Source organism: Pseudomonas sp. NPDC090233 (assembly GCF_044772285.1).
GTDB lineage: Bacteria > Pseudomonadota > Gammaproteobacteria > Pseudomonadales > Pseudomonadaceae > Aquipseudomonas.
Window position 1 is genome coordinate 337,258 of the sequence record NZ_JBIVYQ010000007.1, and the last position, 56,856, is coordinate 394,113.

A 56,856-nucleotide genomic window follows, 5' to 3' on the forward strand; every position below is an offset into this window, starting at 1 on the left:
AGTTTCAGGTCACCCGGAGCGAATACCCGTGGGCCGCGCTCACCGCGGCTGGGACGACGCTCGAAAGGGTCATGGGCGGAGTGGTCACGCATGTAGATGAGGCTCCGAGTGGTTAGATATATCGCAAGATATTACTCAAGATATATCTAAACACAAGCCATCAAATGCTGATGATTATCATCTAGATCTTCGATTGATCACTGGTATGCATCGCCACCTGTGGCGGTTTGCATTCGTTGGGGTTGCCCGGTTCCAGATAGGGCATGAGGATCGGCGCCATGCCCTTGAGCACCTGAACCGGCAGCGCCGAAGTGAACTTGAACGCCTCGGCCGAGCGCCCGGGGACGAAGGCGGTCAACGTGCCGAAGTGGTTGTCGCCGAGGAAGAATACGAAGGTGGCGGTCCGGTTAAGTGAACGTGAGCCTATGAGCCGGCCGCCGGTGCCGAAACTTTCGATGCGGTTGTCGCCGGTGCCGGTCTTGCCGCCCATCACCAGCGGGGTGCCGTCATGCAGCTTGAAGCTGCCGGAGATACGCCGCGCCGTGCCCGCGTCGACCACTTGCGACATCGCCCCCTTGAGCGCCCGGGCCACTTCCACCGGAAGAATCCGCACGCCACGGTCGGGGTCGCTGTTCAGCTTGGTTTCGTAAGGTGTATCGGCGGCGAAGTGCAGGGTGTCGATGCGCAGGGTAGGCAGGCGCACGCCGTCATTCTGGATGATGCCCACCAGTTCGGAGAGCGCCGCCGGACGGTCGCCGGAGCTGCCAATGGCGGTAGCCAGCGACGGCACCAGATGGTCGAACGGGTAACCCACGCGTTTCCAGCGCTGGTGAATGTCGAGGAAGGCTTCGATCTCGACCATCGTGCGGATGCGGCTGTCACGGGCGCCCTGATGGCGGCTCTTGAACAGCCAGCCATAGACTTCCTGGCGCTCGAAGCGGCTGGCATTGACCATCTCGGTCAGCGTTGCGCTGGGATTCTTCAGCAGGTAGCCGAGCAGCCAAAGGTCCAACGGGTGGACCTTGGCGATATAGCCTTGGTCGGGCAGGTCGTATTTGCCTGGGCCGTAAGCTTCGTACATTTCCACCAGGCGGCCGTCGGTGAGTTTGGCCAGCGCTTTCTTGTCTTCCTTGCTATGGGCGCGGACGAACGCATTGAAGGTTTCCTGGCCGGCTTCAGGGAACAGGTAGCGGTGGACTGCCGCCAGGCGCTGCGGGGTGACGCGCATGCTGTCGAGGAAGGTGTCCAGGCGTTGTTGCGAAGTCTTGCGCTGGTATTTTTTCCAGAAGCGCATCAGGTAATTGGTGCCTTCCTTGTCGGCGAAACGGGCGAGGTACTCCTGGCGACGCGGGTCGGCGTCGTCCTTGAGCAGCGGCACGCGGTTGAACGGCTGCTGGTAGGTGACGTAGCGCACCAGGTCGCGCATCAGGCGGATGAACGGCAGGTTGATCGACTCGCGCAGGGCGTCCTTGAGCGTCGGGTTGCGGCTGTTGTCTTCCTTGCGGAAGTTGTTGAACACATGCATGCCGCCGCCGGTGAAAAAGGCTTCGCCGGTGTTGGCCGAATACTTGCGATCGAGCGCGGCGTCGAGCATGGCGTCCAGGCTCTGGTTCTTGCTGTTCTGCGCCAGCCATTCGAGCGACCACTGGGTGATGCGGTCGAGCTCGGCGACTTCGACTTTCTTGAGCTCCGCGGCAGGCTTGCCGGCGTACTTGTCGTGCAACTCGGCGATGATCTCCAGGTAGGTGGTGAGCACCCGCAGCTTGGCCGTCGAGCCCAGTTCCAGCTTGCTGCCTTCGTTGATGTCGAACGGCTGATCGGTGCTGTCGGTCTGCACCCGCACCCGTGAGCCATCGGCGGTGCGCTCGAACAGGGTGAAGCTGTAGCGCACCTGGTCGGTGGTCTTGGTGGTCAGCAGGCGCTCGCCGATCAGGCCCATCTGCGCAGCGAACTCAGGGTCAGCGAGGTTCTTCAGGTATTGACTGGCCTGCAACTGCAGATCGGCCTGCAAGGTACTGGTGGCTGAGACGTCGAGGCGGTCGAGGTCGTACAGCGGGCGGTTGAGCATGGCCGCCAGGCGGTTGCGCGCCAGGCTGATGCCTTTGTTGGTGATGATCGGCACGATGGTCGGCTGTGCCACCCAGTCGCGGTACACCGCTTTGCTGGCCAGCGCCGCCTCGGCCAACGGGCGATCGACGATGCCGTTGGCGGCGAGTACGCGGATGTGCGAGTCGGTGAGCTCGGCAAGCTCCACTCGGCCTTTGGACAGGTAATGCGAAGGGCCGCGTTGGGCGATCATCAGCGACAGTACCTGGCGCAGGGCCAAGCCGCGAGCGGCCATGCTGTCGGCGTCAGTCGCAGTTGAAGTCAGGGCCTGGTTGACCTGGTCGAAGTCGGCGCCGTACCACACCCGCAGGCCTTCGGCCATGCCATGCACTTCGCCGTGGCCAGGCACCGCCGACAGCGGCACGCTGTTCAGGTAGTCACGCACGATACGCTGGCGGGCCTCGGTGGTGTCGGGGCCACCCTGGTAGGCGCGCACACTGGCGGAAATCATCTGGCGGATCTTCTCGGCGCCGGAGACCGTCAGGCCATCCGGTGAGTGGCGGTACTTCTCCAGTTGGGTGGCCAGGGTGCTGCCGCCGGCGGACTGGCCGGGCAGCGCCAGGTATTTGGCGATCTGGCTGTAGGCCGCCTTGGCGAAGCGCGGCCAGTCGACCGCCGGGTTGTTTTTCGGGTCTTTCGGGTCGAGCAGGTCGCGGTTCTCGATGAACAGCAGGCTGTTGACCATCACCGGTGGAATGGCGGCGAAGTCCGGGTACAGGTGTTGCGGGTAGTTGTATTGGTACAGCGTGTCACCGCGGCAATCGGTGATCGACAGGCCGGCCTGGATTTTCTCGATGTAGGGCGCGAACAGGCCATGATCGACGTAGTTCATCAACGCTGGGGAGAAGTGCACTTGTTCGCTGATCAGGTAGTCGCGCTTGAGCAGGCGTGGCAGGAATTCGCCCAGCGCGCTGTAGCCCAGGCGCTTGTCGAACGGCCCTTCGCCCGGGTAGACGATGGCGTCGCTCGGGCCGGGTTGCAGCGAATAGGTCAGGGTGGTGGCCAGCTTGCTGAATTCCCGCGACTGCAGGTCGGAGGTGCGGAATTCGTCATAGGCGGCAAAACCGATGGCGACGATCGCCACCAGCAGGATCAGCAGGATCAGCCGCCACCACAGCCGACGCTGACGGGGGGACTTGGGTTGTGGCGTCTCGGCCAGAGGTGCTTCGGGTGCTTCCGTTCCGGTTGGTTCCGATTGCCACAGTGCGCCCATAATCTTCAATCCGGCCAGGTACTTTTCGTCTTGCTTGTCTGAAGCTTAGACGCTGACGGCAGGAGGTGAAAAATTTGTAGGAACTGCAGAAATCCAAAGTCGGATATGCGCCTTTGGTGTGGGTTTCTTCCTACGTTGATATTGATAGGGTGGCTGGGCAGAACGGTGGACGGCACTTACGCCCCGGATTTCTCGCCAAATTTCTACGTATTTACAGTGAAAAGCCCTACAGCGGGCTTCCTATACTGCTCGACCCCTTCGCCATGCCAGACGCTCTAGTCCGGCATACGGGCCGGCCCACAAGGCCAGCCTGGCAAGCCAACGCCTCGCCTATCGGCGAGGTCGGTGCTGCACGAAGGTCAAATCCAATAACAAAATGAGGTTGTATTGCTATGCCAGTCGGCAACCCCCCTGCCCATGGCGAGACCGCACAAGGCGGCCCGCTAAAGCGTGAACTGGGCGAACGGCACATCCGCCTGATGGCGCTGGGCGCCTGCATCGGTGTCGGTCTTTTCCTCGGTTCGGCCAAAGCCATTGAAATGGCTGGCCCCGCGATCATGCTTTCCTACATTATCGGTGGCCTGGCGATCCTGGTGATCATGCGCGCCCTTGGCGAGATGGCCGTGCACAACCCGGTCGCCGGCTCGTTCAGCCGTTATGCCCAGGACTACCTCGGCCCGCTGGCGGGCTTCCTCACCGGCTGGAACTACTGGTTCCTGTGGCTGGTGACCTGCGTCGCGGAAATCACCGCGGTGGCCATCTACATGGGTATCTGGTTCCCCGACGTGCCGCGCTGGATCTGGGCCTTGGCGGCACTGGGCAGCATGGGTGCGATCAACCTGATCGCAGTCAAGGCGTTTGGCGAGTTCGAGTTCTGGTTCGCCCTGATCAAGATCGTCACCATCATCGCAATGGTCCTGGGCGGCATTGGCATCATCGCCTTCGGCTTCGGTAACGACGGCGTGGCGGTCGGTATCGGCAACCTGTGGAGCAATGGCGGCTTCATGCCCAATGGTGTGACTGGCGTGCTGATGTCGCTGCAGATGGTGATGTTCGCCTACCTGGGCGTCGAAATGATCGGCCTGACCGCTGGCGAAGCCCGCAACCCGCAGAAAACCATCCCGCAGGCCATCGGCTCGGTGTTCTGGCGCATCCTGTTGTTCTACGTCGGCGCCCTGTTCGTGATTCTGTCGATCTACCCGTGGAACGAAATCGGTAGCCAGGGTAGCCCCTTCGTCATGACCTTCGAGCGTCTCGGCATCAAGACGGCGGCCGGCATCATCAACTTCGTAGTCATCACTGCGGCATTGTCGTCCTGCAACGGCGGCATCTTCAGCACCGGGCGCATGCTCTACAGCCTGGCGCAGAACGGCCAGGCGCCCGCCACGTTCGCCCGCACCTCGAAAAACGGTGTGCCGCGCAACGCGCTGCTGCTGTCGATCGGTGCCTTGCTGCTGGGCGTGTTGGCCAACTACCTGGTACCGGAAAAGGTGTTCGTCTGGGTAACCTCGATCGCCACCTTCGGTGCGATCTGGACCTGGGTGATGATCCTGCTGGCGCAGATCAAGTTCCGCGCCGGGCTTTCGACGGCCGAAAGCAAGGCTTTGAAGTACCGCATGTGGCTGTGGCCGCTGAGCTCCTACCTGGCACTGGCCTTCCTGGTACTGGTGGTGGGCCTGATGGCGTACTTCGAAGATACCCGCGTGGCGCTGTATATCGGCCCGGCGTTTCTGGTATTGCTGACCGCCTTGTATTACACCTTCCGCCTGGCGCCGAAGGAGCAGCAAGCGGTCCCGAGTACCGCTTCCTGATTCGAAAAAAACCTTGGGGCCGCGAAAGCGGCCCCAATCTTTTCAGGCCGCCACCTCACTGTTGGGCTCGAAACTGTCGGCCCGCGCCAGCTGCCACATCCGCGAATAAAACTGTCCATTGACCTCGCCGGTGAGCAATTCGCCCGGTTTGAGGAACACATGCATCTGCGAGAACAGCTTGATCTCGGTGGCCGAAACACGTCTGACCAGGTGCTTGGCCTCTAGTTGTGCCGGATGCTCCAGGCCTGCCGCCGCGAGCATCTCAGCCAGTGCGCGCAGGGTGTTGTGGTGGAAGTTCAACACCCGCTGGGCTTTATCCGGCACCACTAGTGCACGCTGACGCAATGGGTCCTGGGTGGCGACACCGGTAGGGCATTTGTTGGTGTGGCAGCTCTGCGACTGGATACAGCCGATGGCGAACATGAAGCCACGCGCCGAGTTGGCCCAGTCGGCGCCGATGGCCAGCACGCTGGCAATGTCGAAAGCACTGACGATCTTGCCGCTGGCGCCCAGCTTGATCTTGTCGCGCAGGTTCAGGCCGACCAGGGTGTTGTGCACGAACAGCAAGCCTTCACGCAGCGGTACGCCGATGTGGTCGGTGAACTCCACCGGTGCCGCGCCGGTGCCGCCTTCCTTGCCGTCGACGACGATGAAGTCGGGCAGAATGCCGGTTTCCAGCATGGCCTTGGCAATGCCCATGAACTCCCACGGGTGGCCCAGGCAGAATTTGAAGCCCACTGGCTTGCCGCCGGACAGCTCACGCAGCTGGGCGATGAACTGCATCATCTCGATGGGCGTGGAGAAGGCGCTGTGGCGCGAAGGAGAGATGCAGTCCTCACCCATGAGAATGCCGCGGGTTTCGGCAATTTCCTGGGTGACCTTGTGCTTGGGCAGGATGCCGCCGTGGCCGGGCTTGGCGCCTTGGCTCATCTTGATTTCGATCATCCGCACCTGCGGGCTGCGCGCCTGGGCGGCGAAGCGCTCGGGGTCGAAGCGCCCGTCCGCCGTGCGGCAGCCGAAGTAGCCGCTGCCCAATTCCCATACCAGGTCGCCACCGTGTTCGCGGTGATAGGGGCTGATGCTGCCTTCACCGGTGTCATGGTGGAAATTGCCCAGCTTGGCACCCTGGTTGAGGGCGCGGATGGCATTGGCGCTGAGCGAGCCGAAGCTCATGGCGGAAATGTTGAAGATTGATGCCGAATAGGGCTGGCTGCACTGCGGCCCGCCGACGATGATGCGAAAGCTTGCCGGGTCGGCCAGCGGCGCCGGGCGCATGGAGTGGCCGATGAATTCGAAGCCGGACTCGTACACGTCGATCAGCGTGCCGAAAGGTTTATCCGAAGCTTCGTTCTTGGCTCGCGCATACACCAGTGAGCGCTGGGCGCGGGAGAAGGGCAGGGCGTCGCTGTCGGCCTCCAGCAGGTACTGGCGGATCTCCGGGCGGATGCCCTCGACCAGGTAGCGGATGTTGCCAAGGATCGGGTAGTTGCGGCGCACCGCGTGGCGCTGCTGCAGCAGGTCGAACAGGCCGATCAGGCTGAGCACTGCGGTGGTCAGGGTGAACGGCCACAGCCATTCGTGATGGAGGAACGGCAGGCTCGCCAGGGTGAACAGCACACAAGCGGCAAACACTGCGTAGCGACTGAGAAGTGACAGGCTCATACGGGGTCCTTACGATGGCGCGGTCAGGCTCAGGGCCTGGGGGCAAACCCCGACCATAGCCCGGTTGTGCGGCGCTGAAAATGAAATTCGGGGTATCGAAAATCATTCTCATAACCTTCGCGCGACTGCACCGCAAACCCTGTGGGAGCGGCTTTAGCCGCGAAGCGGGCGACGCGGTAGATGGCACCGGCTTCGCCGGTGTTCGCGGCTGAAGCCGCTCCTACAGGGAGTAGCGGCTTCAGAACGTATCGCGCAGAAGCTTCAGTCGCCAAGATTGTTGATCTTCGGGCGAAGCCTCGGCCAGGAATACGTAGCGCCCGGCAATCCGCACCGCCACCGGTACACCGTCGCAGTACAGCAAGCGGTTACCGCCCACTGCGGGCACTTTCGCCCCAGGCAACAATGACCCAATCAGGTTAAGCGGGTCGCTGGCACTGACCACCACCAGCGCGCCGTCCAATTCCCGACGTCGCACTTGGCGCAGCAACCCGACCGCTTCCGGCAAGGCAAACTGCTCCCCGGCCAACCCGGCAATGAAGCGCCCGCCGCGAATCTCGCCACGCGCCTCCAACCGGTGGTAGCAGCGCAGCAGGTCGCGCCAGGGTGGCAGCACATCGCTTTCCCGCTCCAGCAGCCGCCAGCAGATCACGCCATAACGGCGCAACAGGCTACGGGCGATATGTTCCAGGCGCTGGCCTTCGTCCACCGCGGCGGCGGCCCTGCGCAACAATGCCCAGCGTCCCGCATGGGCCATGCTGCTGGACATCGGTGAGTGGCCGCGCCTGCTGGTGCGCGATGAGCGTTTTGCTGCTGGCGTAATCAGGCTACGCAGGCCGGTGAAACTGTCGGCACCCACCAAACCGGCGCCCACCAGCGCTTGCAAGGCCGTTTCCAGTTCGCTGGGCAATAGACGGGCTTCGTGCGTAAGTTCGTCGAAGAACAGCGCCCCCTGCGTTTGCAATACCTCATGCACGCGTTGCGCACGGGGGGGCAATTCATCCAACGTCGGAGCAGGTGCCAGGCTGCGCCAAAGCGCCAGATGCTCACGCGGCAGCAGCACCAGCGGCGTGCTGGCCAAGGTGGTGCTGGCGACCGTGGTCGCCAGGCGGCTCCAGGCAAACTGCCCGCTGCGGCAGGCATCATCGAGCCAGTGCGGGCTGTAATCCTTGATTCGCGCTGGCAGCAGTTCCGCCTCCCAGGCACCGGCAGCCACGGGAAAGCCCTGCAACTGCTCGAGTACTTCAGCCACTGCCTGCGGCCCGCGCAAGCGTTCGTCGCTTGCCAGGTGCTGCCAATCGAACAGAAAACGCATGAAGTCCTGCAGGCTGACCGGCTCGATTTCCCGGCGCAGGCGTTTCACGGTATAGCGATGGATGCGCGCCAGCAGGTGGCGCTGGCACCACTGCTGCTGAGCTTCCCCAGGGCTGAAATGGCCCCGCAGCACATAGCCTTCCGCTTCCAGGCGAGCCAAGGCCTGTTCGACATGCGCTTCGGGTTTGCCGATGGGTGCGGAGATCTGCGCCAGGGTCAACGGGCCGTAGCCGCTCAGGCGGGCGCGCAACAGCTCAGTCAACGCACTGTCCGGGTCGATGGGCTGATCGAAGCCAGCAAGCACATCGAGCGCAGGCTCCAGGCGTGCATGCGGATACAGCGCTTGTAGCAGGTACTGGCGCTCGCGCGCCAACCACAGCTGTTCAACGGGCAGGCGCAACGCCCGACCGGCCTTGGCCAGCTGTCTGAGCAACAAGTCCCAGCTGGGATTGGCCTGCACTTCGCGATGGCTGATGGCGCCGAGGCTCATCAAGGCTTCATGCATCTCGTCTGTGCTGCTGGGTTGCGGCCAGGCCTCGGCCTCGACGGCGCTGATCGCGTCGGCATCCAGCGCGCCCAGGTCATCGCTGCTGTGTACCTCGTTCCAGCGCCGGTTGAGCACCGCCTGGGTACGGCGTTCTTCCAGCGGAGCATCATCGAGGAAGGCGTAGGGCCTGGCGTTGAGAATGGCCGATGCCAGCGGCGAGGGCGCGGGCAGGTCGCGGCAAAGGAGGCGTATCTCGCCGTTTTCCATGCGCCGCAACAGGGCCAGCCAGCCTTCGCTGTCCATCGCTTCGTGCAGGCAATCGTCGAGGGTCTGTTCGACCAGCGGGTGATCGGGGATCTGCCGTTCACCGGCGATGTTTTCCAGGCAGGCGATCTGGTCGGGGAACACGGCGGCGATCAGGTCCTCGCTTTTCATGCGCTGGATCTGCGGCGCGACCTTGCGCCCCCCCACAAAGCGCGGCAGCGCCATTGCAACGGCGGCGTTCCAACGCCAGCGCACGCCGAACAAGGGTGCGTCGAGCAGCGCCTGGATCAACACCTGCTCGGCGTTGCGGATGGACAGGTAGCGCCAGACTTCATCCAGCTCGAAACTGTGGCTGGTGGACAGCGACAGCACGATGGCATCTTCGCTGGCCGCAGCCTGCAATTCGAAATTGAACGTGCGGCAGAAGCGCTTGCGCAAGGCCAGGCCCCATGCGCGGTTGAGGCGGCTGCCGTAGGGTGAATGGATGATCAACTGGGTGCCGCCCGACTCATCGAAAAACCGCTCCATCACCAGCGTCTGCTGCGAGGGCAGGGCGCCCAGCACCTCGCGGGTGCGCCCCAGGTAATCGAGCAGTTGGCTGGCGCAGGCCTCTTCCAGCGCATAGGCACTGTGCAGCCATGCCATTACTGGAGCGAGCTCGCCGTTGCTGAACCCCAGTTGCTCATCGATGCGTGCCTGCAGGCGGGCCACGGCAGCCGACAGCTCGTCGCTGCGCCCCGGCGCCTCGCCTAGCCAGAACGGAATGGTCGGCGGCAGCCCATGGGCGTCCTCGACCCGCACTCGACCGGCCTCGACCCGCACGATGCGATAAGAGGCATTGCCCAGCTGGAAGATGTCGCCGGCAATGCTTTCCACGGCAAAGTCCTCGTTGACGCTGCCAATGTTCAGCGCTTGCGGCTCCAGAAGCACGGCGTAGTCGGCGGTTTCCGGAATGGTGCCACCACTGGTCAGGGCGGTCAGTTGGCTGCCCCTCCGGCCTCGTAAAGTACCGCTGACCGCATCGCGGTGCAGGTAGGCACTGCGCACACCCTGGCGGCCGTTGTAGCCTTCGGCGAGCATGCGCAGCAGCGCCTGGTAATGCTCGATGTCGAGTTCGGCGTAGGGCGTTGCCTGCCGCAGGCAGTCGAACAGCGCCTGCTCCTGCCAGGGCTGGTTGCTGGTTTCGGCGACGATCTGCTGGGCCAGCACGTCCAGCGGGGCCTTGGGGATCTGCAACTGGTCGAGCTCGCCCTGACGTACGCAGTCGAGCAGGGCGGCGCACTCGATCAGGTCATCGCGCGAGGTCGGGAACAGGCGCCCTTTGGGGATGCCTTCGACCTGGTGGCCAGAGCGGCCGACCCGCTGCAGGAAGGCGGCAATCGAACCGGGTGAGGCGATCTGGCAAACCAGGTCGACATCGCCGATATCGATGCCCAGCTCCAGCGACGCCGTGGCCACCAGTACCTGCAGCTGGCCATTCTTCAGGCGCTGCTCGGCATCCAGACGCAGCTCTTTGGCCAGGCTGCCGTGATGCGCGGCCACGGCCTCCTTGCCCAGGCGATCGCTGAGGTGGCGGGTGAGGCGTTCGGCCAGGCGCCGAGTGTTGACGAAGACCAGGGTCGTGCGGTGTTCGCGGGCCAGGTCTGCCAGGCGGTCGTAAACCAGGTTCCACACGTCCGTTGCCATCACCGCGCCCAAGGGCACTGGCGGGACTTCGAGGGCCAGGTCGCGCTGGCGTGCGTGGCCGATATCAACGATGGCGCAGGGGCGCTGGTGGCCGACCAGAAACTGCGCCACCCGCTCCACAGGCCGTTGGGTGGCGGACAGGCCGATGCGGCGCAGCGGCCGCCCGGCAAGCACTTGCAGGCGCTCCAGGGTCAGCGCCAGATGCGCGCCGCGCTTGTTGCCGGCCAGGGCATGGATTTCATCGACAATCACCGTGTGCACGCCGGTCAAGCCCGCGCGCCCCGATGCCGAGCCCATCAGCACATAGAGCGACTCCGGCGTGGTCACCAGAATGTGTGGCGCGCGTTTGCGCATGGCTGCGCGTTCTTTCTGAGGTGTATCCCCGGTGCGCACGGCCGTACTGATGCGCGGCGCCTTGAGGCCCTGTTCTTCGAGTGCCTGACTGATGCCTTCGAGCGGCGCCTGCAGGTTGAGGCGGATGTCGTTGGACAGGGCCTTGAGCGGAGAGACATAAACGACCTGTGTCTGCGCGGGCAATTCACCGCCCTGTTCGAGACCTTGTCGAAACAGCTCGTCGAGCACCGCGAGAAACGCACTCAGGGTTTTGCCCGAGCCGGTCGGTGCGGCCAACAGCATCGATTGGCCGGCATGGATCAAGGGCCAGGCACGCGCCTGGGCGTCGGTGACCGTGGCGAAATGGCGACGGAACCAGGTGCCGACGGCGGGGTGGAACAGCTCCAGCACAGGGTGCTGATGGGCGGGCAGGTTCATGTCTTGGTTATGGCGGCTGGCTGGCGGCTTGGCAAGTGGCCGTTCGTCTGTCAGCAGGTCGGTTGCCCTGATTCCGTCATCATGTGATCCTTGCCCGCCCCGAATCGCACGAGAATAACCGCATGCCTGACACCATCCGTATCGCCGCCGCCCTGTTGATCGACCCGCAAGGCCGCACCCTGCTTGTGCGCAAGCGCGGTACCCTGGCGTTCATGCAACCAGGCGGCAAGATCGATGCCGGTGAGTCGCCGGTAGAGGCGCTCGTACGTGAGCTGCACGAGGAGCTTGGCCTGCGTATCGACCCGGCCCAGGCCGTACACCTGGGGCGCTTCAGCGCACCAGCCGCCAATGAGCCCGGCTTCGAAGTACAGGCCGAGTTGTACCGTGTCGACAGCGCCGAGGCCGTGGTCCCGGCGGCTGAAATCGAGGAAGTGGTATGGCTGGCGGCTGACGAGGCGCCGGTCATGGAGCTGGCGCCACTGACCCGCGACCTGATCCTGCCGCTGTACCGCCAGGCCGTCAGCGTACCGCGCTGACCCCGTCGAGGGTGGCGAACGACGTGTCCTTGGCGGTCAGCAGGAAGTCACGCATGTACGGTGCATCGAGCATGTCGGTGCGCACCGCCGCGTAGAGCGTGGCGAACAGGCCTTTCTCGCCCAGGCGTTTGCCCTTCACGTAACCGCGCGAGCTGTACTCGTGCAGCGCCCAGTGCGGCATACCGCACACACCGCGGCCGCTGGCCACCAGCTGCATCATCATCACCGTCAGCTCCGACGTGCGCACTGCGGCCGGTTCGATGTCGGCCGGCTCCAGGAAGCGGGTGAAGATATCCAGCCGGTCGCGTTCCACCGGGTAGGTGATCAGGGTCTGGTCCAGCAGATCCTGGGGCACCATGTAGGGCTTGCTGGCCAGCGGATGCTGGTTGGCCACGGCGAGCATGGCTTCATAGGTGAACAGCGGCACATAGGTGATGCCGGCGAGGTCGAGGGGGTCGGAGGTGACCACCAGGTCCAGGTCGCCACGGGCCAGAGCGGGGAGCGGGGCAAAGGCGAAGCCCGAGGCCAGGTCCAGCTCTACTTCCGGCCAGGCATCGCGGAACTGATCGATGGTCGGCATCAGCCATTGGAAGCAGCTGTGGCATTCGATGGCCATGTGCAGGCGCCCGGCGGTACCGCCGGCCAGGCGCGCGATGTCACGCTCGGCGCCGCGCAGCAGCGGCAGGGTGGCATCGGCCAGTTGCAGCAGGCGCAGGCCGGCGCTGGTGAAGCGGATCGGTTTGCTCTTGCGCACGAACAGCGGCAGGCCCAGGCGTTCTTCCAGTTCCTTGAACTGGTGCGACAGCGCCGATTGGGTCAGGTGCAGCCGCTCTGCGGCCTCCACCAGGCTGTCAGCCTCGCGAAGGGCATGAAGGGTTTTCAGGTGGCGCATCTCCAGCACGGCTGACTCCGAGAGATAATTGTGTAGTAAGCAGGGATGAGTTGAGTTTCTCTCATGTTGCCCAAGCTGTCGACTGGACGTTGCGCCGCACCGCTCGGCAGGGTTCATCAAACTGTCACTGAACTGTGGCAGCGCGCCCGAATTAAATTCATCAGACTCGCGCTCTACTGGGGATCTGCATTCTGGTGTTTCTTTCATGCGGGCTTTTTTGCTGTTTTTCTTATTTCTTGTCAGCGTGCCGGCGACGTTCGCCGATCAGCGTTGTGATGCTCATGTACCGGTTCAACGGGCTGAGCTGGGTGACCTGAGCCTGGTTTACCAGAGCGTCGGTGCGCCTCGCGATCCGGCATTGCTGCTGGTGATGGGCCTGGGTGGGCAATTGATCCACTGGCCGGACGATGTGGTCGAGGCCTTGTGCCGCCAGGGTTTTCGGGTCATTCGTTATGACAATCGCGATGTCGGACTGTCACGGTGGAACCAGCTGCCACCTTCGGCAAACCTGACGGTCGAACTGCTGCGCTACAAGTTGGGTTTTCCAGTTGCAGCGCCCTACACCCTGACCGACATGGCGGGAGATGGGCTGGGCCTGATGGATTCATTGGGCATACGGCAATTTCATGTATTGGGTGTCAGCATGGGCGGCATGATCGCCCAGCACATGGCGGCGATGGCGCCGGAGCGGGTACGTAGCCTGACGCTGGTGATGTCCAGTTCTGGCGCAGCGGGTTTGCCGGCGCCGGACCCTGCCCTGGTGCAACTGTTGGCGCGTCGAAGCGCACCGAATCGGGAAGTGGCCATCGAGCAGCAGGCTGACCTGCTGGCGGCCCTAGGCAGCCCGGAGGTACGCGATGACCGGGCTGCACTGTTACAGCAGGCTGCGCTGGCGTATGACCGAGCGTTCAACCCCGATGGCGCCAAACGCCAGATCATGGCGATCCTCGCTGAACCAAGCCGGGTAGCGCTGCTGAACCAGTTGCGCGTGCCGACCCTGGTGGTGCATGGCACGGCCGATCCACTGCTGCCGGTGATGCATGGGGTGCACTTGGCGGCGCATATTCAAGGAAGCCAATTGCGGCTGATTCCGGGGCTGGCGCATCGTTTCCAGGAGCAGTTCAAGGCGCCGTTGCTGGGGGCGGTGCTGCCTTACCTGCAGTCGCATCGGCAGGATGTCACGCATATTGCTGGTCTTTGAACACCTCAGTGGGAGCGGCTTCAGCCGCGAAGCAAGCGACGCGGTGGATGGCACGGGCTTTGCCGGTGTTCGCGGCTGAAGCCGCTCCCACGGGGATCTCAGCCAAGCCCGTACTTCTTGACCTTGTCGAACAGCGTGGTCTTGGCCATGCCCAGCTCCTGGCTGGCCTGGCTGAGGTTGCCGCCGGTACGTTGCAGGGCGTCGCTGAGCAGGTTGCGCTCGAAGGCTTCAACCGCCTCGGCGAAGCCCAGGCCCTGGCTGGCGCCACCGCTCGGGCCTTTCTTGAAGGCTGGCAAACCCAGGGCATAGCGCTCGGCCACGTTGCGCAACTCACGCACGTTTCCGGGCCAGTCGTGGGCCATCAGGCGCGACAAGGTCTGGCTGTCCAGCGTCGGTGTCTCGCGGTCGAAGCGCAGCGCCGACTGCTGCAGAAAATGTTCGAACAGCTGCAGGATGTCTTCGCGGCGCTCGCGCAGCGGCGGCAATTCCAGAGTCACCACGTTCAGGCGGTAATACAGGTCGCTGCGGAAGTGTCCGGTCTGGCCGAGGGCATCGAGGTCGGCCTTGGTTGCGGCAATCACCCGGCAATCGACCGCAATGCTCTGGTTCGAGCCCAGACGCTCCAAGGTGCGCTCCTGCAGTACCCGCAGCAGTTTGATCTGCAGGTTGATCGGCATGCTCTCGACTTCGTCGAGGAACAGCGTGCCGCCATTGGCGTGTTCGATCTTGCCGATGCGGCGCTTGCCCGCGCCGGTGAAGGCGTTGGCTTCGTGGCCGAAGATCTCGCTTTCGAAGAGGTTTTCCGGCAGGCCGCCGCAGTTCAGCGCGACGAAGGGCTGGCCCTGGCGTCGGCTGAAGTCGTGCAGGCATCGGGCAACCAGTTCTTTGCCGGTACCGGTCTCGCCTTCGATCAGCACGTTGGCCGAAGTGTCGGCAACGTTGGCGATCAGTTCCCGCAAGTGTTCCATCGCGGGCGAGCGGCCAATGATGCGGCCCTCCAGGCTGCTCTGCTCGACCAATTGGCGGCGCAGGGCCACCACCTCACGCGACAGCCCGCGCTGTTCCAGGGCGCGGCGCACCACGTCGACCAGGCGTTCCGGCGAAAAAGGCTTCTCCATGAAGTCGTAGGCGCCGTTGCGCATGGCACCGACCGCCATGTCGATATCGCCATGGCCGGTGATCAGCACCACCGGCAGGCTGCGATCACGTGCCTTGAGGCGGTTGAGCAGTTCCAGGCCATCAATGCCTGGGAGGCGGATGTCGCTGACGACGATGCCGGCGAAATCATCGCCGATGCGTTCCAGGGCCTGCTCGGCGCTGCCCACACCTTCGCAGGCAATGTCTTCCAGGGCCAGCGCCTGTTGGCAGCCGAGCAGCACATGCGGGTCGTCTTCGACGATCAGGACAGTAAGTGGCGCTTGGTTCATGGGAGCTCTGCCGATTCGTTGGGAGGGGAGACCAGCGGCAGGGCGAGGACGAAGGCCGTCCCGCCGCTGACCGGGTGCTCGACGTTGAGGCTGCCCTTGGCAGCGGCGGCAAGGCTCGCCGACAGGGTAAGGCCCAGGCCCAGGCCGTGCTCGCCCGGTTTTGTGGTGAAGAAAGGTTCGAACAGATGCTTGCGCGCCTCGGCATCGATGCCGTGGCCATTGTCGCGCACTCGCAGGCGATACTTGTCGCCTTGCAACTCGCCCTCCAGCCACAGTTCAGGCAGTGGCACGGTGGACATGGCGTCGAGGGCGTTGCCGATCAGGTTAACCAGAATCTGCTCAAGGCGGGTCTGGTCGATGGCCAGCTGCTGGTCATCGAACTGGCTGTGCAGCTTCAGGTGGCAACCGCTGATGCGGTTGGCCAGCACCTGCAAGCTGGCCTCCACGGCCTTGGCCAGCGAAGCCTGACCACTGTCGTCGCCACGCCGGGCGAACGAGCGCAGGCTGGCGGTGATGCGGCCCATGCGGTCGATCAGGTCGTTCATGGTGCGCAGGTTGGTGCTGGCGGTTTCCAGGGCGCCGCGTTCGAGGAAGCGCACGGTGTTGCCGGACAAGGTGCGCAGCGCCGCCAGCGGCTGGTTGAGTTCGTGGGCAATGCTGGTGGACATCTGCCCGATGGCCGCCAGCTTGCCCGCCTGCACCAGTTCGTCCTGGGCATGACGCAAGGTCTGCTCGGCGTGGCGGCGCTCGCGGATCTGGCCTTTGAGGCGTTCGTTGCTGGCGCGCAGGTCGGCGGTGCGGTCGGCGATGCGCCGCTCCAGCTGGCTGTTGGCTTCTTCCAGCGCCTCGCGGGCGGCCAGGCGGGTGGCGATTACCTTGCGCCGCTCGTTCCAGGCGATGGCGAGAATCGCCAGCAGGGCGAACGCCACGCCGACCAGGATGCCTTGCACCATCGATTCGCGGCGCAGGTCTTGCAAAGGGGTGAGCAGGGTGAAATGCCAGGGGGTATCGACCAGGCGCCGGGTTTGCGCGAGGTACGCCACCTCGTGGGGTTTGCCGTGGGCGGTTTCGCTGTTGGCCGGGAAGGTCAGTTTCTCTACGCCATCGGCTAACGTCTCGCGGGCCAGCGGCTGCAGCTCGTTGAGCGGCCACCAGTAATATTGCAGGCTGCGCGCCAGGCGTTCCTTGATCTGCGGGGTCAACGGACGCACCGATTTCAGCCGCCGCGCCGGGTCGCTGGACAGGATGATGATGCCATTTTCATCGCTGACGAAGGCTTCCAGGCGGGCGCGTTGCCAGCGCTCCTCCAGGGTGTCGAGACGCACCTTGATCACCGCCACGCCAATGATCTTGCCGTGTTCTTCAAGGCCGTGGGCCAGGTAGTAGCCCGCTTCGCCCGTGGTGCTGCCGATGCCGTAGAACCGGCCCGGCTCACCGCGCACGGCGGTCTGGAAATAGGCACGGAACGACAGGTCCTCACCGAGGAACGAATCGGCATCGCGCCAGTTGCTGGTGGCCTGTACCCGGCCATTGGTATCGAGGACGAAAATCGCCCGGCTGCGGCTACGGCGGTTGAGGCCTTCGAGGTATTCGTTGACGGCCTGGCGGGGGCCGCCGTCAGGGTCGGTCAGCAGCTGCGAGACGCTGTCTTCCAGCTCCAGCAGGCTGGGCAAGTAGGTGTACTTGCTGATTTCGCTCTCGACCGTGCGCGCGTGCAGCTCAAGCGCGCGCTCGCCGTTTTCGCTGAGGGTGCGGATGCCGTTGCTTTCGCTGATCAGGTAGCCAGCCATCCCCAAGCCGACCATCAGCAGGATGATCAGGGGCGGCAACAGCAATTGGCGGATCAGGCGGGATTTCACGGCAGGCTTGGCAGGGAGAAGGAGCGAGGGGTCGCATTTCATCACAGTGGCCTTGTCACGACCAGCATCCGCTGCCCGGAGGATCCCGGGGCAGCGGAAACAGTGGCCGACTTAGTGTTGCAGGATCTTGCTGAGGAAGTGCTGGGTGCGTTGGTCGCGGGCACCTTGGTCACCGAAGAACTCTTCCTTGGTGCAGTCCTCGATGATGCTGCCCTTGTCCATGAAGATGACCCGGTTGGCGACCTTGCGCGCGAAGCCCATCTCGTGGGTCACGCACATCATGGTCATGCCTTCGTGGGCCAGTTGCACCATCACGTCCAGTACTTCGCTGACCATTTCCGGGTCCAGTGCCGAGGTCGGCTCGTCGAACAGCATGACGATCGGGTCCATGGCCAGCGCGCGGGCAATCGCCACACGTTGCTGCTGGCCACCGGAGAGCTGGCCGGGGTGTTTCTTGGCGTGGGAACTGAGGCCAACGCGATCGAGCAGGGCCAGGCCCTTCTTGGTGGCTTCCGCCTCGCTGCGACCGAGGACCTTGCGCTGGGCGATGGTCAGGTTCTCGGTGATGGTCAGGTGCGGGAACAGTTCGAAGTGCTGGAACACCATGCCCACGCGTGAACGCAGCTTCGGCAGGTTGGTCTTCGGGTCGGCGATGGAGGTGCCATCGACCACGATGTCGCCCTTCTGGAACGGCTCCAGCGCGTTGACGCACTTGATCAACGTGGATTTACCCGAGCCCGACGGGCCGCAGACCACCACCACTTCGCCTTTCTTGACCTCGGTGCTGCAGTCGGTCAGTACCTGGAAGTCGCCGTACCACTTGTTGACGTTCTTGATGGAAATCATACGGTGATCCTTTTTTGCAGGCGCTTGACCAGCCACGAAGCGGAGAAGCTGATGAGGAAGTAGACGACCCCGGCGAAGATCAGGAACTCATGGGAGCGCCCGATGATGTCGCCGTTGGAGCGTGCCGAGTTGAGGAAGTCGACCAGGCCCACGGTGTACACCAGCGAGGTGTCCTGGAACAGGATGATGCTCTGCTGCAGCAGCAGCGGGGTCATCTTGCGGAACGCCTGGGGCAGGATGATCAATCGCATGGTCTGCGCGTAGTTCATGCCCAGCGCTTGCGCGGCGCCCATCTGGCCTTTGGAGATCGACTGCACGCCGGCACGCACGATTTCACAGAAGTACGCGGCCTCGAACATCATGAAGGCGACCACGCAGGAGGTGAAGGCACCCACCGGGGTGTCCTCGCCGGTGATCCAGCGCAGCACGAATGGTACCGCCAGATAGAACCAGGTGATCACCAGCAGCAGCGGGATCGAGCGGAAGTAGTTGACGTACGCGCCAGCCACCCGCGACAGCAGCTTGCTCGACGACAGGCGCATCAGGGCCAGGATGGTGCCCAGCGCGATACCGCCAACCACGCCCATGACCATCAGCTTGAGGGTCATGACCATGCCTTCCCAGAGGGCGGGCAGGGCTGGGATGATTTCGCTGAAATCCATTTCCATTTACTTGCCCCCCACGGAAATCAGGCCAGGTACGGCGACCTTCTTCTCGACCATGCGCATGAGCAGCATCAGGCCCATGTTCAGGGTGAAGTAGATCAGGGTGGCCAGGGTAAATGCCTCGAACAGGTTGGCGGAAAACTCGGCGGTCTGTTTGGTCTGCGCGAGCAGTTCCATCAGGCCGATCAGCGAGGCCACCGAAGAGTTCTTGAAGACGTTGAGGAACTCGGAGGTGAGCGGCGGAATGATGATCCGGTACGCCTGCGGCAGCAGCACGTTGTTATAGATCTGCGGCAGGCTGAAACCCATAGCGCGGGCAGCGGCTTCCTGGCCCTTGGGCAGCGCCTGGATACCGGTACGCACCTGTTCGCAAACCCGTGCGGCGGTGAACAGGCCTAGGCAGATGACCACGCTGATCAAGGCCGACGTAGTCGGGTTGAGGTCTTGCTTGAACCATTCCTGCAGGCCTTCGGGCAGCAGGTCTGGTACCAGGAAATACCAGATGAACAGCTGCACCAGCAGCGGCACGTTGCGGAACAGCTCCACGTAAGCCGTGGCGATACCCGATACCAAGCGGTTGGGCACGGTACGCATGACGCCGAGGACAGACCCCAGCAACAGCGCGATGATCCAGGCGGTGATGGCGATGGCGATGGTCCAGCCCAGGCCGGTGATGTACCAGTCCAGATAGGTTTCGCTGCCCACGCCGGTGGACTTGAAGAACACGCCCCAGTCCCAGTTGTAATTCATCGGGATTTCCCCTCAGACGGTTGTTTCACGGGCACCTTCGAGCATCCGGGGGCGCTTGGCGCCCTCGGATGAAAGGTTAGACACTAATGAGTAGCCTGCAGAATTGATTCGTGTGCTTGCGCACCAGGCCACTATCTGAGGATCAGGACTTCTTCTCGTCCGCGGCCTTGTCGGTCGGCTCGGCGATCAGTTTTTTCAGCTCATCGCTCATCTGGAACTGCAGGTTCAGGCCTTTTGGCGGGATTGGCTGCATGAACCACTTGTCGTAGCTCTTGTTGACTTCGCCCGACTTGAAGTAGCCGACGATGGCCTCGTCGACCGCTTTCTTGAACGCGGCATCTTCCTTGCGCACCATGCAGCCGTAAATCTCGTACGACTGTGGGGTGCCGGTGATGACCCAGTCGGACGGCTTGCGCGCCTTGGCCATTTCACCGGCCAGCAGGGCGTCGTCCATCATGAAGGCCACGGCGCGGCCGCTTTCGAGCATGTTGAAGGCTTCACCGTGGTCCTTGGCGGAAATCACGTTCATCTTCATCTGCTTGTCGGCGTTCATCGCCTTGAGGATGCGCTCGGAAGTGGTACCGGCGGTGGTCACTACGTTCTTGCCGGCCAGGTCCGGAAAATCTTTGTAGGACGGCTGACCATCCTTGACCTTGGTCAGCAGGCGCGTGCCGACTTCGAAGATGCCAACAGAGAAGCCGACTTGCTGCTGGCGCTCGACGTTGTTGGTGGTGGAGCCGCACTCGAGGTCAACGGTGCCGTTTTGCACCAGCGGGATGCGGGTCTGGGAGGTGACCAGGTTGTACTTGACCTTGATGTCAGTACCCAGTTGCTTCTTCAGGGCTTCGACCACGGCCAGCTGGATGTCGTGGGAGTAGCCCACGGGCTCCGGCTTGCCAGCCAGGTAGGAAAACGGAATGGAGGAGTCGCGGTGCCCCAGGGTGATGGTGCCCGAGTCCTTGATCTTCTTCAGGGTGCCGGTCAGTTCTTCGGCCATGGCGGGCGAAGCGATGACCGCGGCCGCGATGGCGGCGCCCAGCAATTGACGAACGATACGCATCAAATTTTCCTCGACGTGTTTGTTTTTTTTATGGAGCCGTTGGCGGACTCTTTCGTTCAACGAATACCGCAAGAAGCGAGAGCATTCGGCTACCAAGTGTAGAGCATGAGTCGTGCCAAGCCCTCCATTTCATGATAACGGCCCGAAAACCGAGAGGTTCAAGGGTTTTTCAAGAATCGCGCAAGTAAATGGCGAACGAGTATCCGAACGAACATCTGATTTATGTTCGGAAAACCGAATGAGTGTGACAGGGCTACAAGATCTAAGTAATGCCACGCCCAGCGTGCAGCAAGGTGTGATGGGGCAACATTCCACGGAGCCTACCCATGACCTCGGCTGCATTCGATCCCGATTCTATCGACACTTTCATTGCACAACAGTTACCCCCCTGGCTCGTCGCTGGTGACAAGTCCGAACGCCTGATTGCCCTGCACGCGGCGCTGGTCAGACAAGAAGAGGCATCGCGTCGCCTGGGGGCGCTCATCGATGCCATTCCGGCGCCGCACGATTTTGCCGAGCCGTTGTTGCACGCGGCGCTGGCTCAGCGTGGCGTCGCAGGGGTCGACCTGCGCCGTGGCACCTTGCATCTCTTCCAGCGGGTCCAGGCACCCACTGCCGCACCCAACTTGCCAAGGCGCGAGATCGAGCGCAGAACATCGCGCAGGTTGCTCGCCGCGGCGCTGCACAACTTCCATGTGAGCGAAACACGGCCTTCGATGTTGCTCAAAGGGGAGCTGCGCCATGCCAATGGCAGCAAGATACCGATGGGTTTCAATGCTTTCGCCGGCCTATGCCGCAGCGTGGACGTGGGCAGGCAGTATCAGGCATTGCTCGAATCGCGTCTGCGGCCGCTCGACCCACCGGGGCACGCTCCGGGCCAGTCAGCCCGAGCGGTGGAGCAGCTGTTCGAAGATAGCCAGCAAGCGCACTTTGAAGTGGCGATGCGTATCGCCGCGCTCAAAGGCATCCTCGACGAGCAGACCTTCTTGCGGCTATTGCCACTGTTCCCCGGTAAATCGCGGGTGCCTGCGCTGCCGGGGCAGATCGATGCCCGCCAGCTGTACTTGTTGGGCAAATGTATCCGTGGCGTCGTGACGCTGGAGGTACGCGCCGACGCCGAGGCAGCTGTGCAAGGGGTGATCGCCTGGGTTCCGGGAGATCCGCAGCAGGCAGTGTCGCATTTTACCTCCTGGCAGGCGCTGTATAGCGCACTGGGCCAACGCCTGCGTGACGCGGATTACCGGAAATTCTTCTACCGGTTCCTCACTGAGCGTGATCGGGTTGGTTTTGCGCAGGCCTTGCTTGAGCAGGTCGCCAACCCTGCCTCGCAGGTGGAACTCGATGGGCGCAATCTAGCGATCGCCACGCCGTTGCGCCCGCACCTGCGCGCCCTGCAGATCGAAAAGATGTTCGACGATGCGCGCGTCCTCGCGGTACCCACGGGAGATGAGGACGCAGAGGACCGACACCAGCGTCTGGAAGCATACACGGAGCTGGGTTATGGCTTGCTCGGGCTTGCTGCCCTGTTCGTACCGGTGTTGGGTGAAGTCTTGCTGGCGGTGACAGCGGTGCAGGTTGCCGATGAGGTTTACCAGGGGTATGAAAGCTGGAAGATCGGCGACCGCAAGCAAGCACTGGAGCATGTGTTCAACGTGGCGCAGACGGTGCTGGTCAATGCCTTGATCGCCAAAGCCAGCTCGGCGGGGATCCAGGTATTCGAGCGTTTCGCGGCGGTGGATGAACTGACCCCCGTGCGCCTCCCATCCGGTGCCGTTCGGCTCACCCGCGCGAGCATTCAACCACAATATGCCGAAGGCGACGGCCTGCTCATTCGCCGCTTCGGTGCAAGCTTGGCCGATGTGAGTGACACGACCGCTGCACAGCTGATGGAAACGACAGGGTTGCAGCCGGACACCTTGCGCCGCTTGCTTGCCGAAGAGGCGCAAGCGCCTTCCAGGTTGGTCGACGCCCATGCGCTGCATCAGGCCCACGAGCAACAGCCCGAACTGCGTGGCGCTGCCCTGGACGCCATGTTGCGCGAGCGCTGGGCGGTGCCGCTCAGCGAAGAAGCCTTGCTGATGCGCCAATTCCCGATGCTGTCTCAACGGGGCGCTCGCGAGGTGCTGGAGCAGACCTCCAGTACCGAGCAGCAAAGGCTGATGGACACCCGGCGCATTCCCCTGAGCGTGATGGAGCGCGTGCGTTGGCAGCTGCGCGAAAGCCGCATCGACCGGGCCTGTGCAGGGTTACGCCTGGATCGGGCAGCCAACGCCGATACCGAGCAGCTTGCCCTTGGCCTGATCGAAAAACTGGCACCCTGGCCCGAGGCCATGCGCATCGAAGTGCGCGAAGGCAGCCAGTCGGGTGAGCTGCGCGCTTCCTGGGGCGCGGCGCAGGCTGGTGACGTCGCGCTGATCGTGCGTCAGCCGGCTGGCTACGCCGTGCAGGCTGGGGGAGGTGACGCCGGCACACTGTTAGGTAGCTTCATGCAGTGCATGAGCGCGCCGCAGCTGCTGACCCTGGCCAGTGCTGCGCTGGATGAGCAGGCGCTGGGCGAGCGGCTTGCCCGGCTTGCGCGGTTGGATCGCGGCCAAGCGGCCGACCTGATCGGCCTGGTGCCGATAGGTCGAGGTTGGCGCCCCCCTCGTCGTTTCGGCGACGGCCGCCTCGGGTACCCCTTGAGTGGCAGGCCTGAGAGCAGCAGGCAAGCAATCCGGCGCGGCATTCATCAGATTTTCCCCACCCTCGACGATGAACAGATGCAGGCCTATCTGCTGGACAGGATGAATCGACGCGTCGAGCTTTGGCAGCATTATGCTGAGCTGCGAGATCAGCTGGGCCATCTGCGCAGTGCTCTGGACGACTGGCGGGGCAGCTGGCTTCATCCACGTGATGCCTTGCGTCGGCAGCGAGTGGCCAATGAGTTTCGCCGAAGCTGGCGACGAAAGATCACCAACGAGGGCGGCGAGTATGTGCTGTTCGTCGAGGGGGAGCGCGTCGGCAGTTTGCCCACCTTACCCCAGGGCATCAGCTACGGCCATGTCGTGCGGCTGGCACTGCGTGACATGGAGCTGACCGATATCGACAGTGATTTCTTGTCACGCTTCCCCAACCTCGTGGAGTTGGACCTCACCGGTAACCGGCTGGCATGGATACCTCAGGGGGTCGAGCGTTTGACCCAACTGAGGCAATTGCGCCTGGCGCATAACCAGATCGAGCTCAACAATGCAGGTAACCAGCGCCTGGCGGCGCTGCGGGGCCTGCGGATGCTGAACCTGAGCCACAATCCATTGGGCCAAGCGCCAGACCTGTCACGGTTGATCAATCTCACCCATGTCAGCCTCAGGGCGACCGGTTTGCGTGAGCTCCCCTCGCGATTACCGGAATGGGCCGTATTGGATCTTCGGGGCAATCAGATCCGCCAGGTACGTGAGGATCTGGCATCCCTGCGTGGGCGTATTGCCACCCTGTCACTGCACGATAATCCATTGGACCCGGCCAGTGCGGCCTTGCTGGATGAGGCTGCTGGCGGTGTGGAGGCTGGTCAGCGTGGCAGTGTGGCGTATCGTCACCAGCCGGTCGGTACGCAGTTACGAGACATCTGGATGGGGCAGGAATCGACCCCGCAACGAGTCCAGACCTGGCAACGTTTACGTGAGGAGCCCGGCTCCCACGGGTTGTTCCAGTTTCTGGCAGACTTCGCTGCGCAGGGGGACTTCAAGAAATCGCCTATCCATTACCGAAGACGCATCTGGGACATTCTCGAATATTGTGAGCAACATCAAAGCATGCGTGCACGCTTGTTCGAGGAGGCCTCCGGTCCTCGCACCTGTGCGGATCAGTTATTGCTGATTCTCGATCAGATAGAGGTAAGCCTGGCCGCAGAGCGCCCCCTGGATCAAGTGCCCAGGGACCGACTTGACCGGGCGATCTGGAATCATGGCCGCGGGCTCTGGCGCCTGGATCAGGTGGATCAGTTGGCCCGCGAACACGAGCAATTACTCCTGCAGCGTGGGCGGCACATCGTGGACCCGGTCGAAGTGATGCTGTTCTTCCGGGTCAATCTCGCGCGCGAGCTGGAGTTGCCAGTACTCACGCGAAAGATGCACTACGCCGTTCACGCCCATGTGACGCGTGGCGACCTGCAAAGCGCCAGGGCGCAGGTGCTGGCAGCCGAGACCGATGAGGCGTTGATGGTTTCTCTGAGCGAGCGCCCCTTCTGGAAGCGAGAGGCGCTTCGGATCGCGCCGGGACGGTTCGATGAAGTCAATGAGCCGTTCTACAAACGGCTCGACCAGCTCAGTGAGGATGCTGCTGCAGAGCGGATCAATGAAGAAACCCTGAGAACACAAAGTACCGCGCTCAGCGCCGAATTCGAAGCAGCTCAGCAAGCACTGTTGCTCCCCCTGGCACGCGAGCTTCATCGACGGTTACATCCTTGAGCGCTCGCCCTGTCGCCATTTTTCAATGGCGGCAGGGCACTGCGGTTCAGGCGGCGCAGCTGCGTGCCGTTACGCGTTTCATGTGCTGAAGGTAGTCCTCCAGGACCTTGCGTTCATCAACGCTGATGAACAAGCCCAGCTTGGTCCGGCGCCAGAGAATGTCGTCAGCGTCGACAGCCCACTCTTCCCGGCAGAGGTAATTCACTTCATGGCTGAACAGACCACCGCCAATCGGTTGGCCCAGATCCTGAGGCCCTTCAACGCCATCGAGCAGTTGCCAGGCACGGCTACCGTAGGTATGCGCCCAACGCCTGGCGATATCCGCCGCCAGCCAGCCGTGGCGGGCGAGGATGGCGTCGGCCAGCGCCAGGCCGGTGGTCATGTTTTCGCCGCCCGGCAACGGTGCATCGGCGGTCCAGCTTCCACGCATCTGGGTAAAGAACGGTTTGAGTTCCGCCATGGCCGACTCGGCCAGTTTGCGGTACGTGGTGAGTTTGCCACCGAACACCGAGAGTAAGGGCGCCTGGCCCGCTTCGGCAGACAGCGCCAGGGTGTAATCGCGGGTAACCGCCGAGGGGTTGTCCGACTCATCGTTGCACAGCGGACGGACGCCGGAATAGGTATGCAAGATGTCCGCGCGGCTCAGCGGCTGATTGAAGTGTTGGTTGACCACGTTCAGCAGGTAGTCGGTTTCCTGGTCGGTGATAGCCACCTTGGCTGGGTCACCGCTGTACTCACGGTCGGTGGTGCCAATCAGCGTGAAGCGATCCAGGTAGGGGATGCAGAACACGATGCGCTGGTCTTCGTTCTGCAGAATGTAGGCATGTTCACCTTCGTACAGTCGCGGCACGATGATGTGGCTGCCCTGGATCAAACGAATGCCATACGGCGCGTCGAGCTTGAGGTCGTCTTTGATGAAGCTGGCGACCCAAGGGCCCGCAGCGTTGACCAGGGCACGGGCACGGATACTGCGCAGGCTGCCGTCAGCCAGTTGCAGGTCGACCTGCCACAGGCCATCGACACGCTCAGCGCGCAGGCAGCGAGTACGCGTATGAATGTGCGCACCGTTTTCACGTGCGGCCATGGCGTTGAGTACCACCAGGCGTGCGTCATCGACAGCGCAATCGGCATATTCGAAACCGCGGGTGATGGCTGGCTTGAGCGGGTAGCCCGGGCCAAAACGCAGGCTGCGCGAGGCGCCCAGGCGCTTGCGCTTGCCCAGGTGATCGTAGAGGAACAGGCCGGCGCGAATCATCCAGGCCGGGCGCAGGTGAGGGCGATGCGGCAAGACAAAGCGCATCGGCTTGACGATGTGCGGGGCCTTGGCCAGCAGCACCTCACGCTCGGCCAGTGCTTCACGCACCAGGCGGAACTCGTAGTGTTCCAGGTAACGCAGGCCGCCGTGGATCAGCTTGCTGCTGGCGGAAGAGGTGTGTTGTGCCAGGTCGTCCTTCTCGCAAAGGAAGACGTTCAGGCCACGCCCCGCCGCATCGGCAGCGATGCCCACGCCATTGATGCCGCCACCGATCACGGCGAGGTCGTAGCAGTCGGCAAGTGGGGGCTGGGACGAAACGGGCTGGGACACGGGCAAGGCCTCCTGGGTTGTTCACATCGAAAGTGAACATTAATGTTCGTTTCCGAAAATACTAGCGCAACAGAAGCGCCATCGCCAGTCAGTCTTTATAGAAAAAACTGATCAGATGACAACAAAATGAACATTTATGAAAATGAATGGGTCGCTGCAGCGACCCACTTGCGGCTCAGACCACGTCCAGACGGATCTTGTACTGGTTGAGCAGTTGCGTGAGGCCAGGCGTAGGCGTCTGGTCGGTCACCAGGCAGTCGACCAGGCTGATGGAGCCCATGCGCACCATGGCATTGCGCCCGAACTTGCTGGAGTCGGCAGCGAGAATGACTTGCCGGGCGTTGGCGATGATCGCCTGCGAAACCCGGACTTCCTGGTAGTCGAAGTCCAGCAGGCTGCCGTCTTCATCGATGCCGCTGATACCGACCAGGGCGTAGTCGACCTTGAACTGGCTGATGAAGTCGACGCTGGCCTGGCCCACCACACCTCCATCGCGACGTACCGTGCCGCCGGCCACCAGCACCTCGAAATCGTCCTTGGCCGCCAGGATCGCAGCCACGTGCAGGTTATTGGTGATGACTTTCAGCTGGCTGTGGTTGAGCAATGCCCGGGCGATCGATTCGGTGGTCGTGCCGATGTTGATGAACAGCGAGGCATGGTCGGGAATCTGCCGGGCCACGGCTTCGGCAATGCGCTGCTTCTCATCGCGCATCTGGTCGGCGCGCATCGCATAGGCGGTGTTTTCGATGCTCGAATCATAAGCCGCACCGCCATGGTAGCGGCGCAGCAGGTTGAGCTCGGCAAGCAGGTTGATGTCGCGCCGGATGGTTTGAGGCGTGACAATGAACAACTGTGCCATTTCTTCGATACTGACGTAGCCGCGTTCGCGCACCAGTTCGAGGATTTGTTGTTGGCGTGGAGGCAGATTCATGGGCGGTCCTTGGGGGCAGCCGGACAAATTCTGCAATGATGCCGTAGGAAAGGGATGACGGCCAGTGGACCATTGGGGCCGCCTGGCGGCCCCAACCTGTGTTACGCCTCGTGATCTTCCCAGTCACGGGTGCGGTCGACGGCTTTTTTCCAGCCGGCATACAGTTTCTCTTTCTGGGTGTCGTCCAGTTGAGGGCTGAACTCGCGTTCGATGATCGCCTTGTCCCGCAACTCGTCCAGGCTGCCCCAGAAACCACAGGCCAGGCCCGCCAGGTAGGCGGCACCGAGGGCAGTGGTTTCGCGCATTTTCGGGCGCTCCACGCAGGTGCCGAGGATGTCGGCCTGGAACTGCATGAGGAAGTTGTTGGCCACTGCGCCGCCATCCACACGCAATTCCGAGAGGCGCTCGCCGCAGTCCTGCTGCATGGCGTCGAGCACGTCGCGGGTCTGGTAAGCGATTGACTCCAACGCGGCGCGGATGATGTGGTCGACCTTCACCCCACGAGTCAGGCCAAACAGCGCGCCCCGCGCATACGGGTCCCAGTACGGGGCACCCAGGCCGGTGAAGGCCGGCACCAGATACACGCCGTTGCTGTCCTTGACCTTGCTGGCGAAATACTCGGTGTCCAGGGCGTCGTTGACGATCTTCAGCTCGTCGCGCAGCCACTGAACGGTGGAGCCGCCGTTGAACACCGCGCCTTCCAGCGCATAGGCCACTTCGCCGCGCGGGCCGCAGGCGATGGTGGTGAGCAGCCCGTGGGAGGACTTCACCGCTTTGTCGCCGGTGTTCATCAGCAGGAAGCAGCCGGTGCCATAAGTGTTCTTGGCCTGGCCCGGCTCTACGCACATCTGGCCGAATAGTGCCGATTGCTGGTCACCAGCGATACCGGCGATGGCGATGCCGCTCTTGGTATGACCATACACTTCCGACGATGGGCGTACTTCGGGCAGCATCTGTCGCGGGATGCCGAGGATTTCCAGCAGCTTGTCATCCCACTGCAGGCTGTGGATGTTGAACATCAGCGTGCGCGAGGCGTTGGTGTAGTCGGTGACATGCACCTTGCCGCCGGAGAACTTCCAGATAAGCCAGGTATCGACGGTGCCGAACAGCAGCTCGCCACGTTCGGCACGTTCGCGGGCACCTTCGACGTTGTCGAGAATCCACTTGAGCTTGGTGCCGGAGAAGTAAGGGTCGGTTACCAGGCCAGTGGTTTCGCGGATGTAGTCTTCATGGCCGTCACGCTTGAGTTGCGCGCAGATCTCGGTACTGCGCCGGCACTGCCAGACGACAGCGTTATACACCGGGCGACCCGTTTCCTTATCCCATACCACAGTGGTTTCGCGCTGGTTGGTGATGCCGATGGCGGCCACCTGGGCATGGCTGATACCAGCCTGTGCCAGGGCCTCGACCATGGTCGCGCTCTGCGTGGCGAAGATTTCCATCGGGTCGTGCTCGACCCAGCCGGCTTGCGGATAGTGCTGGGCGAACTCGCGCTGGGAGGTGCCGACCACATTGGCGTCGCGGTCGAAAATGATGGCGCGCGAGCTGGTGGTGCCCTGGTCCAGGGCGATGATGTAGTTCTTATCCTGGGTGTCTGTCATGGTCGTAGGCCTTGCAAAAAGAGGAAGTCAGGGCGCCAGCATCAGTTGGCTTGAGTATCGCCCTGGCGAATGTCGTTTGTCTCAGGGTTCGCGCTTTGCGCTGTCGGCAGGTTGCGGGCAATCAGGCCGCGATAGGTGGCGGCACCCAGGCAAGCGCCGAGTATCGGTGCGAACACCGGAACCAGGAAATAGGGAATGTCCCGACCGCCAGTGAAGGCGACTTCGCCCCAGCCGGCCAGGAAAGTCATCAGTTTTGGCCCGAAATCGCGGGCCGGGTTCATCGCGAAGCCGGTCAGGGGGCCCATGGCGCTGCCGATCACGGCAATCAGCAAGCCAATCAATAAGGGTGCCATGGCGCCGCGTGGCAGGCCGTTGTTGTCGTCGGTCAGGGCCATGATCACCGCCATGAGGATGGCGGTGATCACCACTTCGACCAGGAAGGCCTGGCCAGTGGAAAGGGAAGGGTGCGGGTAGGTGGAGAACACCGAGGCCAGTTCCAGACTCTCGGGACTGCCACGCAGCATGGCGTGGGCCTGTTCGAAATCGAAGAACAGGTTGCTGTACAGGGTGTAAACCAGCGCCGCGCCGCAGAATGCACCGCATACCTGGGCCAGCATGTAGAACGGCAGTTTGCGCTTGTCGAAACCGGCGAACAGGGTCAGCGCGATGCTCACGGCCGGGTTCAGGTGCGCGCCGGAAATACCGGCGGTGAGGTAGATCGCCATGCTCACGCCGACACCCCAGATGATGCTGATTTCCCAAAGGCCGAAGCTGGCGCCCGCGACCTTGAGGGCGGCGACACAACCGGTACCGAAGAAGATCAACAGCGCTGTGCCGAGAAACTCGGCCAGGCATTGGCTGGACAATGTGGGTTCGCGTAGAGCAGTCGTCATGTATGACCTCGTTCTTTTTGTTGTGAGGCGCTTGGCGCTCGACAGCAAAGCCCGGTGCCTATCCCCATTGGCCTCGGGCATGTATAGGAATGCACCTTAAAAGTGCACCGTTTATTCAGAAACGAAAAAATATAGACAAGAAACGCTTATGTCAAAGGTCGAAAGTGAACGGTCGGTCACGAATTGCACGGCCTTTACACCCTTGAATCCGCGAGTTAGAGAGGCGCGTTGGAAGCGAACTGGCTGGGATGTGGGAATTGTCCTAAAGTAGCCGCCGATCTGTACCAGACCGGAGCACTGCATGACCCCCGCCCTCGACCTGTTGAAAAAAGCCCGCGCCGAGCACCGTGTGCACAGTTATGAACATGACCCCAAATCGGCGTCCTACGGGCTGGAGGCAGCGGAAAAGCTCGGGCTCGATCCGCAGCAAGTGTTCAAGACCTTGCTGGCGAGCAGCGAGAAAGGGGAGCTGTTGGTCGCGGTCGTGCCCGTGGTCGGGACGCTGGACCTCAAGGCGCTGGCCCATGCCGCGGGTGTGAAAAAATGCGAAATGGCCGACCCAGCGGCGGCGCAACGGGCCACGGGATATCTGGTCGGTGGGATCAGTCCGTTGGGGCAGAAGAAGCGCCTACGCACCTTCATCGACGATTCTGCGCAACAATTTGCAACTATCCACGTCAGCGCCGGGCGGCGTGGATTGGAAGTGGAATTGGCGGCGGCGGTGCTGGCTCAACATACCCAAGGGACGTTTGCCGGGATCGGTAGGGGCTGAGATGATATGGGGCCGCAAAGCGACCCCATGTTTCAGGAATCAGGTCGCCGAGCTGTAGCGGCGAACCCCGTTCTCCTGCCGTGGCAGTTGCGCCGCGACACTGCCAGGCACCGGGAACAGCACCAGGTGGTCAGCCTTGACGGCAATCCCGACGTCTTCGCCCACCTGATGATCGATGTGGCTGGGGAAGATCGCCTCCAGTTGGCTGCCGGTTGGCAGTTGCAGACGATAAAGGGTCGAAGCACCCAGGAAGCTCTTGCCGACGATATTGGCCCTCAGCGTGCTGTCTGGCGCATGCACGATGTCGTCTGGGCGCAGCAGCACGTCAACCGAGCTGCCCGGCGCCATGATATAGGCACGGTTACCGCGCAGTTCGCCAAGTTCGGTATTGACCGCTTCGTGGCTGCTCATCTGGCCACGAATGAAGTAGCCCTGGCCAATGAAGCTGGCGACGAACGGCGTTTGCGGCTCATGGTAGAGGTTGTAGGGGGTATCCCACTGCTCCAACCGGCCTTCCTTGAACACGCCAACATGGTCGCTGACCGCGAAGGCCTCTTCCTGGTCATGGGTAACCAGGATCGCGCTGGTGCCCCGGCTTTTGAGAATGTCGCGCACCTCATGGCTAAGGCGCCGACGCAGCTCCACATCGAGGTTGGAGAACGGCTCGTCGAGCAGCAGCAATTGCGGCTCCGGGGCCAGCGCCCGGGCCAGGGCGACACGCTGCTGCTGGCCACCGGACAGCTCGTGCGGGTAACGCCCACCCAGGCCGCCGAGCTTGACCAGTTCGAGCATCTCTTCGACCACCTGCGCCTGTTTCGGGTGCTTGGCGATGCCGAAGGCGATGTTTTGCGCCACGGTCAAATGCGGGAACAGTGCGTAGTCCTGGAACACCATGCCGATCCGGCGTTTCTCCGGCGACAAGGTGAAACCGGCGCGGGAAATGACCTCGCCGGCCAGCTGGATTTCACCTGCGTGCACCGGCTCGAAGCCGGCAATGGCGCGCAGGGTGGTGGTCTTGCCGCAACCCGAGGAACCCAGCAGGCAACCGATGTCGCCTGCGTTCAGGTGCAGGTTGAGATTCTGGACGATGCGCTGGTCGCCGTAGCCGCAAGCGAGGTCGCGCAGGTTGAGCAGTAGGGGTTGACTCATGCGTGGTGGTAAGCCGGTTCGACAAGGAATTCGAGAAGGGCCTTCTGTGCATGCAAGCGGTTTTCAGCCTGGTCCCAGGCGACCGAACGGGGGTCGTCGAGCAGGTCATGGCTGATTTCCTCGCCGCGGTGGGCGGGCAGGCAGTGCATGAACAGGGCGTCGGGTGCCGCCAGGTCGAGCAGTGCGCGGGTGACCTGGTATGGCGCAAAGTGCGCCAGGCGCCGTGCAGTTTCCTCCTCTTGCCCCATGGAAGTCCAGACATCGGTGGTCACCAGGTGCGCACCGCGCACGGCTTCACGCGGGTCACGGACGATCTGCACGCGGTCACCGCCCAGCGCCATGAAGCGTGGATCCGGGTCGTAGCCCTCCGGGCAGGCGATGCGCAGCTGGAAGTCGAACTGTTTGGCGGCTTCGATGTACGAGTTGCACATGTTGAAGCCATCGCCGACCCAGGCCACGGTCTTGCCCTGGATCGAACCGCGGTGCTCCTGGAACGTCTGCATGTCGGCCAGCAACTGGCACGGGTGCGATTCGTCGGACAAGCCGTTGATCAGTGGCACGCGCGAATGGGCGGCGAATTCAGTGAGGGTGCTGTGGGCGTGGGTGCGGATCATCACCGCATCGACCATGCTCGACAGCACGATGGCGCTGTCGCTGATCGGCTCGCCACGGCCCAGTTGGGTGTCGCGTGGGGACAGGAAGATCGCCTGGCCACCGAGCTGGATCATGCCGGCTTCGAACGACACGCGGGTACGGGTCGAGGATTTTTCGAAGATCATCCCCAGTACACGGTTTTTCAGCGGTTCGAACAGCACGCCGCGCTTGCGCAGGTCCTTCAGCTCGATGCCTCGGCGGATCACCCCGAGCAATTCGTCGGTGGTGAAATCCAGCAGGGAGAGAAAGTGCCTAGCGCTCATGATTGACTACCTTATCTGCAACGGTATGCAGGTCGACCGTATGGTTTTTTTTGACAACGGGAGTGACCTGCGGCGTAAGCCGCACGGGGCGGACGAAATAGGGAAAGGCGCAATACTATAATTAAATGTCGCCTGAAACCAAGAGGGGAAACAGCGGCTCTGTTGCAAAGGGTGTCTTTACCCGTTGAACCTGTGCTGTTTTTTATTTGCTACAGGGGTTGTACACGGCTCTCTGGCCATTTGGCAAATGGCTGTCGCGAATCGTGCGCCTGATGTCGGGGGATTCACGCGGCGAAGCGCGCTGGCAGGGGCCAGGGGCAGCGCGCATAGTCGGCATTCGACAACAACATAAGGCAGAGGCGGCCATGACCAAGACCCTGCATCACCGTGCCTGTCATCTGTGCGAAGCAATCTGTGGGTTGAACATCGAAATCAGCCACGAAGACGATGGGCGGGCGCGCATCAGATCGATCAAGGGCGACCCTCAGGACCCTTTCAGTCGTGGCCACATCTGCCCCAAAGCGGTGGCGCTGCAGGACATCCAGGACGACCCGGACCGCCTGCGCCAACCACACCGGAGAATCGGCACGCAGTGGCACGCCATCAGCTGGGAAGACGCATTCGCCCTGGCTGCCGACAAGCTCTGGTCGATCCAGCAGGCCCATGGACGCAATGCCGTGGCCGTCTACCAGGGCAACCCCAGCGTGCACAACTATGGGTTGATGACCCACAGTAACTACTTCCTCGGCCTGCTGAAGACGCGTAACCGCTTTTCCGCCACGTCGGTGGACCAGTTGCCCCAGCACCTGACCAGCTTTCTGATGTATGGCCACGGCCTGTTGTTGCCGATCCCGGACATCGACCACACCGATTTCATGCTGATCCTCGGCGGTAACCCGCTGGCATCCAATGGCAGCATCATGACCGTACCGGATGTGGAAAAACGTTTGAAAGCCCTTAAGGCCCGGGGCGGGAAATTGGTTGTGGTGGACCCAAGGCGCAGTGAAACGGCGGCGATAGCTGACTGTCACCTGTTCATTCGACCCGGTGGCGATGCGGCGCTGCTGTGCGGGCTGCTCAACACCTTGTTTGACGAGGGCCTGGCGCGTGGCTCGCATCTGCCGGTCGAGGGAATGGAGCAGGTGCGCGAGGCAATCGCGCCTTTCACTGCCGACTCGATGAGCGCGCTATGCGGAATCGAAGCGGGCGCTATCCGCCAGCTGGCGCGTGACTTCGCCGCAGCCGACAAGGCCGTTTGCTATGGCCGCATGGGTGTGTCGACCCAAGCCTTCGGCACGCTGTGCCACTGGCTGGTGCAAGTGATCAACCTGGTGACAGGCAACCTCGATCGAGAAGGCGGGGCACTGTGTACCGAACCCGCGGTCGACCTCGTGGCGAGCACTTCAGGGGGCCACTTCAATGCCTGGCAGAGCCGCGTATCCGGCTTGCCCGAGTACGCGGGCGAGTTGCCGGTGGCCGCCCTGGCCGAGGAGATGCTGACCCCGGGCGAAGGGCAGGTGCGGGCACTGGTGACCGTCGCCGGTAACCCGGTGTTGTCGACGCCCAATGGCCGGCAGCTGGACTTGGCCCTGCAAGGGCTGGAGTTCATGCTCAGCATCGACCTGTACATCAACGAAACGACCCGCCACGCCGATCTGATCCTACCGTCTACGTCAGCGCTGGAAAACGATCATTACGACAGTACGTTCAACCTGTTGGCGGTACGCAATGTCACCCGTTTCAACCGGGCGATCCTGGCCAAGCCGACTGGCGCCCTGCACGACTGGGAAATCTTCGTCGGCCTGGCGCAGGCGTTTGCCCAGCGTGCCGGGCTGGAGCTCAAGCCCACCTTGGCGCCAGCGAAGATGATCGACCTGGCGTTGCGTAAAGGCCGGTATGGCGACGAGAGTGACTGGAAACTCTCGCTCGGCGCGCTGGATGAGTATCCCCATGGCCTTGACCTCGGCCCTTTGCGCGCCAATCTGGGGGCTCGCCTGGCCACTGCCAGCAAGGCAGTCGAGGTGGCGCCGCAAGCCGTACTGGATGACTTGCTTCGGCTTGCGCAGCAGGCCCCGCCAGCACCGGGCGATCTGCTACTGATCGGCCGACGGCATGTGCGCAGCAACAATTCCTGGATGCACAACTTCCATCGGCTGGTGAAAGGCAAGCCGCGTCATCAGTTGCTGATGCACCCTCAGGACTTGCTCCAGCGGCACTTGCAAGATGGTCAGCGGGTACGCATTCGTTCGCGCACCGGTTCCCTCGAAGTGGAGGTGCAGGCCTGCGAGGACATGATGCCAGGGGTAGTCAGCCTGCCCCATGGCTTCGGTCATGGCCGCCAGGGCGTGCACCTGCAGATCGCCCAGGCACAACTTGGCGTCAGTGCCAACGACCTGACAGACGAGCAGCTGCGTGATGCTGTTTCGGGTAACGCAGCACTCAATGGCGTGCCCGTACAAGTGGACGCCGCCTGAGGCATGGCAAGGCCGAGCACGTTGCTCGGCTTTCCGATACAATGCGTCACCGTGCCGACGACCGTGTCGGAAAGTTCAGCCGAGGTGCTACATGGATATCATCGAAACGATCAAAGAGCAGATTGCCAACAACACCATTCTGCTTTACATGAAAGGCTCGCCGAATGCCCCGCAGTGCGGGTTCTCGGCCAAGGCATCGCAAGCTGTGATGGGTTGCGGCGAAAAGTTCGCCTACGTCGACATCCTGCAGAACCCGGAAATCCGCGCCAACCTGCCCAAGTACGCCAACTGGCCGACCTTCCCACAGCTGTGGGTGGCCGGTGAGCTGGTCGGCGGTAGCGACATCATGCTGGAAATGTTCGAAAAGGGTGAGTTGCAGACCCTCATCAAGGAAGCGGCCGCCAACGCCAAAGCTTCCGAAGCCTGATCACCAGGCAGACATAAAAAAACCCGCTCATGGCGGGTTTTTTTATGGGGCGGAAAATTACTCTTCGCCCATCTGCGACTGCAGGTAGTTCTCGATGCTGATCTTGTCGATCAGGCTCAGTTGGGTTTCCAACCAGTCAATGTGCTCTTCCTCGGATTCGAGGATGTCTTCGAGCATTTCACGCGAGCCGAAGTCGCCAACGGTTTCACAATGGGCGATGGCGGCTTTGAGGTCGACCAGGCCTTTCTGTTCGAGCTTCAGGTCGCACTCGAGCATTTCCTTGGTGTGCTCGCCGATCAGCAGCTTGCCCAGGTCCTGAACGTTGGGGATACCTTCGAGGAAGAGAATACGCTTGATCAGCTTGTCAGCGTGCTTCATCTCGTCGATGGATTCTTTGTACTCGTGCTTGCCGAGCTTGTTCAGACCCCAATCTTCATACATGCGGGCGTGCAGGAAGTACTGGTTGATCGCGACCAGCTCGTTTCCGAGGATCTTGTTGAGATGCTGGATGACGCTTACGTCGCCTTTCATTGCGGGTTCCTGCCCTGTAGAAGTGTGCCAATACAGAGAAGTTTGAGCCCGATACTTAGGCGTGTCAAACCTAAGTTCTTGAATAATAAGTGAAAATTAATAGGAATAAGAATGTTTGTGAACCGCGTTGGCGCGCTAACTTATTGAATTTTAGGCATAAAAAAACCGGACACACGGTCCGGTTCTTGAAATTGGGCACTATCAAGCGGCAGTAAATTCTACCGGATAGGACAGGGCGGCTTGCTGGCTCACCTGAAGCTTGGTGAGGGTCTCGCGGACCACTTCCTTGGCCAGGCACGCACATTTACCACACTGGCTGGCGACATTGGTCGCGGCTCGAACTTCCTTGTAGCTGCAGCATCCTTCATAGATCGCATCGCGGATCTGTCCGTCGGTTACGCCGACACAAAGACACACATACATAAAGTCGGACCATCGCTGGTTGAGTCGATGGTTGGAGAGTAATGGTAATGAGAATGCTTGTCAAAACACTTTGTTGAAAGGTGCGCGCTTGAGTGACCGGCGGTTGGATTCGGACTGTCATCGCAAGCCGTGTATGATGGTCGGCCTTTGTTGGACGTCGGGCAGGCCCGCCTTGCCCGGCAAACGGTTTTTCACCCTCATCAGGAGATTACAATGAGCGTACTCGTTGGCAAACAAGCCCCCGACTTCACCGTACCGGCTGTGCTGGGCAACGGCGAAATCGTCGACAGCTTCAACCTGGCCTCGGCCATCAAGGGCAAGTACGGCCTGGTGTTCTTCTACCCGCTGGACTTCACCTTCGTCTGCCCGTCCGAGCTGATCGCCCTGGACAACCGCATCCCTGACTTCCAGGCGCGCAACGTTGAAGTGATCGGCGTGTCGATCGACTCGCACTTCACCCACAACGCCTGGCGTAACACCCCGGTCAACAACGGCGGTATCGGCCAGGTCAAGTACACCCTGGCGGCCGACATGACCCACGAAATCTGCAAGGCCTACGACGTCGAGTCCGAAGGCGGCGTGGCCTTCCGTGGTGCCTTCCTGATCGACACCAACGGTGTTGTCCGTTCGCAGATCATCAACGACCTGCCACTGGGCCGTAACATGGACGAGCTGCTGCGTCTGGTCGATGCCCTGCAATTCCACGAAGAGCACGGCGAAGTCTGCCCAGCCAACTGGAAAAAAGGCGACAAAGGCATGAACGCTTCGCCAGAAGGCGTTGCCGCTTACCTGAGCGAGAACGCTGGCAAGCTGTAATTGCCAAGCGCATAAAAAAACCGGCCTTCGTGGCCGGTTTTTTTATGGCAGCGCAACTCAGTCGTTGAAGTCGCGCCAGCCGCCCATTTCTTTCCAGCGGTTGACGATGCCGCAGAACAGCTCGGCGGTCTTTTCGGTGTCGTAACGCGCCGAATGCGCCTCACGGCCATCGAAATCGATGTCGGCGCTCTGGCAGGCCCGCGCCAGCACGGTCTGGCCATAGGCCAAGCCCGCCAGGGTGGCGGTGTCGAAGCTGGAGAACGGATGGAAGGGGTTGCGCTTGAGGTCGTTGCGCGCCACGGCAGCGTTGAGGAAGCCGAGGTCGAAGCTGCTGTTGTGGCCGACCAGGATCGCCCGTTTGCAGCCATTGGCCTTGAGTGCCTTGCGCACGCCACGGAAGATGTCGGTCAGCGCGCTTTCCTCGCTCACCGCCATGCGCAGCGGGTGGTCCAGCTTGATACCGGTGAATTCCAGCGCGGCTGCCTCGATGTTGGCGCCCTCGAACGGCTCGACACGGTAGAAGTAGGTGTGTTCCGGGAACAGGAAGCCCTTTTCGTCCATGCCGATGGTTACGGCGGCGATTTCCAGCAAGGCATCGGTGGCGCTGTTAAAGCCACCGGTCTCGACATCCACCACCACCGGCAGGTAGCCCCGGAAGCGCTCGGCCATCGGGTGGCGTGAGCCGCTGCCGGCCTGGCCGTCCTGATCGTCTTCGTAGAGGTCTTCGCTCACGCGTTGTCCTCCAGCAGGCGCCAGCGCAGTTTTTCACCGGCGCGCAGCGGGATCACGGTCTGCTCGCCGAATGGCAGGCTGGCCGGAGCGGTCCACTCTTCGCGGACCAGGGTAATGCGGTCGGTATTCGCCGGCAGGCCATAGAAGGCCGGGCCGTGCAGGCTGGCGAAACCTTCCAGTTTGTCCAGCGCGTTGCGCTGCTCGAAGGCCTCGGCGTACATCTCGATGGCCGCGTAGGCGGTGTAGCAGCCCGCGCAACCGCAGGCCGCTTCCTTGGCGTGCTGGGCATGCGGTGCCGAGTCGGTGCCCAGGAAGAACTTCGGATTGCCGCTGGTGGCGGCGTCCAGCAGCGCCACCTGGTGGGTGTTGCGCTTGAGGATCGGCAGGCAATAGAAGTGCGGGCGAATGCCGCCGACCAGCATGTGGTTGCGGTTGTACAGCAGGTGCTGGGCAGTGATGGTCGCACCGACGTTGGCCGGGGCCTCGCTGACGAACTGCGCGGCATCGGCGGTGGTGATGTGCTCGAACACCACTTTCAGCGTCGGGAAGCGTTCGACCAGGCGGCGCATGTGTTCGTCGATGAAGCGCTTTTCGCGGTCGAACACGTCGATCTCGGCACGGGTCACTTCACCGTGCACCAGCAGCGGCAGGCCGACTTCCGCCAGAGCCTCGATGGCCGGGAAGATGTTGTCGATGCTGGTTACGCCGGAATCGGAGTTGGTGGTGGCGCCGGCCGGGTACAGCTTGGCGGCGTACACGATGCCGCTGGCCTTGGCCGCGCGGATGTCCTCGGGGCTGGTGCGGTCGGTCAGATACAGCACCATCAGCGGCTCGAAGCGGCTGCCGGCCGGGCGGGCGGCAAGGATACGCTCGCGGTAGGCGGCGGCTTCGTCGGCATTGCGTACCGGCGGAACCAGGTTGGGCATGATGATGGCACGGGCGAAGGTACGCGCCACATCGCCAACGGTATGGGGCAGGACGGCACCATCGCGCAGATGGATGTGCCAGTCGTCGGGACGCAGGAGGGTCAGGCGATCGGACATTGGGGATTCCAGGCGGGTCGAACTCAGGCCCCAATGCTACCGGAAAACCCCGTGCCGAGCACGGCTATCAAGTTTTCCGGCATGCGACCGATAGCCTGCCTGTAAGCCGTCAGAATTAGTGGAGCCGCCCGTGCGCCAGCGTTACCTAGCCCTGTTGACCCTGTTCGCCAGCCTGCCGGCCGGTGCATTGACCTTCCAGACCCGCATGGAGAACATCGCCTGGAAAGTCGAGGGTGACCAGTTCGAATGTCGCTTGATCCAGCCGATCGACGGTTTCGGCAGCGGTGAGTTCGTGCGACGGGCAGGTGAGCAGCCAGTTTTCCAGTTGCGTTCGTCCAGCAACGTGCTGGGCGCAGGCTCCGCCACGCTGTTGGCCGCTGCTGCCCCATGGCAACCGGGGCGCGGTGATATCAACCTGGGGGCCGTGCGTCTGGCCCGTACCGGCGTGCTGTTCAGTTCTTCCCAGGGCCAGGCCAGCCGCCTGATCAACGGCCTGCTCGATGGCCGCAGCACGGTGGTGCGCAGCTACACCGGCGAGGCGGGGCGGCCGATGGAGGTGCGCGTGTTGCCGGTGAGTTTTGCCAAGGCGTACAGCGATTACCAGGCCTGTGCCGGCAAGATGCTGGCGATGAATTACGACCAGGTGCGCCAGACCCAGGTCGGCTTCCCGGGCGGCGGTATTGACCTTGATGCATCGGCGCGGGCGCGGCTGGATGTGATTGTTGACTACCTCAAGGCGGATCCGACCGTTAATCACATCGAACTCAATGGCCATTCCGACAACAGCGGTAATCGTCTGACCAACCGTGATACTTCGCGGCGTCGGGCGTTGGCCGTCGCGGATTACTTCAAGGCTCATGGTGTGCCGGAAGAACAGATTACTGTGCGCTTCCATGGTGAGCGTTATCCGCTGGTGAAAAACAATAGCGCGGCGAACCGGGCGCGGAATCGGCGGGTGAACATCGAACTGGATCGCGTTACACCGATTGAGAAGCCTGCAGCTCAGCCCATTCAGCAGCCAGCCCCAGCGCCCGCTGCGGCCCCGGCTGGCGCACCCGCTCCGGCAGCGTCGGCTGCTCCTGCCACAAAATCGCCCTGATGCGACAGGGCGTCGCGCTGTCGACTGTTCCTGTCGCTTTGTCGTCAGAAGCTGTCGCCCCACTGTAAATTCTTCCGCAACGCCGGTAGAATCGATCCCTTTCCGTACAACCCCGTGGAGTGATGGCATGGCGGACGTAAAAAAGGTCGTACTGGCGTATTCCGGCGGCCTTGATACTTCGGTGATTCTCAAGTGGCTGCAAGATACCTACGACTGCGAAGTGGTGACTTTCACCGCTGACCTGGGTCAGGGCGAAGAAGTCGAGCCGGCTCGCGCCAAAGCCCAGGCAATGGGCGTCAAAGAGATCTACATCGACGACCTGCGCGAAGAATTCGTGCGTGATTTCGTCTTCCCGATGTTCCGCGCCAACACCGTCTACGAAGGCGAGTACCTGCTGGGTACTTCCATCGCCCGTCCGCTGATCGCCAAGCGCCTCATCGAAATCGCCAACGAAACCGGTGCCGACGCCATTTCCCATGGTGCCACCGGCAAAGGCAACGACCAGGTGCGTTTCGAACTGGGTGCCTACGCACTCAAGCCAGGCGTCAAGGTCATCGCCCCATGGCGTGAGTGGGACCTGCTGTCCCGCGAGAAGCTGATGGACTACGCCGAGAAGCACGGCATCCCGATCGAGCGTCACGGCAAGAAGAAGTCGCCGTACTCGATGGACGCCAACCTGCTGCACATCTCCTACGAAGGTGGTGTCCTGGAAGATACCTGGACCGAGCACGAAGAAGACATGTGGCGTTGGAGCGTCTCGCCGGAGAATGCCCCGGACCAGGCTACCTACCTCGAGCTGACCTACCGCAACGGTGACATCGTCGCCATCGACGGCGTAGAGAAGAGCCCGGCCACTGTCCTCGCCGACCTGAACCGCATTGGCGGTGCCAACGGTATCGGCCGCCTGGACATCGTCGAGAACCGTTACGTCGGCATGAAGTCGCGTGGTTGCTACGAGACGCCGGGCGGCACCATCATGCTCAAGGCTCACCGCGCCATCGAGTCGATCACCCTGGACCGCGAAGTCGCTCACCTGAAAGACGAGCTGATGCCGAAGTACGCCAGCCTGATCTACACCGGCTACTGGTGGAGCCCGGAGCGTCTGATGCTGCAGAAGATGATCGACGCTTCGCAGGTCAACGTGAACGGTGTCGTGCGCCTGAAGCTGTACAAGGGCAATGTCACTGTGGTCGGCCGCAAGTCGGACGATTCGCTGTTCGATGCCAACATCGCGACCTTCGAGGAAGATGGCGGCGCCTACAACCAGGCTGACGCCGCTGGTTTCATCAAGCTCAATGCACTGCGCATGCGCATTGCGGCCAACAAAGGCCGCGGGTTGCTTTAAGCCTCGAGGCGCATAATAAAAAGACCCGGCTCAGGCCGGGTTTTTTTTCGCCAGCCTGCACTGCTTACTCCATGAGCGCTGCGGCGTTATGCGGCAACGCTCTTATAGACAGGCGGAAACTCTGCTGTTCATCCAGATTGCAATAAATCCAGGTGCCTCCTTTAATAGGTGTTTGCGTAACGACTTTGAGTACATGCTGTTTAATGAGTAACTTTGCTTCAGGCCCGGAAAGCACCAGGGTTACCGGTTTGTCAGCATGATCTCGGCCGGTGTCGTACTCAGGCAAAGGAGCAGTGTCTCTCAGGGAATGTTCAAAGTTATCTTTTAGGGTGTTTTTGTCGGGACGGTAGAAAGCCCGGTTATTAAAGTTCAGGGTCAGGAAAAACAGCGCTGTCAGAAAGAATGGAAAACCCACCAGGAACCAAGTGTAAAAACTTTGACTATCGTCGCTGAGAAAAGGAAGTGTCGCGAGCGCGGAAGATTCAATGATGCCGGCGAATATGGCGATGATGGTCAGTGGCGCTACAGCTTGGTGTTTGCTCATGATGGCTGCCTCCTGCGGTTTCCGCTATCAATAGCCCACCCTCAACGGCTACTGAATTGTGTGTTGTTTCCGGGGGATGAAACTTATCCTGCTATTGGCTGCAATCATTGAAACAAAGTGGATTGCCGTAACGGATATCGTGTAGGAAAATTCCGAAAGCGATGTAAGGTCCATCTATTATGCTGTTTGCGGAGGAAAACGATACGCCATTGACCGCCCTGCTCGGTTATTGTGTCGCGTCGTCAAAGCAAAATAATGAATGGATATCGCATGAATAAAGTCCTTATCGTGGATGACCACCCGGTCATACGCTTGGCAGTGCGCATGCTGATGGAGCGGCATGGCTACGATGTGGTTGCAGAAACCGATAACGGCGTCGAGGCTTTGCAGCTTACCCGTGACCACCTCCCGGATATCGTGGTGCTGGACATTGGCATTCCCAAGCTCGACGGGCTGGAAGTGATCGCCCGCATGGCGTCGGCCAGTCCCGGTAGCCGGGTGCTGGTGCTGACCTCACAGGCGCCCGGGCATTTTTCGATGCGGTGCATGCAGGCGGGAGCATCAGGTTATGTGTGCAAGCAACAGGAGCTCACCGAACTGCTGAGCGCGATCAAGGCCGTCTTGTCCGGCTACAGCTATTTCCCCAATCAAGCCTTGCACAAGTCACGTGGTCGGGTAGGGGGGGCCAGTGAGACAGAGATGGTCGATCGTCTGTCGGCACGGGAAATGATGGTGTTGCAGCAGTTGGCGCGCGGCAGGTCCAACAAGGAAATTGCCGACAGCATGTTCCTGAGCAACAAGACGGTCAGTACCTACAAGACTCGCCTGTTGCTCAAACTCAACGCGCACTCGCTGGTCGATCTGATCGAGCTGGCTCAGCGGCACGGCCTGGCCTGAAACCCTGATGCTGAAAGCCTCCACTGGGAAGGCTTTCTGACAGGGCTACAAGTCGTAATCGAAGTCGTTAAGTTGGCGCTGCAGACGTCGCTCTTCAAGAAGATTGTCAATGGTGCGACGTTTGCTCAGGTTGGTTTTCGCGGTTTCCACCTGAGGCTCCGCATCGTCGTCATTGGTGGCAAAGTCATCTTCGATCGACAGTTCGTCTTTATCGGTACTCATGAGTCGCTCCAAGCCAAAGGGCCATTGGCCGTCCTTATAACCAGAAAGCGAACATTGGTAAAAAAGATTTTTTCAATCGAGAAGAGTGGGTAATCACTATCGGATCAATCGTCCGAGGTCTTCTGTTTGTACTCGCACAGGTCTTCGATGCGGCAACTGCCGCAGCGTGGCTTGCGCGCCTGGCAGACATAGCGGCCATGCAGGATCAGCCAGTGATGGGCATCGAGCAGGTAGTCCTTGGGGACGAATTTCAGCAGCTTCTTTTCTACCTCCAGGACTGTCTTGCCGGGCGCGATACCGGTGCGGTTACTCACCCTGAAGATGTGAGTGTCCACTGCCATGGTCGGTTGCCGGAAGGCGGTATTGAGTACGACGTTGGCGGTTTTGCGACCCACACCCGGCAGTGCTTCGAGGGCTTCACGGGTCTGTGGTACTTCGCCGCCATGCTGTTCGACCAGCAAGCGGCAGGCTTCGATGACATTCTTGGCCTTACTGTTGTATAGCCCGATGGTCTTGATGTATTGGCTCAACCCTTCGACCCCGAGTGCGTAGATGGCTTGCGGGGTATTGGCGACCGGAAACAGGCGAGCGGTGGCCTTGTTGACGCCGACATCGGTGGATTGCGCGGAAAGGGTCACAGCAACCAGCAATTCGAAGGGCGTGGTGTAGGCCAGTTCGGTCTTTGGGTCAGGATTGTCTTCGTGCAGCCTGCGAAAGATCTCCAGGCGTTTGGCGGCATTCATGGGGTCAACGCTTTCCTTGACGACGTGAGGGGGCAGGGCCCGGACGTAGCCAATTGTACAAGGCAAGTAACACACCAAGCATCAGCAGCGCTCCTGGAGCGAGCTTGGCCACATACACGCCCAGGCCATCCGCAAGCCATTGACGACTGGCGCCGAGCAGCAGGCACAGGACGAGCAACCCAGCGACGTGCTGCCACAACTGGCGCCAGCGGCCGCTATCCGGCAACAACCGATCAGTTGCCAGGCATTGCAGGCAGATCAGAGCCGGGAAAGAGCCGAGGGCGAGGGCAAGCGGCAATGCCCAAGCGCGTAGCGCGAGTAGCAGGCAGCTGGACAGGGCCGCAAGCAGCAGCAGGCTCGCCAACCCATACATTGCCCCGCTCAATCGGCTGCGCACAGGGTGCAGCAGTGCCTGGTGAAGCACGGTCAATACCAGCATGCTGATGCCGACGACGGTGGCTTGAGCCAAAGTCCGGGTAGCGCCGAGCAGCGGCGCCAAGCCCGCCAGCAGCAGGCAGAATCTATTCATGGGCAGAGGTTCCGAGCAGGAGCGCACGGTACTGATCGAAGTAACGCAGCGCATCCTGCTGTGCCTGGATTACCGCACGTGACGTGACCGTCGCACCGGCCAGTTGGTCGAAATCACCTTGATCGCGTTTCAGTGCCCATCTGTCATCAAGCCGACGATTGGCGAACTGCGTCAGCCAGTTTACCTGAGGGTCGCTGATCCGGCCTCCCAGCCCTGGGCTTTCCTGTTGTTCGATCACCTGTGTGCCGATTAGCCGACCATCGGCGCTGATGGCAATGGTCAGGCGGATGGGGGCGGCATAGCCCTGTACCTGACTCACCAGTACAACCGCCGTTACAGTGCTGCCGCGACTGGCGCGATAGGCGGCGATTATCCGGCTATGAGGTGGTTGACCGGCAGGCAGTCGCAGGGGAGTGTCCAGCGGCTGGTTGTCGTAGCTCTGGGCAGGAAGCACCGACAGAAACTGCTGCGCGTGCAATTGTTGCTCGGCTTCAGCGATGGCGGTGCGTGTCCATTGCCGCCAGGCCAGCGTGGCCGCCAACGCGATACCAGCCACGATAAACAACAGGACCAGACTGCGCAGGGGGAACTTCATGGGGTGACCTGCGCGTAGCGTGCGGCCATGCGATCGAGGGCCGGCACGGCCAGGTTCATCAGCAAGATGGCGAATGCGGTGCCATCGGGGTAACTCCCCCATGTGCGGATCAGGTAGATCAACGCGCCAGTGCCAGCCCCGAACAGCAGCTTGGCCAGGCCAGCCTTGGGGCCGGATACCGGTTCGGTGGCGATGAAAAAGGCTGCCAACATGGTCGAGCCAGAAAACAGGTGCAGCAGTGGCGAGCCATTGGAGTCAGAGCCGGAACCGTTCCAGGCCAGTAGGCTGAACAGCGACAGTGTCGTTAGCAAGCCCACCGGCGCATGCCAGCTGTAGACCTTGCGCTGCAACAGAAACAGCCCGCCGAGAAGGAGCGCCAGGTTGACCCATTCGCTGCTGCGGCCACCGAAACTGCCGAAGGCCGGATGGCTGGCGAATAGCTCATCCATGGTCAGGCTACGGTTGTGGCGAAGGCCATCGAGCACCGTGGGCCCGGCCCATGCGTCGATTTGCCCAGCACCGGCAAAGACCAGATGCAGGTTGTCGCTGAGGCCTGATGGGTGCGCTGGCCAGTGGTTCATCTGCAATGGAAAACTCAGCAGCACGAAGGTGTAGCCGACCATCGCCGGATTGAACAGGTTGCGGCCGACGCCGCCGAAGGCTTGCTTGCCCAAACCAATGGCGATGGCTGCGGCAATCACCGGCAGCCACCAGGGCGCCTCGGTGGGCAGGGCGAGCGTCAGCAGCACGGCGGTCACCAGCGCGCTGCCGTCGCTCAGTGTCGTGGCGACAGGTTGACCGCGCAACGCCAGCGCCGCTGCTTCGCAGCCAATGGCAGTGATCGTGCACAGCACCAGGCTCACCAGCAGCCCCCAACCCAGCAGCCAGAACGATGCGAGCAGCCCCGGAAGGCAAGCCAGCAGCACCAGGCCCATGGCATTGCGCAGGCGCGCGTCAGCGGTGGTCATGAGTCAGCTTCATTGCATGAATAATCCGTTGAGGCCACAGAGCGCCATCGCCACGATGCCTGCGCCGAGCAATGCGATGGGGAGGCCGCGCAGCGGAACCGGAACATCCGCATGCTGGCTGCGCTGGCTCAGGTCGTGGAACAGCGTCAGGGCCAGCCAGAAACCAAGGCCGCCCAGAACGCCCAGGCTCAGCGTTGCCAACCATTGCTTCTGTTCGCCGATGGCCTGCAGTGTCAGGCCCAGCACCAAAGCGTTGTTCAGCAATGGCCAGGTGAGCTGCGCCGTTGGCCAGTCGCGCCGCACCTTGGCCAGTACCTGCGGTACGCCCCAGGCGAGCATGCCCAGCCAGGGCAGCAGCAGGAACAGGCGCAGGTCCTGCAAATGCCATGGCGCCACCAGCAGCTGTTCGATCAGCTGGCCGCCGGCAACGCCAAGGGCGATTGATAGGGCACCGGCCAGGCCGCACACATGCAGGCGCAGCCTTGAGCTGGGCTGTCGGTGCAAAAAAAGATGATTGAGCAGCGCGGCGCCGAGCAGCGCCAGGACATAGTCGTTCATGCAGATGACGATAGCCGCAATCGGCTGCGCTGTCCGGCAAAGCGCGTGGGGATGAAAAAGCCCCGGCACTGTGGCCGGGGCTTGGGGGGTTACTTGATGCGCTGGCCTGGCTTGGCGCCGCTGTCCGGGCTGAGCAGGTAGATTTCTTCACCGCCAGGGCCTGCGGCCATGACCATGCCTTCGGAGACGCCAAAGCGCATTTTCCGAGGCTTGAGGTTGGCCACCATCATGGTCAGGCGGCCTTCCAGCTTGGAGGGGTCCGGGTAGGCCGACTTGATGCCCGAGAACACGTTGCGCTGCTCGTCGCCGATGTCCAGCGTCAGTTGCAGCAGCTTGTCGGCGCCCGGCACCGCTTCGGCCTTGACGATCAGTGCTACGCGCAGGTCGACGGCGGCAAAGGTGTCGAATTCGATTTCCGCCGACAGTGGGTCCTTGGCCAGTTCGCCGTTGCCCACAGGTGCCTGCGGCTGGCCGCCAGCGGCCAACAGGTCTTCTTTGCTGGCCGCGACCATGGCTTCGACCTTGGCCAGTTCGATGCGGCTCATCAGCGCCTTGAACGGGTTGAGTTGGTGATTTTCCAGCCGCGAGGTGTGGTCGTTCCAGCTCAGCGGCGCGACGTTGAGGAAGGCCTCGGCGTCGGCGGCCAGCACCGGCAGCACCGGCTTGAGGAAGATCACCAGCTGGCGGAACAGGTTGATGCCCTGGGCGCAGATGGCCTGGACCTCATCCTGCTTGCCTTCCTGCTTGGCCAGCGACCAGGGTGCCTTGTCGGCGATCCAGGCGTTGGCACGGTCGGCCAGGGCCATGATTTCGCGCATGGCGCGGCCAAAGTCACGGGCCTCATAGGCTTCGGCGATGGACGGGGCTGCAGCCAGGAAGGCTTCGGTCAGTTCCGGCGCGGCATCGCCGGCAACCATCACGCCGTCATTGCCTTTGTGGATGAAGCCGGCACAACGGCTGGCGATGTTCACCACTTTGCCGACCAGGTCGGAGTTGACCTTCTGCACGAAGTCCTCGAGGTTCAGGTCGAGATCGTCGACGCCACGGCCGAGCTTGGCGGCGTAGTAGTAGCGCAGGTATTCCGGCTGCAAGTGATCCAGGTAGGTACGGGCCTTGATGAAGGTGCCGCGCGACTTGGACATCTTGGCGCCGTTGACGGTCAGGTAGCCGTGCACGTTGACTGCGGTCGGCTTGCGGAAGCCCGCGCCTTCGAGCATCGCTGGCCAGAACAGGGCGTGGAAGTTGACGATGTCCTTGCCGATGAAGTGGTACAGCTCGGCCTTGGAGCCTTCGTTCCAGAACGCGTCGAAGTCCAGCTCCGGGCGGCGCGCGCACAGGTTCTTGAAGCTGGCCATGTAGCCAATCGGCGCATCCAGCCACACGTAGAAGTATTTGCCGGGCTCGCCTGGGATCTCGAAGCCGAAGTAGGGGGCATCACGCGAGATATCCCACTCCTGAAGGCCCGAATCCAGCCATTCGGCGAGCTTGTTGGCCACGGCATCCTGCAGGGTGCCGCTACGGGTCCACTGCTGCAGCATGGCCTGGAAGTCCGGCAGCTTGAAGAAGAAGTGCTGCGAATCGCGCAGCACCGGCGTGGCGCCGGAGATCGCCGACTTGGGATTCTTCAGTTCGGTCGGGGCGTAGGTGGCGCCGCACTTTTCGCAGTTGTCGCCGTACTGATCCTCGGCCGCGCATTTGGGGCAAGTGCCCTTGATGAAACGGTCGGCGAGGAACATGCCCTTTTCAGGGTCGAAATACTGGGTAACCGAACGGGTCGCGATGTGTCCGGCGTCGCGCAGGCGCGAGTAGATCATGCCCGACAGTTCGCGGTTTTCTTCGCTGTGGGTGGAGTGGAAGTTGTCGAAATCCACCAGGAAGTCGGCGAAGTCGCTGCTGTGCTCGGCCTGGACGTTGGCGATCAGCTGCTCGGGGGTGATGCCTTCCTTTTCGGCGCGCAGCATGATGGCCGACCCGTGGGCGTCGTCGGCGCAGACATAGATGCACTGGTTGCCGCGCATTTTCTGGAAGCGAACCCACATGTCCGTCTGGATGTACTCAAGCATATGGCCAAGGTGAATGGACCCATTGGCATAGGGCAGGGCGCTGGTGACGAGAATCTGGCGTGGCTCGGACATGGTGGCTCGGCTACTTATCTGGCTCGGGTAAAAATCAGGGTGATCGGCCACTATAAAGGGCCGGCGAATATATTTCACCCCATGCACGCAACTGCTGACGATTGACGGGTTAGGATAGGCGCCTGTTTGACTATCCGTATGCCAATGGGAGCCTCCATGAGTGCCGTCACCCGTGCCGCCGTCGAAGGCGTGCTTCGCCAGTACACCGACCCTTATCTGAACCTTGACCCGGTCAGCGCCGGCTGTGTGCGCAGCATCGACGTTCAAGACGGGCGGGTCGCCGTGCAATTGCAGTTGGGCTATGCCGCCGGTCTGTTCAAGAACGGCTGGGCCCAGGTGCTGCAGACCGCGATCGAGAACCTCGACGGCGTCAGTTCGGCCCAGGTGTCGATTGATTGCGTGGTCACCGCGCACAAAGCTCAGGCCCAGGTGCCAGCCTTGGCCAACGTCAAGAACATCGTCGCCGTGGCCTCGGGCAAGGGCGGTGTCGGCAAATCGACCACCGCTGCCAACCTGGCGCTGGCGCTGGCCCGTGAGGGTGCCCGGGTGGGTATTCTCGACGCTGATATCTATGGCCCCAGCCAAGGCGTGATGTTCGGCATCGCCGAAGGCACTCGCCCGCAGATTCGCGAGCAGAAATGGTTCGTGCCGATCAAGGCGCATGGCGTGGAAGTCATGTCGATGGCCTTCCTCACCGACGACAACACGCCGATGGTCTGGCGCGGCCCGATGGTGTCCGGCGCGCTGCTGCAACTGGTGACCCAGACCGCCTGGGACGACCTCGACTACCTGGTGATCGACATGCCGCCAGGCACCGGCGATATTCAGCTGACCCTGGCGCAGAAAGTACCCGTGGCAGGCTCGGTGATCGTTACCACACCGCAGGACCTGGCCCTGCTGGATGCCAAGAAGGGCGTGGAGATGTTCCGCAAGGTCAACATTCCGGTGCTGGGTGTGGTGGAGAACATGGCGGTGCATATCTGCTCGAATTGCGGCCATGCCGAGCACCTGTTCGGCGAAGGCGGTGGCGAGAAGCTGGCAGCGCAGTACGGTGTCGAGTTGCTGGCCTCGCTGCCGTTGTCGATGCTGATCCGTGAGCAAGCCGACAGCGGCAAGCCGACCGCGATCGCCGAGCCGGAAAGCCAGATTGCCATGGTCTATCAGGAGCTGGCGCGCCAGGTGGGCGCACGGATCGTGCTGCAGGAAGCGGCGGCGCCGGCGATGCCGAGCATTACCATCAGCGAGGATTGAAAAGCTCCAGGCATAAAAAAACCCGCCAGAAGGCGGGTTTTTTTGAAAGCTAGGAAGCTAAATCGACTTAGGCGATTTGAACTTCTTCAGCCTGCATGCCTTTCTGGCCGCGGGTAGCGACGAAAGTAACAGCCTGGCCTTCTTTCAGGGTTTTGAAGCCGTCAGCTTGGATGGCTTTGAAGTGCACGAACAGGTCGTCGCCCGACTGAGGGGTGATGAAGCCGTAGCCCTTCTCATCGTTGAACCACTTAACGGTACCGGATTGACGGTTGGACATTTTTCTGTCTCCTTGGACAAAGTTGATAACGGTCAGGAAAAACCCTGCCCGGGACTGAGCGCAAAGAGAGCAGAAAATTCAGCGATGGGCCGATCAGGATCGTGCATCAAACTAGAGATTCTCGGTGTCACGTGCAGCACAGTGGCGCCACCTTAACCCACTTTCCGCAAGCTGCCAATCTCCAAGATGGCGTTTGATGAAATTCGGATCGGCGGCGGCCGCAGGCCCCGTCTGGCGCGGGATGCGGGATGGAACTTTAACCTGAGCGCCGGGACCGGTAAGATGCGCCTTTGGTTTTTTCACCTCGTAACTCTCAGGACACCCCCCGCCATGAGCATCAAATCGGACAAGTGGATTCGCCGCATGGCGCAGGAACACGGCATGATCGAACCGTTCGTCGAACGCCAGGTGCGTGGCGAACATGACAGCCGGGTGATTTCGTTCGGCGTCTCCAGCTACGGTTACGACGTGCGTTGCGCCGACGAATTCAAGGTGTTCACCAACATCAACTCGGCCACTGTCGATCCGAAGAACTTCGATGCCGGCAGCTTCGTCGACGTCAAGAGCGATGTCTGCATCATCCCGCCGAACTCCTTCGCCCTGGCCCGTACCGTCGAGTACTTCCGCATCCCACGCAATGTGCTGACCATCTGCCTGGGCAAGAGCACCTATGCGCGTTGCGGCATCATCGTCAACGTCACCCCGCTGGAACCTGAGTGGGAAGGCCATGTGACCCTGGAGTTCTCCAACACCACCACGCTGCCGGCGAAGATTTACGCCAACGAAGGCGTGGCGCAGATGCTCTTCCTCGAATCCGATGAAGAGTGCGAAGTGTCCTATAAGGACCGTGGCGGTAAATACCAGGGCCAGCGCGGCGTCACCTTGCCACGCACCTGAGCCGACGAGCGCGGGGAATTACTGCTCGCCTGGGTACTCCAAACTTTTGAACAGTGCCACCCTGCATGACGCGCGGTGGCCCTCGTCAGGAGTTGCCCATGAAACTTGATCCCGCAATCAGTGCGAAGCTGGCTGTTCTGCAGCCCAATCAGATCGGCCTGCTGGCGTGGTCCCTGCTGGCCCATCCGGCGCCGATGCACGCTGGCGGCGTACCTGGTCAGCCTGACCCGGACACCCCGCAACCCGCCCAGCCTGGCGACACCCCGCCGATGGAGCCGGGTGAGCCGACCCTCCCCGACGAACCCCCACCTGCCCCCGTGGCCTGAGCGGCTGTCGCGATTACCGCTGTAACGCCCAGACCTGGTCTGCCCCAGCGAGGTAAATGCAGTCGCCTGGCCTGGGCTCGACATTCCATCCGCCGGTGAACTCACCGAACGCCGGTAACAGGCTGACCTGCGGCGCCATGACGAAGCAGGGCAGCCTTAGACGTTGCCGAGCGCGGCCACGCAAAATGAAGGTGGGGTGCACATGACCTGACAGCACCGGGAATTCGGGGTGAATGTCGGGTTCATGTTGCAAGGCGAAGGGCGGCAGGATCCAAGGTTCATCCACTACCTCGATATCCAGTTGCGTCGGCGGGTCGCCTGCATGCCGGTCGTGGTTACCGCGTACCAGCACAATGCTTAAACGGTCATGCCGGTCCCTCCAGGCCTTTAATCGCGCCATTGTCGCGGGCGCCCGTGCGGTACGGGCATGCAGAAAGTCGCCGAGAATGATCAGCTGGTCACAGTCGCAGGCTGCCAGCAATGCATCCAGGCGCTGCAGGGTGGCGTCGGTGGTGCCTCGTGGCACCGGTTGGTGCAGCGCGCGGTAGCTGGCCGCTTTGCCGATATGCACGTCGGCAACCACCAGCGCACGGCGGGCAGGCCAGTACAGCGCACGGTCCGGCAGCAACCATAACGTCTGCCCACAATGCTCGATGGTCAAATGGCTGTTCATGTTCTGCTCGCCGCTTTTTCAAGGTCGGCGACCATGCGCGCGATGCGATCGGCCAGTTTCTCGGTGCTCAGGGTTTCCCGCATGCCCTCCACCAGTAGGGTGAATGCCAGCGGGCCGGGCCGTTGCAGCTCACGGAGATCAAGGCGCAGCTGACCCATTCTGGTCAATTGGCGCTGTAGCCGTTCGATCTCCAGCTCCTCGCGCAACACTTCATCCCGAGCCTGACCTAGCAACAGGTTATCGGCATCGTGTTTTCGAAACACCTCGAAGAACAGACCGCTGGATGCCTGAATCTGCCGCGTGCTCTTCTGCGCGGCAGGGTATCCGCCAAACACCAGCCCGGAAATTTGGGCGATCTCGCGAAAGCGCCGCAACGCCATCTCACTGGCGTTCAGGCTGGCCAGTACATCTTCCAGCAAGTGCTCGTTGGCCAGCGCTGCCGGCAAATGGGTTGCCCAATCCACCGGGCTGGGGCTGAGCAGCTCGAAGCCGTAGTCGCTGACCGCGATGGAAACCGACAGGGGTTGCTCGCGGCTGACCCGCCAGGCAATCAGGTTGGCCAGGCCGAGGTTGGCCATGCGTCCGGCGAACGGGTAGAGAAACAGGTGTGAGCCCTGGCGTGTGGCGAGGGTTTCGGCCAGCAGCGTCTGGGTGGTGGGCAATGCCGACCACTGACTTTGTAGCATCAGCAATGGGCGCACCGCGCGCATTTCCGGGTCGTCGAAATGCCCGTGGGCTGCCGCATCGAGCTTTTCTACCAGCGCATCGGCCAATTCGCTGGACAGTGGCATGCGACCCCCATTCCAGCGGGCAATGGCGGCCTTGCGAGCGGTGCTGCGGCGCACATACGCGGTCATGTTCTCGACCCGCACCAACTCCAGCACGCGCCCGGCAAACACCAGGGTGTCGCCGGGGCGCAGGCGGGCGATGAAGGCTTCTTCGACACTGCCCAGGTGCTTGCCCCCGCCGCCCTTGCTCCAGTACTTGAGCTGCAGGCTGGCGTCGCTGACGATGGTGCCGATGCCCATGCGGTGCCGGCGTGCCAGGCGCTCGCTGGCGACCCGCCAGAGGCCGTCGGGATGGGCTTCGACGCGCTGGTAGTCGGGGTAGGCGCTGAGTGAACTGCCACCGTGGCTGACGAAATCCAGCGCCCACTGCCATTGGCTGTCACGCAGCTCGCGAAATGCCCAGGTGCTGCGCACTTCGTCGAGCAACTCGGCGGGGCGAAAACCACTGCCCAGCGCCATGGAAACCAGGTGTTGTACCAGTACATCCATGCACAATCGAGGCGAGCGCCGCGCCTCTATGTGCCCAGCAGCCAGGGCGCTGCGAGCCGCTGCCGCCTCGACCAGCTCCAGGCTGTGGGTCGGCACCAGGGTGATCCTCGACTGGCGACCAGGCGCATGCCCCGAGCGCCCGGCGCGTTGCATGAGTCGGGCAATGCCCTTGGCCGAACCGATCTGCATGACCCGTTCTACCGGCAGGAAGTCCACACCCAGGTCGAGGCTGGAGGTGCAGATCACGGCTTTAAGTGCGCCCTGCTTGAGGCTGAGTTCTACCCAGTCACGGGTTGCGCGGGCCAGCGAGGCGTGATGCAGGGCGATCTGCCCGGCCCAGTCGGGGCGAGCATCGAGCAAGGCCTGGTACCACAGCTCGGCCTGGGCGCGGGTATTGGTGAACACCAGGCTGCTGGCACTGCTGTCGAGTTCGCGGGCGACCGGGTCGAGCATTTTCAGGCCCATGTGCCCGGCCCAGGGGAAGCGCTCGATGGCCTCCGGTAGCAGCGTGTCGACTAGCAGGCGCTTGTCCTGGCGGCCTTGCAGCAACTGGCCGCCCTGCGGCAACAGCACCTCGAGCGCGTGCGCCAGGTTGCCGAGCGTGGCGGAGAGTCCCCAGGTCACCAGGTTGGGTTGCCATCGGCGAAGGCGGGCGAGGGCCAGTTGCAGTTGCACGCCGCGCTTGTTGCCGAGCAGTTCGTGCCATTCATCCACCACCACCAGGCGCAGGTGAGCGAAGTCATCACTGGCTTGGGCGCGCGTCAGCAGCAGGGTCAGGCTCTCGGGGGTGGTGATCAAGGTGCTGGGCAGGCGTCGGGCTTGGCGGGCACGCTCGGCGCTGCCGGTGTCGCCGCTGCGTACGCCAATGCTCCAGTTCAGGCCGAGATCATCCAGCGGCATTTGCAGGGCGCGGGCGGTGTCTGCCGCCAGTGCGCGCATGGGCGTGATCCACAGCACCTGCAGCGGCGCAGGCTGACGCGCTGTCGTAGGCTCGGCGAAGGCGCGCAGGGCGGCGAGCCATACCGCATAGGTCTTGCCCGCCCCGGTGCTGGCATGCAGCAACCCGGACTCGCCGCGGCCAATGGCCGCCCAGACTTGCCGCTGGAAGGCGAACGGCTTCCAGCCGCGGGCGGCGAACCAGGCATTGGCAAGGTCTTTGGCGGCAGGCATGCGCGGGCAGTGTCCTTCGAAGGCTGTGCTTCTAATGACCACCTGCACTGCGCATTGGTTTTACCGCGTCAGTTGCCCAGCAGGTAACCGCTTCGACACACCTGCTCACCGGCGACATGGGCGATGACCATGCCCGAGGTGGCCATGCGCCGCACGCTGCGGGCATACAGCAACCCGGGCTGGCTGTTGCGCACGGAGGTTACCCGATCGCTCAGCGGGTCGATGATTTCGGCGATCAGTTGGCCCGCCTCCAGGTACTGGCCGGGGCGGGCGTGATACACCAGCAAGCCACCCAGGGGTGCTATGAGTGGCTCGACGGCAGCCAGCGGCGTGGCGGGGCGGGGCAGTGCCGGCAAGGGCGCGGGGGTGCCGGCGATAACGTCAGCCTGGGTCAGGTAGTCGAGGATCGCCTGGCAGTCCTTGCTCGCGAGGTCATGGCTGACATCGGCCTGGCCACGCAGCTCGACGGTGACCGCGACGCAGCCCAGCGGAATCGGGTAGCGCTTGGCGAAGCGCTGTTGCAATTGCCACCAGACCAGGCTGAAACATTCGTCGAACGACTGCCCACCGGAGTCGGTGGCCAGCAGGCTGGCCTGGGCGCCCAGGTAGCGCGCCAGCGGCTCGACTTGAGGCCAGGCTTCTGGGGTGGTGTAGAGGTGTTCAACGGCCTCGAAGTCGCAGTGCAGGTCCAGCACCAGGTCGGCATCGCAGGCCAGCCGCTGCAAAATCAGGCGCTGGGATTGCAGCGGCGTTTGCGCGGGGTGGGCGTCCAGGCCGCGGCGCAGGTATTCACGGACCAAGGCGAGGTTGTGCGCGGGGTCCTGGGTCAGGTGGCCTTCGATCTGGTCGCCGATGCTGTCGGACAGGTCGACGAAATTGCGGTTGAAATTCTCGCCGCTCTGCAACGCGAAACGGCCCAACGGTGCATCCAGCAGCACCTGCTCCAGGCCGACCGGGTTGGCCACCGGCACCAGGATGATCTCGCGGCGCAGGCGCCCTTGCTGCTCCAGTTCGCCCAGGCGGCGCTTGAGGTGCCAGGCCACCAGCATGCCGGGCAGCTCGTCGGCATGCAGTGAGGCCTGGATGTACACCTTGGCGCCACCGCGCGGGCCAAAGTGGAAGCTGTGCAGTTGGCGCGTGACGCCGGGCACGGGGGAGAGCAGGTCGTGGGTCGAATGGTGCATGGTGGTCCTGGCTGCGTGGCGAAAACGGTCTGCGACACGGGTCGGCACAAAGCTAAGCATAATTTCGCCTGCCATGCCTAACACCTTGCTTTGATCAGGCCAGCAGTGCCTGCAAGGTCGCCAGGTCATCGGCCTCATCGACCGGTTTGTCCAGGCGCCAGCGCAACATGCGCGGGAAGCGCACGGCGATGCCGCTCTTGTGCCGTTTCGACAGCGCGATGCCTTCGAAGCCCAGTTCGAACACCAGCGTTGGGGTCACACTGCGCACCGGGCCGAAGGTTTCCACGGTGGTTTTGCGGATGATCGCATCCACCTTGCGCATTTCTTCATCACTCAGGCCCGAATAGGCCTTGGCGAAGGGCACCAGTGCACGTTCGGGGCTGCCGGGCGGAGCGTTCCAGACGGCGAAGGTGTAGTCACTGTAGAGGCTGGCGCGGCGGCCGTGGCCGCGTTGGGCATAGATCAGCACGGCATCCACGCTGAACGGGTCGATCTTCCATTTCCACCACACCCCCATGTCCTTGGTTCGGCCCACGCCATACAAGGCGTCGCGCTGTTTGAGCATCAGGCCCTCGACGCCCAGGCTGCGCGACTGTTCGCGCTGCACGGCGAGGTCTTGCCAACTCTGCCCTTCGAGCAGCGGCGAAAGCAGCAGCGGGGCCAAGGGATGCGCGTCGACGATGCGCTGCAATTGTTGGCGGCGCTCATGCTGGGGACGGTTGCGCCAGTCCTCGCCTTGCCATTCCAACAGGTCGTAAGCCTGTAGCACCACCGGGGCGTCGGCTAGCAGCTTCTTGCCCAGGGTCTTGCGGCCAATGCGCTGCTGCAGCAGGGCGAACGGTTGCACGGCTGGGGTATCGGCGCTGGCGCCAGGTTTCCAGAC

At 62.3% G+C, this 56,856-nt stretch carries 48 protein-coding genes (2 of these 48 cut by a window edge); 14 read left to right on the forward strand and 34 right to left on the reverse strand.

The window, feature by feature from the left end; translation table 11 throughout:
* Positions 1–92: the beginning of a PadR family transcriptional regulator gene (locus ACIQUF_RS21325; RefSeq protein WP_403135113.1), read on the reverse strand. It extends 454 nt beyond the left edge of the window; only the first 92 of its 546 coding nucleotides appear in the window; it begins with the start codon at positions 90–92; its stop codon lies off the left edge, out of view.
* An 89-nt stretch (positions 93–181) separates the two neighbouring features.
* A complete protein-coding gene (locus ACIQUF_RS21330) occupies positions 182–3,319 on the reverse strand; it encodes a transglycosylase domain-containing protein (protein ID WP_403135118.1) in 3,138 nt (1,045 codons plus the stop codon).
* Between the two features lie 392 nt (positions 3,320–3,711).
* Here ACIQUF_RS21330 and ACIQUF_RS21335 point away from each other — a divergent pair, with 392 nt between their 5' ends.
* Positions 3,712–5,130 (forward strand): amino acid permease, encoded by a 1,419-nt coding sequence (locus ACIQUF_RS21335; RefSeq protein ID WP_403135120.1) that lies wholly within the window; start codon positions 3,712–3,714, stop codon positions 5,128–5,130.
* 42 nt (positions 5,131–5,172) lie between these two features.
* Here ACIQUF_RS21335 and ACIQUF_RS21340 read toward each other — a convergent pair whose 3' ends face one another.
* Both ACIQUF_RS21340 and ACIQUF_RS21345 read right to left on the reverse strand, forming a co-directional pair.
* Positions 5,173–6,792, reverse strand: coding sequence for an FMN-binding glutamate synthase family protein (locus ACIQUF_RS21340; RefSeq protein ID WP_403135122.1), 1,620 nt, complete (start codon positions 6,790–6,792; stop codon positions 5,173–5,175).
* 238 nt (positions 6,793–7,030) lie between these two features.
* Entirely contained in the window at positions 7,031–11,311 is a 4,281-nt protein-coding gene (locus ACIQUF_RS21345) for a DEAD/DEAH box helicase (RefSeq protein WP_403135125.1), read from the reverse strand.
* A 122-nt stretch (positions 11,312–11,433) separates the two neighbouring features.
* On the opposite strand from ACIQUF_RS21345, the gene ACIQUF_RS21350 reads away from it, so the two are divergent.
* Positions 11,434–11,847: an NUDIX domain-containing protein gene (locus ACIQUF_RS21350; protein WP_403135127.1), complete on the forward strand. Its 414-nt coding sequence runs from the start codon at positions 11,434–11,436 to the stop codon at positions 11,845–11,847.
* On the opposite strand, the gene metR is transcribed toward ACIQUF_RS21350, so the two are convergent.
* Positions 11,831–12,748, reverse strand: coding sequence for a transcriptional regulator MetR (metR, locus tag ACIQUF_RS21355; RefSeq protein ID WP_400800395.1), 918 nt, complete (start codon positions 12,746–12,748; stop codon positions 11,831–11,833). The genes ACIQUF_RS21350 and metR overlap by 17 nt on opposite strands.
* 196 nt (positions 12,749–12,944) lie before the next feature.
* Here metR and ACIQUF_RS21360 point away from each other — a divergent pair, with 196 nt between their 5' ends.
* A complete protein-coding gene (locus ACIQUF_RS21360) occupies positions 12,945–13,940 on the forward strand; it encodes an alpha/beta fold hydrolase (RefSeq protein ID WP_403135129.1) in 996 nt (331 codons plus the stop codon).
* 98 nt (positions 13,941–14,038) lie between these two features.
* On the opposite strand, the gene ACIQUF_RS21365 is transcribed toward ACIQUF_RS21360, so the two are convergent.
* From ACIQUF_RS21365 to ACIQUF_RS21390, 6 genes are all read right to left on the reverse strand, one after another.
* Positions 14,039–15,367, reverse strand: coding sequence for a sigma-54-dependent transcriptional regulator (locus ACIQUF_RS21365; RefSeq protein WP_403135131.1), 1,329 nt, complete (start codon positions 15,365–15,367; stop codon positions 14,039–14,041).
* Entirely contained in the window at positions 15,364–17,268 is a 1,905-nt protein-coding gene (locus tag ACIQUF_RS21370) for an ATP-binding protein (protein WP_403135134.1), read from the reverse strand. Before ACIQUF_RS21370 ends, ACIQUF_RS21365 begins: the two co-directional genes overlap by 4 nt.
* Before the next feature lie 69 nt (positions 17,269–17,337).
* Positions 17,338–18,072 carry an amino acid ABC transporter ATP-binding protein gene (locus tag ACIQUF_RS21375; RefSeq protein WP_403135135.1) on the reverse strand — a complete coding sequence of 245 codons (735 nt, stop codon included), beginning with the start codon at positions 18,070–18,072 and terminating at the stop codon, positions 17,338–17,340.
* Entirely contained in the window at positions 18,069–18,740 is a 672-nt protein-coding gene (locus ACIQUF_RS21380; protein WP_403135138.1) for an amino acid ABC transporter permease, read from the reverse strand. Before ACIQUF_RS21380 ends, ACIQUF_RS21375 begins: the two co-directional genes overlap by 4 nt.
* Positions 18,741–19,487 carry an amino acid ABC transporter permease gene (locus ACIQUF_RS21385; RefSeq protein WP_012051388.1) on the reverse strand — a complete coding sequence of 249 codons (747 nt, stop codon included), beginning with the start codon at positions 19,485–19,487 and terminating at the stop codon, positions 18,741–18,743.
* A 142-nt stretch (positions 19,488–19,629) separates the two neighbouring features.
* Positions 19,630–20,547 carry a glutamate/aspartate ABC transporter substrate-binding protein gene (locus ACIQUF_RS21390; protein ID WP_400800410.1) on the reverse strand — a complete coding sequence of 306 codons (918 nt, stop codon included), beginning with the start codon at positions 20,545–20,547 and terminating at the stop codon, positions 19,630–19,632.
* A 326-nt stretch (positions 20,548–20,873) separates the two neighbouring features.
* Between ACIQUF_RS21390 and ACIQUF_RS21395 the strand changes: the two genes are divergently transcribed.
* Positions 20,874–24,989: an NEL-type E3 ubiquitin ligase domain-containing protein gene (locus ACIQUF_RS21395; RefSeq protein WP_403135144.1), complete on the forward strand. Its 4,116-nt coding sequence runs from the start codon at positions 20,874–20,876 to the stop codon at positions 24,987–24,989.
* A 46-nt stretch (positions 24,990–25,035) separates the two neighbouring features.
* On the opposite strand, the gene glpD is transcribed toward ACIQUF_RS21395, so the two are convergent.
* The 4 genes from glpD to ACIQUF_RS21415 all read right to left on the reverse strand — a co-directional run bounded on the left by glpD (position 25,036) and on the right by ACIQUF_RS21415 (position 29,999).
* The gene (glpD, locus tag ACIQUF_RS21400; RefSeq protein WP_403135147.1) at positions 25,036–26,574 is read right to left on the reverse strand and encodes a glycerol-3-phosphate dehydrogenase; all 1,539 of its coding nucleotides are present in this window, start codon (positions 26,572–26,574) and stop codon (positions 25,036–25,038) included.
* A gap of 175 nt (positions 26,575–26,749) precedes the next feature.
* The gene (glpR, locus tag ACIQUF_RS21405; RefSeq protein WP_403135149.1) at positions 26,750–27,505 is read right to left on the reverse strand and encodes a DNA-binding transcriptional repressor GlpR; all 756 of its coding nucleotides are present in this window, start codon (positions 27,503–27,505) and stop codon (positions 26,750–26,752) included.
* Between the two features lie 101 nt (positions 27,506–27,606).
* Positions 27,607–29,106, reverse strand: coding sequence for a glycerol kinase GlpK (gene glpK / locus ACIQUF_RS21410; RefSeq protein ID WP_403135152.1), 1,500 nt, complete (start codon positions 29,104–29,106; stop codon positions 27,607–27,609).
* A 41-nt stretch (positions 29,107–29,147) separates the two neighbouring features.
* Complete coding sequence (locus tag ACIQUF_RS21415; RefSeq protein ID WP_403135154.1) at positions 29,148–29,999, reverse strand: MIP/aquaporin family protein; 852 nt, start codon at positions 29,997–29,999, stop codon at positions 29,148–29,150.
* Between the two features lie 301 nt (positions 30,000–30,300).
* Between ACIQUF_RS21415 and ybaK the strand changes: the two genes are divergently transcribed.
* Positions 30,301–30,771: a Cys-tRNA(Pro) deacylase gene (ybaK, locus tag ACIQUF_RS21420; protein ID WP_403135156.1), complete on the forward strand. Its 471-nt coding sequence runs from the start codon at positions 30,301–30,303 to the stop codon at positions 30,769–30,771.
* Between the two features lie 39 nt (positions 30,772–30,810).
* Here the strand turns inward: ybaK and ACIQUF_RS21425 are convergent, their stop codons facing one another.
* Complete coding sequence (locus tag ACIQUF_RS21425; protein ID WP_403135159.1) at positions 30,811–31,920, reverse strand: ABC transporter ATP-binding protein; 1,110 nt, start codon at positions 31,918–31,920, stop codon at positions 30,811–30,813.
* On the reverse strand, positions 31,917–32,837 hold the full coding sequence (argF, locus tag ACIQUF_RS21430) for an ornithine carbamoyltransferase (RefSeq protein ID WP_403135161.1): 921 nt from the start codon (positions 32,835–32,837) through the stop codon (positions 31,917–31,919). Before argF ends, ACIQUF_RS21425 begins: the two co-directional genes overlap by 4 nt.
* 365 nt (positions 32,838–33,202) lie before the next feature.
* On the opposite strand from argF, the gene ACIQUF_RS21435 reads away from it, so the two are divergent.
* Entirely contained in the window at positions 33,203–35,311 is a 2,109-nt protein-coding gene (locus ACIQUF_RS21435; RefSeq protein ID WP_403135164.1) for a molybdopterin oxidoreductase family protein, read from the forward strand.
* Positions 35,312–35,402: 91 nt separating this feature from the next.
* Positions 35,403–35,738, forward strand: coding sequence for a Grx4 family monothiol glutaredoxin (gene grxD, locus ACIQUF_RS21440; protein WP_400800434.1), 336 nt, complete (start codon positions 35,403–35,405; stop codon positions 35,736–35,738).
* A 57-nt stretch (positions 35,739–35,795) separates the two neighbouring features.
* On the opposite strand, the gene bfr is transcribed toward grxD, so the two are convergent.
* A complete protein-coding gene (bfr, locus tag ACIQUF_RS21445) occupies positions 35,796–36,269 on the reverse strand; it encodes a bacterioferritin (RefSeq protein WP_401079966.1) in 474 nt (157 codons plus the stop codon).
* 201 nt (positions 36,270–36,470) lie between these two features.
* Positions 36,471–36,692 (reverse strand): bacterioferritin-associated ferredoxin, encoded by a 222-nt coding sequence (locus tag ACIQUF_RS21450; RefSeq protein WP_403135167.1) that lies wholly within the window; start codon positions 36,690–36,692, stop codon positions 36,471–36,473.
* A gap of 213 nt (positions 36,693–36,905) precedes the next feature.
* Here ACIQUF_RS21450 and ACIQUF_RS21455 point away from each other — a divergent pair, with 213 nt between their 5' ends.
* Positions 36,906–37,508, forward strand: coding sequence for a peroxiredoxin (locus tag ACIQUF_RS21455; protein WP_008099573.1), 603 nt, complete (start codon positions 36,906–36,908; stop codon positions 37,506–37,508).
* Between the two features lie 57 nt (positions 37,509–37,565).
* Here the strand turns inward: ACIQUF_RS21455 and rnt are convergent, their stop codons facing one another.
* Entirely contained in the window at positions 37,566–38,177 is a 612-nt protein-coding gene (gene rnt, locus ACIQUF_RS21460; protein WP_400800600.1) for a ribonuclease T, read from the reverse strand.
* A 59-nt stretch (positions 38,178–38,236) separates the two neighbouring features.
* Positions 38,237–39,283, reverse strand: coding sequence for a dihydroorotase (gene pyrC / locus ACIQUF_RS21465; protein WP_403135170.1), 1,047 nt, complete (start codon positions 39,281–39,283; stop codon positions 38,237–38,239).
* Positions 39,284–39,413: 130 nt separating this feature from the next.
* Between pyrC and ACIQUF_RS21470 the strand changes: the two genes are divergently transcribed.
* Together ACIQUF_RS21470 and ACIQUF_RS21475 are read left to right on the forward strand one after the other, a co-directional pair.
* Positions 39,414–40,382 carry an OmpA family protein gene (locus ACIQUF_RS21470; RefSeq protein ID WP_403135172.1) on the forward strand — a complete coding sequence of 323 codons (969 nt, stop codon included), beginning with the start codon at positions 39,414–39,416 and terminating at the stop codon, positions 40,380–40,382.
* A 127-nt stretch (positions 40,383–40,509) separates the two neighbouring features.
* The gene (locus tag ACIQUF_RS21475) at positions 40,510–41,727 is read left to right on the forward strand and encodes an argininosuccinate synthase (protein ID WP_403135175.1); all 1,218 of its coding nucleotides are present in this window, start codon (positions 40,510–40,512) and stop codon (positions 41,725–41,727) included.
* Positions 41,728–41,791: 64 nt separating this feature from the next.
* Here ACIQUF_RS21475 and ACIQUF_RS21480 read toward each other — a convergent pair whose 3' ends face one another.
* A complete protein-coding gene (locus tag ACIQUF_RS21480) occupies positions 41,792–42,271 on the reverse strand; it encodes a hypothetical protein (protein WP_403135177.1) in 480 nt (159 codons plus the stop codon).
* Between the two features lie 270 nt (positions 42,272–42,541).
* Here ACIQUF_RS21480 and ACIQUF_RS21485 point away from each other — a divergent pair, with 270 nt between their 5' ends.
* Positions 42,542–43,168, forward strand: a complete 627-nt coding sequence (locus ACIQUF_RS21485; protein WP_403135179.1) for a response regulator — start codon at positions 42,542–42,544, stop codon at positions 43,166–43,168.
* 45 nt (positions 43,169–43,213) lie between these two features.
* Here ACIQUF_RS21485 and ACIQUF_RS21490 read toward each other — a convergent pair whose 3' ends face one another.
* The 7 genes from ACIQUF_RS21490 to metG all read right to left on the reverse strand — a co-directional run bounded on the left by ACIQUF_RS21490 (position 43,214) and on the right by metG (position 48,918).
* A complete protein-coding gene (locus ACIQUF_RS21490; protein ID WP_403135181.1) occupies positions 43,214–43,390 on the reverse strand; it encodes a PA3496 family putative envelope integrity protein in 177 nt (58 codons plus the stop codon).
* A gap of 104 nt (positions 43,391–43,494) precedes the next feature.
* On the reverse strand, positions 43,495–44,133 hold the full coding sequence (gene nth / locus ACIQUF_RS21495) for an endonuclease III (protein WP_403135184.1): 639 nt from the start codon (positions 44,131–44,133) through the stop codon (positions 43,495–43,497).
* Positions 44,134–44,137: 4 nt separating this feature from the next.
* A complete protein-coding gene (locus ACIQUF_RS21500) occupies positions 44,138–44,662 on the reverse strand; it encodes an Rnf-Nqr domain containing protein (RefSeq protein ID WP_403135187.1) in 525 nt (174 codons plus the stop codon).
* Positions 44,655–45,257: an RnfABCDGE type electron transport complex subunit G gene (locus ACIQUF_RS21505; RefSeq protein WP_403135190.1), complete on the reverse strand. Its 603-nt coding sequence runs from the start codon at positions 45,255–45,257 to the stop codon at positions 44,655–44,657. The genes ACIQUF_RS21500 and ACIQUF_RS21505 overlap by 8 nt, the downstream gene beginning before the upstream one ends.
* The gene (locus ACIQUF_RS21510; RefSeq protein WP_403135191.1) at positions 45,254–46,225 is read right to left on the reverse strand and encodes an RnfABCDGE type electron transport complex subunit D; all 972 of its coding nucleotides are present in this window, start codon (positions 46,223–46,225) and stop codon (positions 45,254–45,256) included. Before ACIQUF_RS21510 ends, ACIQUF_RS21505 begins: the two co-directional genes overlap by 4 nt.
* A 9-nt stretch (positions 46,226–46,234) precedes the next feature.
* Entirely contained in the window at positions 46,235–46,783 is a 549-nt protein-coding gene (locus ACIQUF_RS21515) for an Rnf-Nqr domain containing protein (protein WP_403135195.1), read from the reverse strand.
* Between the two features lie 89 nt (positions 46,784–46,872).
* Positions 46,873–48,918 carry a methionine--tRNA ligase gene (gene metG, locus ACIQUF_RS21520; protein WP_403135200.1) on the reverse strand — a complete coding sequence of 682 codons (2,046 nt, stop codon included), beginning with the start codon at positions 48,916–48,918 and terminating at the stop codon, positions 46,873–46,875.
* Between the two features lie 156 nt (positions 48,919–49,074).
* Between metG and apbC the strand changes: the two genes are divergently transcribed.
* The gene (gene apbC, locus ACIQUF_RS21525) at positions 49,075–50,169 is read left to right on the forward strand and encodes an iron-sulfur cluster carrier protein ApbC (protein WP_403135203.1); all 1,095 of its coding nucleotides are present in this window, start codon (positions 49,075–49,077) and stop codon (positions 50,167–50,169) included.
* Between the two features lie 67 nt (positions 50,170–50,236).
* Here the strand turns inward: apbC and ACIQUF_RS21530 are convergent, their stop codons facing one another.
* On the reverse strand, positions 50,237–50,446 hold the full coding sequence (locus tag ACIQUF_RS21530; protein ID WP_016488765.1) for a cold-shock protein: 210 nt from the start codon (positions 50,444–50,446) through the stop codon (positions 50,237–50,239).
* A gap of 330 nt (positions 50,447–50,776) precedes the next feature.
* Here ACIQUF_RS21530 and dcd point away from each other — a divergent pair, with 330 nt between their 5' ends.
* The gene (dcd, locus tag ACIQUF_RS21535) at positions 50,777–51,343 is read left to right on the forward strand and encodes a dCTP deaminase (protein WP_012313046.1); all 567 of its coding nucleotides are present in this window, start codon (positions 50,777–50,779) and stop codon (positions 51,341–51,343) included.
* A gap of 98 nt (positions 51,344–51,441) precedes the next feature.
* A complete protein-coding gene (locus ACIQUF_RS21540; protein ID WP_403135208.1) occupies positions 51,442–51,669 on the forward strand; it encodes a hypothetical protein in 228 nt (75 codons plus the stop codon).
* A gap of 13 nt (positions 51,670–51,682) precedes the next feature.
* Here the strand turns inward: ACIQUF_RS21540 and pdeM are convergent, their stop codons facing one another.
* From pdeM to ACIQUF_RS21560, 4 genes are all read right to left on the reverse strand, one after another.
* Positions 51,683–52,342 carry a ligase-associated DNA damage response endonuclease PdeM gene (gene pdeM, locus ACIQUF_RS21545; RefSeq protein ID WP_403135211.1) on the reverse strand — a complete coding sequence of 220 codons (660 nt, stop codon included), beginning with the start codon at positions 52,340–52,342 and terminating at the stop codon, positions 51,683–51,685.
* Entirely contained in the window at positions 52,339–54,789 is a 2,451-nt protein-coding gene (locus tag ACIQUF_RS21550) for a ligase-associated DNA damage response DEXH box helicase (RefSeq protein ID WP_403135214.1), read from the reverse strand. The genes pdeM and ACIQUF_RS21550 overlap by 4 nt, the downstream gene beginning before the upstream one ends.
* Before the next feature lie 68 nt (positions 54,790–54,857).
* Positions 54,858–55,973 carry a succinylglutamate desuccinylase/aspartoacylase family protein gene (locus ACIQUF_RS21555; protein WP_403135216.1) on the reverse strand — a complete coding sequence of 372 codons (1,116 nt, stop codon included), beginning with the start codon at positions 55,971–55,973 and terminating at the stop codon, positions 54,858–54,860.
* Positions 55,974–56,067: 94 nt separating this feature from the next.
* Positions 56,068–56,856 carry the end of an ATP-dependent DNA ligase gene (locus tag ACIQUF_RS21560; RefSeq protein ID WP_403135219.1) on the reverse strand. 870 nt of this gene lie beyond the right edge of the window, so 789 of the gene's 1,659 nt are visible here — the last part of the coding sequence; the start codon falls outside the window, past its right edge; the stop codon is at positions 56,068–56,070.

Excerpts from the sequence above, each read along its gene's own strand:
- ACIQUF_RS21530 (WP_016488765.1), bottom strand. The coding sequence starts at position 50,446 with ATGTCCAACCGTCAATCCGGTACCGTTAAGTGGTTCAACGATGAGAAG.
- ACIQUF_RS21330 (WP_403135118.1), bottom strand. The coding sequence starts at position 3,319 with ATGGGCGCACTGTGGCAATCGGAACCAACCGGAACGGAAGCACCCGAA.
- ACIQUF_RS21425 (WP_403135159.1), bottom strand. The coding sequence starts at position 31,920 with ATGAGTCAACCCCTACTGCTCAACCTGCGCGACCTCGCTTGCGGCTAC.
- ACIQUF_RS21510 (WP_403135191.1), bottom strand. The coding sequence starts at position 46,225 with ATGACCACCGCTGACGCGCGCCTGCGCAATGCCATGGGCCTGGTGCTG.
- ACIQUF_RS21500 (WP_403135187.1), bottom strand. The coding sequence starts at position 44,662 with ATGAATAGATTCTGCCTGCTGCTGGCGGGCTTGGCGCCGCTGCTCGGC.
- pdeM (WP_403135211.1), bottom strand. The coding sequence starts at position 52,342 with ATGAACAGCCATTTGACCATCGAGCATTGTGGGCAGACGTTATGGTTG.
- ACIQUF_RS21540 (WP_403135208.1), top strand. The coding sequence starts at position 51,442 with ATGAAACTTGATCCCGCAATCAGTGCGAAGCTGGCTGTTCTGCAGCCC.
- ACIQUF_RS21480 (WP_403135177.1), bottom strand. The coding sequence starts at position 42,271 with ATGAGCAAACACCAAGCTGTAGCGCCACTGACCATCATCGCCATATTC.
- ACIQUF_RS21550 (WP_403135214.1), bottom strand. The coding sequence starts at position 54,789 with ATGCCTGCCGCCAAAGACCTTGCCAATGCCTGGTTCGCCGCCCGCGGC.
- ACIQUF_RS21370 (WP_403135134.1), bottom strand. The coding sequence starts at position 17,268 with ATGAAATGCGACCCCTCGCTCCTTCTCCCTGCCAAGCCTGCCGTGAAA.
- ACIQUF_RS21485 (WP_403135179.1), top strand. The coding sequence starts at position 42,542 with ATGAATAAAGTCCTTATCGTGGATGACCACCCGGTCATACGCTTGGCA.
- nth (WP_403135184.1), bottom strand. The coding sequence starts at position 44,133 with ATGAATGCCGCCAAACGCCTGGAGATCTTTCGCAGGCTGCACGAAGAC.
- ACIQUF_RS21345 (WP_403135125.1), bottom strand. The coding sequence starts at position 11,311 with ATGAACCTGCCCGCCCATCAGCACCCTGTGCTGGAGCTGTTCCACCCC.
- ACIQUF_RS21515 (WP_403135195.1), bottom strand. The coding sequence starts at position 46,783 with ATGAACGACTATGTCCTGGCGCTGCTCGGCGCCGCGCTGCTCAATCAT.
- ACIQUF_RS21380 (WP_403135138.1), bottom strand. The coding sequence starts at position 18,740 with ATGGAAATGGATTTCAGCGAAATCATCCCAGCCCTGCCCGCCCTCTGG.
- ACIQUF_RS21450 (WP_403135167.1), bottom strand. The coding sequence starts at position 36,692 with ATGTATGTGTGTCTTTGTGTCGGCGTAACCGACGGACAGATCCGCGAT.
- ACIQUF_RS21490 (WP_403135181.1), bottom strand. The coding sequence starts at position 43,390 with ATGAGTACCGATAAAGACGAACTGTCGATCGAAGATGACTTTGCCACC.
- ACIQUF_RS21385 (WP_012051388.1), bottom strand. The coding sequence starts at position 19,487 with ATGAATTACAACTGGGACTGGGGCGTGTTCTTCAAGTCCACCGGCGTG.
- ACIQUF_RS21335 (WP_403135120.1), top strand. The coding sequence starts at position 3,712 with ATGCCAGTCGGCAACCCCCCTGCCCATGGCGAGACCGCACAAGGCGGC.
- ACIQUF_RS21455 (WP_008099573.1), top strand. The coding sequence starts at position 36,906 with ATGAGCGTACTCGTTGGCAAACAAGCCCCCGACTTCACCGTACCGGCT.
- ACIQUF_RS21475 (WP_403135175.1), top strand. The coding sequence starts at position 40,510 with ATGGCGGACGTAAAAAAGGTCGTACTGGCGTATTCCGGCGGCCTTGAT.
- dcd (WP_012313046.1), top strand. The coding sequence starts at position 50,777 with ATGAGCATCAAATCGGACAAGTGGATTCGCCGCATGGCGCAGGAACAC.
- ACIQUF_RS21415 (WP_403135154.1), bottom strand. The coding sequence starts at position 29,999 with ATGACGACTGCTCTACGCGAACCCACATTGTCCAGCCAATGCCTGGCC.
- ACIQUF_RS21395 (WP_403135144.1), top strand. The coding sequence starts at position 20,874 with ATGACCTCGGCTGCATTCGATCCCGATTCTATCGACACTTTCATTGCA.
- apbC (WP_403135203.1), top strand. The coding sequence starts at position 49,075 with ATGAGTGCCGTCACCCGTGCCGCCGTCGAAGGCGTGCTTCGCCAGTAC.
- argF (WP_403135161.1), bottom strand. The coding sequence starts at position 32,837 with ATGAGCGCTAGGCACTTTCTCTCCCTGCTGGATTTCACCACCGACGAA.
- bfr (WP_401079966.1), bottom strand. The coding sequence starts at position 36,269 with ATGAAAGGCGACGTAAGCGTCATCCAGCATCTCAACAAGATCCTCGGA.
- glpR (WP_403135149.1), bottom strand. The coding sequence starts at position 27,505 with ATGAATCTGCCTCCACGCCAACAACAAATCCTCGAACTGGTGCGCGAA.
- ACIQUF_RS21555 (WP_403135216.1), bottom strand. The coding sequence starts at position 55,973 with ATGCACCATTCGACCCACGACCTGCTCTCCCCCGTGCCCGGCGTCACG.
- ACIQUF_RS21435 (WP_403135164.1), top strand. The coding sequence starts at position 33,203 with ATGACCAAGACCCTGCATCACCGTGCCTGTCATCTGTGCGAAGCAATC.
- rnt (WP_400800600.1), bottom strand. The coding sequence starts at position 38,177 with ATGGCCGAGCGCTTCCGGGGCTACCTGCCGGTGGTGGTGGATGTCGAG.
- glpK (WP_403135152.1), bottom strand. The coding sequence starts at position 29,106 with ATGACAGACACCCAGGATAAGAACTACATCATCGCCCTGGACCAGGGC.
- ACIQUF_RS21340 (WP_403135122.1), bottom strand. The coding sequence starts at position 6,792 with ATGAGCCTGTCACTTCTCAGTCGCTACGCAGTGTTTGCCGCTTGTGTG.
- grxD (WP_400800434.1), top strand. The coding sequence starts at position 35,403 with ATGGATATCATCGAAACGATCAAAGAGCAGATTGCCAACAACACCATT.
- ACIQUF_RS21365 (WP_403135131.1), bottom strand. The coding sequence starts at position 15,367 with ATGAACCAAGCGCCACTTACTGTCCTGATCGTCGAAGACGACCCGCAT.
- ACIQUF_RS21390 (WP_400800410.1), bottom strand. The coding sequence starts at position 20,547 with ATGCGTATCGTTCGTCAATTGCTGGGCGCCGCCATCGCGGCCGCGGTC.
- ybaK (WP_403135156.1), top strand. The coding sequence starts at position 30,301 with ATGACCCCCGCCCTCGACCTGTTGAAAAAAGCCCGCGCCGAGCACCGT.
- ACIQUF_RS21350 (WP_403135127.1), top strand. The coding sequence starts at position 11,434 with ATGCCTGACACCATCCGTATCGCCGCCGCCCTGTTGATCGACCCGCAA.
- pyrC (WP_403135170.1), bottom strand. The coding sequence starts at position 39,283 with ATGTCCGATCGCCTGACCCTCCTGCGTCCCGACGACTGGCACATCCAT.
- ACIQUF_RS21505 (WP_403135190.1), bottom strand. The coding sequence starts at position 45,257 with ATGAAGTTCCCCCTGCGCAGTCTGGTCCTGTTGTTTATCGTGGCTGGT.
- ACIQUF_RS21375 (WP_403135135.1), bottom strand. The coding sequence starts at position 18,072 with ATGATTTCCATCAAGAACGTCAACAAGTGGTACGGCGACTTCCAGGTA.
- ACIQUF_RS21360 (WP_403135129.1), top strand. The coding sequence starts at position 12,945 with ATGCGGGCTTTTTTGCTGTTTTTCTTATTTCTTGTCAGCGTGCCGGCG.
- metG (WP_403135200.1), bottom strand. The coding sequence starts at position 48,918 with ATGTCCGAGCCACGCCAGATTCTCGTCACCAGCGCCCTGCCCTATGCC.